At 51.3% G+C, this 57,090-nt stretch carries 58 protein-coding genes and 1 tRNA gene (2 of these 59 cut by a window edge); 35 read left to right on the top strand and 24 right to left on the bottom strand.

Going from position 1 to position 57,090, the window contains the following annotated elements; translation table 11 throughout:
* On the top strand, positions 1–378 hold the 3' end of the coding sequence (locus tag EYA77_RS07435; RefSeq protein WP_042700074.1) for a GTPase. It extends 645 nt beyond the left edge of the window; 378 of the gene's 1,023 nt are visible here — the last part of the coding sequence; its start codon lies off the left edge, out of view; the stop codon is at positions 376–378.
* 95 nt (positions 379–473) lie between these two features.
* On the opposite strand, the gene EYA77_RS07430 is transcribed toward EYA77_RS07435, so the two are convergent.
* On the bottom strand, positions 474–1,121 hold the full coding sequence (locus tag EYA77_RS07430) for a CDP-alcohol phosphatidyltransferase family protein (RefSeq protein ID WP_042700072.1): 648 nt from the start codon (positions 1,119–1,121) through the stop codon (positions 474–476).
* 81 nt (positions 1,122–1,202) lie between these two features.
* On the opposite strand from EYA77_RS07430, the gene EYA77_RS07425 reads away from it, so the two are divergent.
* The gene (locus EYA77_RS07425) at positions 1,203–1,880 is read left to right on the top strand and encodes a dihydrofolate reductase family protein (RefSeq protein ID WP_042700069.1); all 678 of its coding nucleotides are present in this window, start codon (positions 1,203–1,205) and stop codon (positions 1,878–1,880) included.
* A 36-nt stretch (positions 1,881–1,916) separates the two neighbouring features.
* Positions 1,917–2,384 (top strand): peroxiredoxin, encoded by a 468-nt coding sequence (locus EYA77_RS07420; RefSeq protein ID WP_167816332.1) that lies wholly within the window; start codon positions 1,917–1,919, stop codon positions 2,382–2,384.
* Between the two features lie 69 nt (positions 2,385–2,453).
* On the opposite strand, the gene EYA77_RS07415 is transcribed toward EYA77_RS07420, so the two are convergent.
* Genes EYA77_RS07415 through EYA77_RS07405 form a run of 3 tightly spaced genes read right to left on the bottom strand, consistent with a single transcriptional unit; the run spans position 2,454 to position 5,602 of the window.
* Positions 2,454–3,293, bottom strand: a complete 840-nt coding sequence (locus EYA77_RS07415; RefSeq protein WP_095642048.1) for a hypothetical protein — start codon at positions 3,291–3,293, stop codon at positions 2,454–2,456.
* Positions 3,294–4,355, bottom strand: a complete 1,062-nt coding sequence (locus EYA77_RS07410; RefSeq protein ID WP_245241221.1) for a polymer-forming cytoskeletal protein — start codon at positions 4,353–4,355, stop codon at positions 3,294–3,296.
* 26 nt (positions 4,356–4,381) lie between these two features.
* Positions 4,382–5,602, bottom strand: coding sequence for a 2,3-bisphosphoglycerate-independent phosphoglycerate mutase (locus EYA77_RS07405; protein WP_167816331.1), 1,221 nt, complete (start codon positions 5,600–5,602; stop codon positions 4,382–4,384).
* Positions 5,603–6,053: 451 nt separating this feature from the next.
* On the opposite strand from EYA77_RS07405, the gene EYA77_RS07400 reads away from it, so the two are divergent.
* Positions 6,054–7,715: a cache domain-containing protein gene (locus EYA77_RS07400; RefSeq protein ID WP_167816330.1), complete on the top strand. Its 1,662-nt coding sequence runs from the start codon at positions 6,054–6,056 to the stop codon at positions 7,713–7,715.
* A 47-nt stretch (positions 7,716–7,762) separates the two neighbouring features.
* Positions 7,763–8,152: a hypothetical protein gene (locus EYA77_RS07395; protein WP_042700056.1), complete on the top strand. Its 390-nt coding sequence runs from the start codon at positions 7,763–7,765 to the stop codon at positions 8,150–8,152.
* 333 nt (positions 8,153–8,485) lie between these two features.
* On the opposite strand, the gene EYA77_RS07390 is transcribed toward EYA77_RS07395, so the two are convergent.
* Positions 8,486–9,973, bottom strand: coding sequence for a pentapeptide repeat-containing protein (locus EYA77_RS07390; protein WP_209315031.1), 1,488 nt, complete (start codon positions 9,971–9,973; stop codon positions 8,486–8,488).
* Between the two features lie 877 nt (positions 9,974–10,850).
* Here EYA77_RS07390 and EYA77_RS07385 point away from each other — a divergent pair.
* From EYA77_RS07385 to EYA77_RS07375, 3 genes are read left to right on the top strand one after another with little or no spacing between them, the layout of a single operon-like run.
* Positions 10,851–13,163, top strand: a complete 2,313-nt coding sequence (locus EYA77_RS07385) for a TerB N-terminal domain-containing protein (protein ID WP_167816328.1) — start codon at positions 10,851–10,853, stop codon at positions 13,161–13,163.
* A complete protein-coding gene (locus EYA77_RS07380) occupies positions 13,160–14,425 on the top strand; it encodes an ATP-binding protein (protein ID WP_167816327.1) in 1,266 nt (421 codons plus the stop codon). Before EYA77_RS07385 ends, EYA77_RS07380 begins: the two co-directional genes overlap by 4 nt.
* Before the next feature lie 7 nt (positions 14,426–14,432).
* Positions 14,433–16,625, top strand: a complete 2,193-nt coding sequence (locus EYA77_RS07375; protein WP_167816326.1) for a DEAD/DEAH box helicase — start codon at positions 14,433–14,435, stop codon at positions 16,623–16,625.
* Between the two features lie 224 nt (positions 16,626–16,849).
* On the opposite strand, the gene amrS is transcribed toward EYA77_RS07375, so the two are convergent.
* Positions 16,850–17,866 (bottom strand): AmmeMemoRadiSam system radical SAM enzyme, encoded by a 1,017-nt coding sequence (amrS, locus tag EYA77_RS07370; protein WP_167816325.1) that lies wholly within the window; start codon positions 17,864–17,866, stop codon positions 16,850–16,852.
* Positions 17,867–17,905: 39 nt separating this feature from the next.
* On the bottom strand, positions 17,906–18,622 hold the full coding sequence (locus tag EYA77_RS07365; protein WP_042700050.1) for a peptidylprolyl isomerase: 717 nt from the start codon (positions 18,620–18,622) through the stop codon (positions 17,906–17,908).
* 197 nt (positions 18,623–18,819) lie between these two features.
* Here EYA77_RS07365 and EYA77_RS07360 point away from each other — a divergent pair, with 197 nt between their 5' ends.
* On the top strand, positions 18,820–21,591 hold the full coding sequence (locus EYA77_RS07360; RefSeq protein ID WP_306463694.1) for an aminotransferase class V-fold PLP-dependent enzyme: 2,772 nt from the start codon (positions 18,820–18,822) through the stop codon (positions 21,589–21,591).
* A gap of 43 nt (positions 21,592–21,634) precedes the next feature.
* Here the strand turns inward: EYA77_RS07360 and EYA77_RS07355 are convergent, their stop codons facing one another.
* Entirely contained in the window at positions 21,635–22,366 is a 732-nt protein-coding gene (locus tag EYA77_RS07355; RefSeq protein WP_042700047.1) for an SIMPL domain-containing protein, read from the bottom strand.
* A 217-nt stretch (positions 22,367–22,583) separates the two neighbouring features.
* Here EYA77_RS07355 and EYA77_RS07350 point away from each other — a divergent pair, with 217 nt between their 5' ends.
* Positions 22,584–25,016: a CDC48 family AAA ATPase gene (locus tag EYA77_RS07350; RefSeq protein ID WP_167816324.1), complete on the top strand. Its 2,433-nt coding sequence runs from the start codon at positions 22,584–22,586 to the stop codon at positions 25,014–25,016.
* Between the two features lie 36 nt (positions 25,017–25,052).
* Positions 25,053–25,472, top strand: a complete 420-nt coding sequence (locus EYA77_RS07345) for a hypothetical protein (RefSeq protein ID WP_143744995.1) — start codon at positions 25,053–25,055, stop codon at positions 25,470–25,472.
* A gap of 79 nt (positions 25,473–25,551) precedes the next feature.
* Here EYA77_RS07345 and EYA77_RS07340 read toward each other — a convergent pair whose 3' ends face one another.
* The 6 genes from EYA77_RS07340 to pyrG all read right to left on the bottom strand — a co-directional run bounded on the left by EYA77_RS07340 (position 25,552) and on the right by pyrG (position 32,129).
* Positions 25,552–26,187: a CDP-alcohol phosphatidyltransferase family protein gene (locus EYA77_RS07340; RefSeq protein ID WP_042700038.1), complete on the bottom strand. Its 636-nt coding sequence runs from the start codon at positions 26,185–26,187 to the stop codon at positions 25,552–25,554.
* The gene (locus tag EYA77_RS07335; RefSeq protein WP_167816323.1) at positions 26,184–26,696 is read right to left on the bottom strand and encodes an adenylate kinase family protein; all 513 of its coding nucleotides are present in this window, start codon (positions 26,694–26,696) and stop codon (positions 26,184–26,186) included. The genes EYA77_RS07340 and EYA77_RS07335 overlap by 4 nt, the downstream gene beginning before the upstream one ends.
* Complete coding sequence (locus tag EYA77_RS07330) at positions 26,693–27,751, bottom strand: histidinol-phosphate transaminase (RefSeq protein ID WP_042700034.1); 1,059 nt, start codon at positions 27,749–27,751, stop codon at positions 26,693–26,695. The genes EYA77_RS07335 and EYA77_RS07330 overlap by 4 nt, the downstream gene beginning before the upstream one ends.
* Positions 27,729–28,856, bottom strand: a complete 1,128-nt coding sequence (locus EYA77_RS07325) for an aspartate aminotransferase family protein (protein ID WP_042700031.1) — start codon at positions 28,854–28,856, stop codon at positions 27,729–27,731. The genes EYA77_RS07330 and EYA77_RS07325 overlap by 23 nt, the downstream gene beginning before the upstream one ends.
* Positions 28,857–29,017: 161 nt before the next feature.
* Complete coding sequence (guaA, locus tag EYA77_RS07320; RefSeq protein ID WP_042700028.1) at positions 29,018–30,544, bottom strand: glutamine-hydrolyzing GMP synthase; 1,527 nt, start codon at positions 30,542–30,544, stop codon at positions 29,018–29,020.
* A gap of 1 nt (position 30,545) precedes the next feature.
* The gene (gene pyrG / locus EYA77_RS07315; RefSeq protein ID WP_095642055.1) at positions 30,546–32,129 is read right to left on the bottom strand and encodes a glutamine hydrolyzing CTP synthase; all 1,584 of its coding nucleotides are present in this window, start codon (positions 32,127–32,129) and stop codon (positions 30,546–30,548) included.
* 187 nt (positions 32,130–32,316) lie between these two features.
* On the opposite strand from pyrG, the gene dcd reads away from it, so the two are divergent.
* The 7 genes from dcd to EYA77_RS07280 all read left to right on the top strand — a co-directional run bounded on the left by dcd (position 32,317) and on the right by EYA77_RS07280 (position 38,060).
* Positions 32,317–32,880, top strand: coding sequence for a dCTP deaminase (dcd, locus tag EYA77_RS07310; RefSeq protein ID WP_167816322.1), 564 nt, complete (start codon positions 32,317–32,319; stop codon positions 32,878–32,880).
* Positions 32,881–33,005: 125 nt separating this feature from the next.
* Complete coding sequence (locus EYA77_RS07305) at positions 33,006–34,280, top strand: O-acetylhomoserine aminocarboxypropyltransferase/cysteine synthase family protein (protein ID WP_167816321.1); 1,275 nt, start codon at positions 33,006–33,008, stop codon at positions 34,278–34,280.
* A gap of 8 nt (positions 34,281–34,288) precedes the next feature.
* Positions 34,289–35,752, top strand: coding sequence for a homoserine O-acetyltransferase (locus EYA77_RS07300; protein ID WP_167816320.1), 1,464 nt, complete (start codon positions 34,289–34,291; stop codon positions 35,750–35,752).
* Positions 35,749–36,225 (top strand): threonyl-tRNA synthetase editing domain-containing protein, encoded by a 477-nt coding sequence (locus EYA77_RS07295; RefSeq protein ID WP_167816319.1) that lies wholly within the window; start codon positions 35,749–35,751, stop codon positions 36,223–36,225. Before EYA77_RS07300 ends, EYA77_RS07295 begins: the two co-directional genes overlap by 4 nt.
* 346 nt (positions 36,226–36,571) lie before the next feature.
* Positions 36,572–36,643, top strand: a tRNA-Cys gene (locus EYA77_RS07290).
* Positions 36,644–36,705: 62 nt separating this feature from the next.
* Positions 36,706–36,885 carry a hypothetical protein gene (locus EYA77_RS07285; protein WP_167816318.1) on the top strand — a complete coding sequence of 60 codons (180 nt, stop codon included), beginning with the start codon at positions 36,706–36,708 and terminating at the stop codon, positions 36,883–36,885.
* The gene (locus EYA77_RS07280; RefSeq protein ID WP_042700009.1) at positions 36,882–38,060 is read left to right on the top strand and encodes an aminotransferase class V-fold PLP-dependent enzyme; all 1,179 of its coding nucleotides are present in this window, start codon (positions 36,882–36,884) and stop codon (positions 38,058–38,060) included. Before EYA77_RS07285 ends, EYA77_RS07280 begins: the two co-directional genes overlap by 4 nt.
* A 71-nt stretch (positions 38,061–38,131) precedes the next feature.
* On the opposite strand, the gene EYA77_RS07275 is transcribed toward EYA77_RS07280, so the two are convergent.
* The 10 genes from EYA77_RS07275 to EYA77_RS07230 form a co-directional block, all read right to left on the bottom strand.
* Positions 38,132–38,731: an LOG family protein gene (locus EYA77_RS07275; RefSeq protein ID WP_167816317.1), complete on the bottom strand. Its 600-nt coding sequence runs from the start codon at positions 38,729–38,731 to the stop codon at positions 38,132–38,134.
* Positions 38,732–38,825: 94 nt separating this feature from the next.
* Positions 38,826–39,260, bottom strand: coding sequence for a carboxymuconolactone decarboxylase family protein (locus tag EYA77_RS07270; RefSeq protein ID WP_095642061.1), 435 nt, complete (start codon positions 39,258–39,260; stop codon positions 38,826–38,828).
* 3 nt (positions 39,261–39,263) lie between these two features.
* Positions 39,264–40,202: a methanogenesis marker 7 protein gene (locus EYA77_RS07265; protein ID WP_042700003.1), complete on the bottom strand. Its 939-nt coding sequence runs from the start codon at positions 40,200–40,202 to the stop codon at positions 39,264–39,266.
* A complete protein-coding gene (locus EYA77_RS07260; RefSeq protein ID WP_042700001.1) occupies positions 40,199–40,780 on the bottom strand; it encodes a methanogenesis marker 17 protein in 582 nt (193 codons plus the stop codon). The genes EYA77_RS07265 and EYA77_RS07260 overlap by 4 nt, the downstream gene beginning before the upstream one ends.
* A complete protein-coding gene (locus EYA77_RS07255) occupies positions 40,781–42,043 on the bottom strand; it encodes a methanogenesis marker 15 protein (protein ID WP_167816316.1) in 1,263 nt (420 codons plus the stop codon).
* Positions 42,040–42,486, bottom strand: coding sequence for a methanogenesis marker 5 protein (locus EYA77_RS07250; protein WP_042699995.1), 447 nt, complete (start codon positions 42,484–42,486; stop codon positions 42,040–42,042). The genes EYA77_RS07255 and EYA77_RS07250 overlap by 4 nt, the downstream gene beginning before the upstream one ends.
* Positions 42,486–42,947 carry a methanogenesis marker 6 protein gene (locus EYA77_RS07245; RefSeq protein WP_042699992.1) on the bottom strand — a complete coding sequence of 154 codons (462 nt, stop codon included), beginning with the start codon at positions 42,945–42,947 and terminating at the stop codon, positions 42,486–42,488. The genes EYA77_RS07250 and EYA77_RS07245 overlap by 1 nt, the downstream gene beginning before the upstream one ends.
* Positions 42,944–44,488: a methanogenesis marker 3 protein gene (locus EYA77_RS07240; RefSeq protein WP_167816315.1), complete on the bottom strand. Its 1,545-nt coding sequence runs from the start codon at positions 44,486–44,488 to the stop codon at positions 42,944–42,946. Before EYA77_RS07240 ends, EYA77_RS07245 begins: the two co-directional genes overlap by 4 nt.
* A gap of 9 nt (positions 44,489–44,497) precedes the next feature.
* A complete protein-coding gene (gene atwA / locus EYA77_RS07235) occupies positions 44,498–46,267 on the bottom strand; it encodes a methyl coenzyme M reductase system, component A2 (protein ID WP_042699986.1) in 1,770 nt (589 codons plus the stop codon).
* Positions 46,268–46,408: 141 nt separating this feature from the next.
* Positions 46,409–47,233: an HAD-IC family P-type ATPase gene (locus tag EYA77_RS07230; protein ID WP_042699984.1), complete on the bottom strand. Its 825-nt coding sequence runs from the start codon at positions 47,231–47,233 to the stop codon at positions 46,409–46,411.
* A 73-nt stretch (positions 47,234–47,306) separates the two neighbouring features.
* Between EYA77_RS07230 and EYA77_RS07225 the strand changes: the two genes are divergently transcribed.
* The 17 genes from EYA77_RS07225 to EYA77_RS07145 all read left to right on the top strand — a co-directional run.
* A complete protein-coding gene (locus EYA77_RS07225) occupies positions 47,307–48,266 on the top strand; it encodes a ribose 1,5-bisphosphate isomerase (RefSeq protein WP_042699981.1) in 960 nt (319 codons plus the stop codon).
* Position 48,267: 1 nt separating this feature from the next.
* Positions 48,268–49,479, top strand: a complete 1,212-nt coding sequence (locus EYA77_RS07220) for a RuBisCO large subunit C-terminal-like domain-containing protein (RefSeq protein WP_042699978.1) — start codon at positions 48,268–48,270, stop codon at positions 49,477–49,479.
* Between the two features lie 111 nt (positions 49,480–49,590).
* The gene (gene dapF, locus EYA77_RS07215) at positions 49,591–50,415 is read left to right on the top strand and encodes a diaminopimelate epimerase (RefSeq protein ID WP_245241219.1); all 825 of its coding nucleotides are present in this window, start codon (positions 49,591–49,593) and stop codon (positions 50,413–50,415) included.
* Positions 50,416–50,562: 147 nt separating this feature from the next.
* Positions 50,563–51,051: a hypothetical protein gene (locus EYA77_RS07210; protein WP_042699975.1), complete on the top strand. Its 489-nt coding sequence runs from the start codon at positions 50,563–50,565 to the stop codon at positions 51,049–51,051.
* On the top strand, positions 51,048–51,287 hold the full coding sequence (locus EYA77_RS07205) for a DUF2109 domain-containing protein (RefSeq protein ID WP_042699973.1): 240 nt from the start codon (positions 51,048–51,050) through the stop codon (positions 51,285–51,287). Before EYA77_RS07210 ends, EYA77_RS07205 begins: the two co-directional genes overlap by 4 nt.
* Positions 51,284–51,523 (top strand): DUF2108 domain-containing protein, encoded by a 240-nt coding sequence (locus EYA77_RS07200; protein ID WP_042699970.1) that lies wholly within the window; start codon positions 51,284–51,286, stop codon positions 51,521–51,523. The genes EYA77_RS07205 and EYA77_RS07200 overlap by 4 nt, the downstream gene beginning before the upstream one ends.
* Positions 51,520–51,762, top strand: coding sequence for a DUF2107 family protein (locus EYA77_RS07195; RefSeq protein WP_042699968.1), 243 nt, complete (start codon positions 51,520–51,522; stop codon positions 51,760–51,762). The genes EYA77_RS07200 and EYA77_RS07195 overlap by 4 nt, the downstream gene beginning before the upstream one ends.
* Positions 51,759–52,271 carry an EhaF family protein gene (locus tag EYA77_RS07190; RefSeq protein WP_042699966.1) on the top strand — a complete coding sequence of 171 codons (513 nt, stop codon included), beginning with the start codon at positions 51,759–51,761 and terminating at the stop codon, positions 52,269–52,271. The genes EYA77_RS07195 and EYA77_RS07190 overlap by 4 nt, the downstream gene beginning before the upstream one ends.
* Positions 52,268–52,888 (top strand): EhaG family protein, encoded by a 621-nt coding sequence (locus EYA77_RS07185; protein ID WP_042699963.1) that lies wholly within the window; start codon positions 52,268–52,270, stop codon positions 52,886–52,888. Before EYA77_RS07190 ends, EYA77_RS07185 begins: the two co-directional genes overlap by 4 nt.
* On the top strand, positions 52,885–53,526 hold the full coding sequence (locus EYA77_RS07180) for a membrane protein (protein WP_042699959.1): 642 nt from the start codon (positions 52,885–52,887) through the stop codon (positions 53,524–53,526). Before EYA77_RS07185 ends, EYA77_RS07180 begins: the two co-directional genes overlap by 4 nt.
* A gap of 2 nt (positions 53,527–53,528) precedes the next feature.
* Positions 53,529–53,720 (top strand): hypothetical protein, encoded by a 192-nt coding sequence (locus tag EYA77_RS07175; protein WP_042699955.1) that lies wholly within the window; start codon positions 53,529–53,531, stop codon positions 53,718–53,720.
* 1 nt (position 53,721) lies between these two features.
* Positions 53,722–54,576: a respiratory chain complex I subunit 1 family protein gene (locus EYA77_RS07170; RefSeq protein WP_042699952.1), complete on the top strand. Its 855-nt coding sequence runs from the start codon at positions 53,722–53,724 to the stop codon at positions 54,574–54,576.
* Positions 54,573–54,821 carry a hypothetical protein gene (locus EYA77_RS07165; RefSeq protein ID WP_042699949.1) on the top strand — a complete coding sequence of 83 codons (249 nt, stop codon included), beginning with the start codon at positions 54,573–54,575 and terminating at the stop codon, positions 54,819–54,821. Before EYA77_RS07170 ends, EYA77_RS07165 begins: the two co-directional genes overlap by 4 nt.
* Before the next feature lie 29 nt (positions 54,822–54,850).
* Entirely contained in the window at positions 54,851–55,177 is a 327-nt protein-coding gene (locus EYA77_RS07160; protein WP_180738265.1) for a DUF1959 family protein, read from the top strand.
* The gene (locus EYA77_RS07155; RefSeq protein WP_042699944.1) at positions 55,174–55,653 is read left to right on the top strand and encodes an NADH-quinone oxidoreductase subunit B family protein; all 480 of its coding nucleotides are present in this window, start codon (positions 55,174–55,176) and stop codon (positions 55,651–55,653) included. The genes EYA77_RS07160 and EYA77_RS07155 overlap by 4 nt, the downstream gene beginning before the upstream one ends.
* On the top strand, positions 55,650–56,735 hold the full coding sequence (locus tag EYA77_RS07150) for a nickel-dependent hydrogenase large subunit (RefSeq protein WP_042699942.1): 1,086 nt from the start codon (positions 55,650–55,652) through the stop codon (positions 56,733–56,735). Before EYA77_RS07155 ends, EYA77_RS07150 begins: the two co-directional genes overlap by 4 nt.
* 1 nt (position 56,736) lies before the next feature.
* On the top strand, positions 56,737–57,090 hold the 5' portion of the coding sequence (locus tag EYA77_RS07145; RefSeq protein ID WP_167816314.1) for a 4Fe-4S binding protein. It continues 243 nt past the right edge of the window; the window shows 354 of its 597 coding nt (coding positions 1–354); it begins with the start codon at positions 56,737–56,739; its stop codon lies off the right edge, out of view.

The raw sequence follows: 57,090 nt of genomic DNA, 5'->3' as shown, positions 1-57,090 counted from the left end.
GCCGATGAGGAGCGAAACGTCATCGAAAAGCAGGCGCTCAACGCGCTGGTCTATGTCGCCGATCTGGTGCTCTTTATCATCGATGCAAGTGAAAACTGCGGCTACTCATTTGAAGCCCAGATGAAACTCCGCGAGGAGATCGAGTCGATCATCTCGGTTCCCATGATCTCGGTCGTGAACAAATCGGATGTAAAAAGCGTTGACGGATTCTTCAACATGTCCACCGTCTCCGGCGAAGGCGTAGAGGAAGTTCTTGCAGAACTCCTCAGGCTTCGCAATGAGATGAAGGTGGAAGAGGAAGTCGACCTCCGTTCAGAACTCCCGCAGCCGGAGATCCGGCGGCACGGAGCAAGACTGGATACAGAAACTCATTTCTGATCCGGCAAACCTTTTTTTTTTATTTATTAGTGTTACCAGGCCGTCTCCCTTCCGGGTCGTATACCTTGAAACACCGCGTAACTTCTAAAAAATAGTTAGTCTTTCTTATACTCGCCGTGCTTTCTCCAGAGGTACCATAATCTCTGGAATGCCGACAGATTCGTGCAGACGGCAACAAGGATCACGGCGATCCAGATCTGGCCGATAACGCCGAACAGAACAAGCGAGATCATCGTCTCGGGTCTGCCGAAAAATCCGACCCCTTCAAGCGGATCCGAGATCTTACCGTCCTCTTTGCAGGTATAGCCGATCTCCGCATAGGTCACCGGTTTGATGAACGTGTTCATGATCGAACCGATCACGGCAAGTCCGGCGATCAGCATATCTGCCGTCGGCGCAAAACCCGTAAACTGGGAGATGATCGGGATCCCCGAAAGACCGATCGCGAGAAGCACGATCCCGTCCACATATTTATCGACGATCCAGTCACAGACCGCGCCGAAATCGCTTTTCTTACCGGTGATGCGTGCGACCGAACCGTCCGTCAGATCCAGGATCCCGGAGATCAGGAGAAGCACGCTCCCGATAAGAAACGACTGACAGAAGTAACAGACCGCCGCACCGATCCCGAAAAACAGCGAAAGAAGCGTGATCTGATTGGGACTCATGCCTGTTTTGACGAAGACGCTCACGACCGGGTCGAGCCAGCCCGTCAGTTTGTATCTGAGTGATGTGATATTCATGGATAGAGAGGTAAAATCATTTATCGGTGTGTGCTAAATATCTATACATCGTCAAGCTATATGAATCAGAAGGAAACTTTCATGGAGACACTACATAAACCAAACGTGCTGATGATTTCAGAGATCACAGCTGACGGGAAACTTACTCTTGGCAAAGGCGTTTCCAGTAAACTGCTGATGAAACACATGTCCCATGAAGCCGAGATTCTTCTCCACGAAACCCGTGCCGGGTATGACGCGATCATGGTCGGGTCATCGACGATACGGATCGACAACTCATTTCTGACCGTCAGGATGGTGCCGGGAAAAAACCCGCTGCGCGTGATCCCAAACAGCATGGCCGATCTGCCGGTCGAATCGAATGTTTTTGCAACGGAAAACGCCAAAACGGTCCTCGCCGTCTCCGCCCTGGCGCCGGAAGAGCGGCTTGCCGCATTCAGGGAAAAGGGCGTCGAGATCATCGTCTGCGGCGAAGAGCATGTGGATTTTCCTCAGCTGATGGATATCCTTTATACAAAATATCAGGTGAAAAAACTCATCATCGAAGGAGGCCCGACGCTGAACTGGCATATGCTCCATCACCGGCTCGTGGACGAGATCCGGCTCATCCATATGCCGTTCATCGTCGGCGGAAGCGACACGCCGTCTCTCGTCGGCGGCATGCCGCTCGCATCCGAAAACGAGATGATCAGGCTCGATCTGAGAAGCACCAGGATGTACGGCTCCAATCTGGTGACCGAGTATCAGGTCCTGTACTGAATAAGAATTATATGCTCAACGTGCCAAAATTCAGGTATGGCACTTCAGGTCAATGATACGATACCCTCCTTCACTCTTTTAGACGCGGCGGGAAAGGAGTGGACGTTTCCAACGGATGCGTCACACCTTACGGTCCTGTATTTTTATCCAAAGGACAATACCGGCGGGTGCACGACTGAGGCAAAAGAGTTTTCAAGTCTCCTTCCGGAGTTTTCACGCCTCGATGCGCAGGTCTTCGGCATCAGCCCCGACTCCGCCGCCAGCCATCAGAAGTTCATCGATAAGCAGCAGCTTTCAGTAACGCTGCTTTCCGATCCGGACAAGACCGTCATCAGCGCGTTTGGGGTCTGGGTCACAAAAAAGCTCTACGGCCGGGAGTACATGGGGGTTTTGCGCAGTACGTTCGTTATCGATTCAACAGGTAAGATCCTTGCCGCGTGGGACAAGGTAAAGGTCAAAGGGCATGCGTCCGAGGTCCTGCAGGCTCTCCACCCCCTGGTCTGAAGGAGAAACGCACAGAATAATCTGCAAAAAAGAACGGGCGAAGGGTCCATCCGGCTCAAGGGCCGTCCTTCACCCGAAACAGACCCAGCGGTCGTAGATCGGATCACGCGTATTTTCCATGATCGAAAGCGTCCGGTCCACTCCGTCGGCCCACTCCTGCACCCAGAAGGCTTCCTCCTGAGTTGCCACGGTAATAAGCGTCTTCTCCGTGATCCCGGCAAGCTCCTCCACGATCGGCCGCCAGATATCCTTTGTATATCCGTAGATCTGGCCGAACATGATCCCGACCCCGTACTCCGCATCCGGCAGATACGCCGAAGCAGCTCTTGCATCGATACATGCCGTACGTCCCGGGGCCAGCCGTCCGGACGAAAGACCCAGCGCCAAAAGCTCGGGATCGTTGTCATACGCGATAGGATCAGCCCCCATCTCACGAAGGAGAAGCGAACCGATCCCTGACCCGGCGCAGGCATCCAGCGCGGTACCGGAGATCGAGGGACCCCATACCTCGTGTAAAAGACCGCGGACCTTGCCGACCCTTTCCTCGGTCAGATCGTCACCGGCTGGCGCGATCACCGTCTGGATGATCTCAGCGTAATACGCCCGGCATGCATCCTCAACATTCCCGCGGTCCTCCTGATAGATATCCCCGTCGGCTGCTTCGAAGAGGGAAAACTCGCCCGCGGTCGGCGACCGGAAAAGCCAGGAGGTCCCGCACCACTCATCGCCGCTTTTCACTGCAAACAAAAGCGGGCTCTCGTCCTCATCGATCAGGAGCCTCGCTCCCTTATCCGCCGGCTCAGCCTCGCAGATCAAAACACCCGGCTCCCCATTGTTCACGAGCGATGCATAATCCGGTTCAAGCATGCGCAGCTCATCGAGCTCCAGCATTGCAGAAAGTTTCGACATTTATTTTCCTTCCGTTCTTCCGATGGTGAGCCCATCGGTCGCTTTGATCACGCCGCTTACCCGTGCGTCTTCATGCAGCCAGACAGTTTTGCCTGCAACATCGCCTAAAACATCAGCTCCGCGCTCGACCCGGATATTCTGGGCCGCCACATCGCCGTGGATCGCCGTCCGCGGTCCGAGTTTGATCCGCTGGGACGCCTGCACGCTGCCAAAAAGCGTCGTGTCCTTTCTGATCTTGACCGACTGCGCCCGGATATTGCCGTGCAGACGGCAGTTCGATCCGACATCCATCGGTGTTGGAACGGAAAAGTATCTGAGATCCATCGTCGTTTTCGGCGGGAGGACGAGAGGCGCGGCGTTCGCTTCGGAGATAAGACTCTCTACGCGTTTTTTCGCCGCCTCTTCGCCTTCCAGATGGAGCATCGTCATCACATACAGAAGAAGATACAAAACGACCGGCATAGGGTTGCGGATCGCGATATCCCCGTACGCCTTGAACTCCTTGTCGATCACGACGTTGTCCCCGATATCCAGATTGCCGCCTACATTCAGTTTTCCATGGATCTTGACGCCTTCGCCGAGATAGGCGTCCCCATTGCAGAGAACGGTTCCGTGGACCTCACAGAAGTTGTCGATCCTGAGATCCCCTTCGGCCACGATATCGCCGTGCATGACCGAAAGTTCGCTGATAACGATATCATCGCCGTACAGACCGTAGCCGATATCACAGTGATCCCCCACTAAAATATCATGCTTTGTTTTGAGATTGCGTTCCTGCAGTTCGGTCTTGTCAGGCAGGTAACAGGTTTTGAAAAGATCAGAGGAGGAGATAAGAATGGACGCGGTATCCTCGTCGACTTCTGAAAGGTTGAGACGAGGAGGCGCCGCCGCCTCCGGCCCGACCTCAGAGAACAGCGGTTCAGGTCCGTCTTTTTGTTCATCTGATGATGACTGTGCAAGCTCCTCCTCCTCTTCGGGAGTGAGGTCCGGTAATTTTAGGAAGGAATCCTCCTCGCCGGGTATCGATTCAGCTATTATTATCCGTTTTTTTTCCTCCGCCATTCTCCACCACGTGTATTAGTATATCGTTATGCTCCGTACTTATGGGTTTTGTCGATAAGGTCGCAAAGGATCGGCATGAGACTGCCGCCCGATATCCGGCACATGCCTCCTGCGGCGCAGGAGATCTCGTCGTACGACGTGACTGTGTCGATACGCGTTCCGTCCCCGTGAAGGATCAGGGGGACAGGGTCTGCGCTGTGATCTTTGATGGTGCAGGGGGTCGAGTGGTCTCCGCAGACGGCGATCATCAGGTCGGGGATATCGAAAAACGGCAGAATGGCCGCGTCGACCTCTTCCAGATACTTCATCTTCTCGACGGCTTTTCCGTCGTGGCCGTACTCATCAGCTGCTTTGACATTGAAGAGGACGAAGTCTTTTTTCTCCAGTTCGCGGCAGACGAGGTTTACCTGATCTGCAAGCGGGGTCGTCGGAAGGACCGGGATCCTCTCAAGACCGACGGAACTGCCGATACCTGCGATCAATGCTGCTGCGGCGACGACGCTGCCGGTAAGTTCATGTTTCTCTTCGAAGGGTTCGTAGACCCCCATCTCGCCGGCTCCCCGGATGAGGACGGCGTTTGCCGGGTATTCGCCGCGGGCTTTTCGTTCAAGGTTGACCGGATGGTTTTTCAGGATCTCCGCCGCCTGGGCCGCGAAGGCATTGCAGACTTCGGCGGTGAAGGCGGCTTCTGCCGTGTCATCTTCCGCGACGATGGTTTTTGGCAGAACGCCGGTCTTTTTCGGATCGTTGGATGATACGGCCGCACTGAGTCCTTGGCCTCTGAGAGCGAGGGCCGCACGGTGTCCGGTTCCCGGCGCGAACTCGATCTCGACGCCGTATTTTGACAGATCGACACCGTCTTTCACGGCGGCGGAGATCTCGGCAGTGTCGGGTATGCGGCCTGCACGCCGGTCGATCACCTTGCCTTCGTCATCGACTGTCGCATAATTTGCCCGAAAGCCGATCATGCCGGGTTCCATTTTTATGCCGCAGCCTGCAGCCTCAAGGGGTCCTCTGCCGGTATAATACGTGTGCGGATCATACCCGAGGAGGCTGAGATGCGAGGTGTCGGATCCGGCACGGACCCCGGGAGCGATCGGATCCATGATCCCGCAGATGCCTTCGGCGGCAAGCCGGTCGAGATTGGGGATACAGGCGGCTTCAAGCGGGGTTTTATTTCCCAGATTTCTGCATGGTCTGTCACCCACACCATCAATAATGAGGAGAAGGATTTTTGATGCTGTCATTATGGAATTAATTTGATCGGATACCTCTTAGTGTATTCTGTTCAGTTATCTCATCGATGCGTGTCAGGCGCATGCGGCCGCGCCGGAAGATATCAGGCTTTTCACGACCCGGTGATGCCAAAACGGCCCAATAGAGTAAAATCCGGCATGCTGATGCGGCAGCTTACCTGAATCTGAGTATCCCCGCATCCATAAGTAAAACCCAGGATAATTTTTCTGAATTTCAGATATCTGCAATAAAATCACCCATATAATGCATCGTTCTTCGTAGAGTTTTTCCCGGAAAGGAGGGTCCGGCGAGTACAAAACAGGAGGAAAAACACAAAAAATCCGAATCTGATGATGAACGCTCTGCTCCTCTGAAGCGGGACAAAATGCCGGATGAAATAGACATTATAATATATGCATGGATGCGTAAAAAAGTAAATGCTTAGTCAGGGATGAAGGCACGATGACCCGTCAAATACTGCATATTCTTACATTTTGTCTGCTCCTGGCCATCATTCTGACCACCGGATGCATCGCATCAGGGCAGCTCACCCCGGTTCCCGGAGATCACGCTGCCGATATGCAGAAGGCACTGGACTCCTGGATACCGGTTCTCGATTCCCAGATCACGGAAATATGTGCCCTGACCAGTGCGGCGGCCGTTGAGCTGAAAGGGACCGAAAACGATCCCTTCGCACAGAAACAGATATTTCTCCAGCTTCGCCGGGACATCCCCGCATGCTCCGAGATCTGTCTTGCCGATGCGCACAATATCGTTGCCGCAGTAACCGGAAACCCGAAAAATCAGGAGTATATCGGGCATCCCGCCTGCACGGCGGTCACCGAAGAGGAGTTTGCCGCGGCAGGCGGCTGTATCATCTCTCCGCCCCTTACCCTTATCAACGGGGATCTCGGGATCCTTTTCAGCGCTCCGGTGTATGATAAAAACGGCATATACGCCGGATCGCTGCGCGTGTTTGTGAACCCCGCCCATCTCTTTTCCGGCCCGGTCTCTGAACTGAAAAAAGACGGTTATACGCTCTGGACGGTCCGGCCGGACGGTGTGCAGATCTATGACGAAGACCTTCAGGAGCTCAGCAAAAACATCCTGACCGATATCCTGTATCAGGAATCAACGGTCTATCAGGCCATGCACCGGGTAACTTCGGAAAAACAGGGGGCCGTGTCATATCTCTTTCACAATGTCGGGTGGACCGGATACGGCCAGGCAAACGCCGTCTGGAATACGATCGGTCTGCCGGACGGCACGGAGTGGCGGGTCGTTTTAAGTGACAATGTGAACACGGAAAAAACAGCCGAACCGGCCGTCAGCCACACGGCGGATGATCTGCGGACCTTTGTCGAAAAAGCCTACAGATACGCCCGGACCCACACCAAAGAAGATGCATTGGCTGCATTCAACGATCCAAACGGCGCGTTCGTCGATAAGGAACTCTACATCTTTGCCTATGATATGCATGGATCGACCCTGGCACTGCCCTATCAGCCGGACATGATCGGTATGGACCGGCGCAGCGGCGAGGATATCGTCGGCGTGAAACCTGTTCAGCGGTTTATCGACCGGGCAGGTTTCGGCGGCGGCTATCTCTTTTACCAGTATCCAAATCCGGCAAACGGGTTTGCTTCCGAACTGAAGCTTTCGTATGTGATGTCAGTGGATGATGACTGGCTGATCGGCGCAGGGATCTATCCGGGGACTCCTGAGCTCAATTACAGCTGGGAGATGCGCGATCAGCTGATAATGCAGGTGAGGGAGCTGCATTATCTTTCCACGGCGCTTCCCCGTGAGGAACTTCTGCGGATGATGAACGATCCGTCAGCCAGGTTCCATGTCGAAGGGCTTTATCCGTTTGCGCTGGATGCTGAGGGCACGCTTCTGTCCAACGCCTACAACCCATCCCGGATCGGGACAAATCATCTGGGATATACGAACTCTTTTGGTATGTCGCCGATCCGGGAAGCCCTCTCTCTTTGCGCGTCCGGTGGAGGGCTGATGTACAGTCTTGTGCTGGATCCGGCATATACGAGGGAGGAGTATATCCTCATGTATGTGGAGCCGGCGGATGATGGGATCTGTTACGGCAGTATGATGGTTCTGGAGTGATCAAGTTGGCACTACGATACAAAAAACAAACACAGAAAGAAAAACGCATGGTCATGGCAGGTGTTCTCGGTATTGCTTCGCTTTTCATTGTCGGGGTATTCGCCCTGGCGGCGCTGGTCGGAACCGGGTATGTCGTGGACAAATCACTCGAAGATCCGGATGTTCTGCTGCATGTGTTTGTGGTCGGGAATGATGTGATCGTGACGATCTATGAGGGACGCCGGGTCAATGATCTTGTGATGCTTTCTCTGGAGATCGAAGGTGTCGTGCTGCCTGCTTCGGTCGCATGCATCCCGATCTCAACTGCAGGAACCGGGGAAGTGCGTTTCAGTAACGCCTGTTCCGGCGTTACCGGGACGCGGGATATCGCGGTCAGGGGAGTGTTCGCGGACGGCGCGACCAGGCTTCTTAAAATTAATACGATGAAGTTTACCTAACCGGATCTTCTTTTCTTTTTTTCAATAGGAGTTACGCGGTGTGCTCTGCTTCATATTTGCTCTCCGTTTCGCTTTGCAAACTTGTATGCGGGTTTTTCTTATGTTCTAATTCTCTCTTTTCTGATTTCGGGGTGCGGGGACGCGACTCAGGCGCGAAGGCGGATCGACGGCATAGCCGGCGATCTTAGCGGAGGCGGCCCGGTCCATCGGACCGGGTTCAGCTGAGCAAGTTTTCGAAGGAAACTTGCGAGTCGACCCGCGGTGGAGTATCTCAAGTATCAGCACCTATGATCCATTATTTTTCCGTATGCCCTCCAGTAAAAAAAGAATAGTCTATGGACTCAAATTCTGAAACATGATGCCGAGACGGGTGATGAGTGCGGCAAGAATGAAGTATCCGACGACAATATGGATCGTAACAAAAAACATTGGAAGGATATCCAGTCCTTCTGTTGCCAAATCGGTGATGCTGAACATCATGAGATTGGTCTGTAGTATCGCGGCCCAGATGTTGGATACGTTCAGAACGGTTGTGGAGGTCCCCGGCAAAAACGGCAGGAGATAATAATAGATGACTGCCCAGAGTATGTTCCAGCTGAAAAATATGGCAATGATTCGTTTTGTTGAACTGCCGTAATCAGAGATCCGCCAGAATGTTCTGACAAAAGCATTGATGATCGTATCAACCCAGCAACGCTTCATATACCATTCCGGCTCTTCAGGGAAATTTCTAGGTGAGATATAAACAATATTGGGATTCTTGATTTTTGCTAGAATTGGATATAGTTTCGATTTATTATACCATTCTGTCCAGCGAAGTTGCCGAATGTTTCGTTCCAGCTGTGTTCTGAGTTCCGGGTAGATACGGGCTGATGAGAGGGAGGTCCCAGTGAAATCAGTTTTAGTATCAATCAAGTTGTCGTTAAAAAGGGTCTCTCCGTTAAATATTGCAAGAATAAATTTAGCACCTTCGAGATGTGCATTATCGAAATTAGCACCTTCAAGATGTGCATAACTGAAATCAGTTCCTTCAAGATATGCACTCCTGAGATCAGTTTCCTCAAGATGTGCATAACTGAAAATAGCTCCCTCGAGATGGGTACTTAAAAAATTGACTCTCTCAAGATGTGCATAACTGAAAATAGCCCCTTCAAGATGTTTATTACTGAAATCGACACCCCCAAGATGAGCCATTGGGAAATCGGCATCCTCAAGATGGGCCCCTAGAAAATTGGCACTCTCAAGATGTGCATTATAGAAATTAGCTCCCATAAGATGGGCCCCTAGAAAATTGGCATTCTCGAGATGTGCATTACTGAAATTAGCTCCCTTGAGATGCCCCTCCTCGAAATCGGCCTCCTCAAGATGGCCCTCCTCGAAATCGACTTCCTCAAGATGGGCCTCCTCGAAATCGGCTTCCTCAAGATGTGCATAACTGAAATCAGTTCCCTCAAGATGTGCATAACTGAAATCAGTTCCCTCAAGATGGGCTTCTGAAAAACAGGCCCCTTCAAGTCGTGAACAATAGAAACTAGCTCCTTCAAGATGTAAGCCTGTTAATTTGACCCCTTCCTGAATTGCTTTTCTGAAATCTTTCATAACGTAATCAGGTCGTACAAAATAAGACCCCTCAAAAAATAATTCCCCAATATTTTCCAAATCATATCTCTCATCTGGAAACATCTTCTCCCATTCAGATTTCAGATATGCCTCATACGCATGATTCCACTCAAGTATCCTTTTATTTTTTGCACACTTGATGAGATAATCATAACTAATTATCTCGTACAGCTCTTTGTTATACACTATAGGCCATTCCACCAGCATATCATAGAATAGTTCCTCCCTCGTGATTATAATTCCTCAATAACTACCCAAGATGGGGTCGGAAAATCGGCAGAGTCAGACAGATGACAAATCCCATTTCTAATAGGACTTACGCGGTGTTGGTGTGAATCCAATTCGGAAGGGTGATGACTTGCTGTGGATGCATGAGAAATACCAACCGCGAATCGGCGCGAATCCGCCCTTCGGGCGAGCGAATCGGATTTGCTGTTCCTCACTTGAACACGGCGGGCCTTTCGCAAGTCTATCGACTTGCTCCGCTAAGGTCGTCGACTTCGTCGCCAACCCGCTATCGCCCCGCCGGTTCATCCCTCATCGGGAACGTTCGGGCAAATCCTGTCGGCGCCCCTGCGCCTCCCGTGAGGGAGAAATTCATTGAGCAGTTCTTAATCTGAATAATATCCATTTTACTGACAATTACAACATATAATCATGACATAAGATCAAGAGGCAAATCAATAATGGGAGCCGCTGGGGCGGCGACAGGATTTGCCCGAACGCTCCCGATGAAGGGATGAGCAAGACAGCGAAGCTGGATTGCGAAAGTGAGGAACAGCAAATCCGATTCTGGGAGCAAGCCATCGGCTTGCGGGATTCGCGCCGATTCGCGGTTGGTTTTTCTCTTGTGTCTACACTAATGCCGTACACGAAATCGAAGTGCATCTCATACGTACGTCAGTTTTTCATTTGAGATCACACCGCGTAAGTCCTATTAAAAAAATATCAAATCGTTATTTCTAATATCATATATTCTAGTCCAAGGTAGTTTTTTATTGAAGTGAAGTAATCTATATACTTAGATAAATGTTGTTTTTTGCAGAAAAATGAAAACAATTAAATTCCGTGATGACTTATGAATGAAATTATAAAATGGATATTTATTATATTTGCTGCGTTTTTACTAATCGTAATGTTTCAGGTAATAGGCCTTGGTCTTGTAATCCTCTTCCTAATTATCTATTTAATTTATAGATTAAATAAAAAAGACGTAATAAATACGAATAAAAATACCATTTTACCTGAACCAATTCATAATGAGCCCGTTCTTACTCAAACCACCCCTGCACATAAGCAATCTGAGTCAAATCCTGTGTCACCTGCCAATTCAAACAACAACATAATCACTTTTCATACATTAGGGGAGAATATTTCATTATTTGGATATACGATTGTTGATCCCTTGATTTATACATCTAAAAACACTTCTAATGATTCTTCGTATCCATTTGTTATCTATCTTACAAGTAAACCCGATTTTAGCGGGAATGATTCATACGAATTGGGATATTGGCCAAGGTTCAGTCGCTTGACAAATCTCCAAAAAGGGATGTATATCAAATGGCTTGTAAACGGCAAAAAGGATCCAATTGATATCGGATATGTTTTTATTTACTATTACGGGTTAGAACATCGGGCTTTTGTTGAACAAAAAGATCAGAAAGTAATACTTTTCGAACTAATTCGTTTGTATAATATTTATTCTGAGAATTTCTCATTCAGCAATTATTCTGGGAATTTTATATCATATTTAATCTTAAAAATCGATAACTTCACTCCCGACGAAACTGATTTCCTTATCCAATTTATCACGACTCTCCCAAGGGATTATCGGAATATTCCAATAAGTGATCTCTTATACAAACTCACGAAGGGAACATACATGTTATCTCAGTCGGTTCTCCCTTCCATTCTTGAAAAACTCTTTGATTCTGATTATCAGTTAAACCTTGGCAAGAGACAACGTGAACTTTTCACCTATTATGTAGAAAAAGAGATTGAAGTATTGAATCTGCCAGAACTATATACTGAAACTGATACCTCATTTACCTATAATCACGCATCACCCTACTCTTTCATAGTACGACCAGTGCAATACAAATCATTAACCCCGGTATCAGAAATCAAAGCTACATATCAATCTTGTAAGGGCAAATGGAAGAGGGGATTTCAAAATATTACCATCCGAAAAATCGACAGTTCAAATGATGCATTGACCGATGTTGAAAAATGTGCCTATTTGTCATCAAATTTAAGATTCAATGGTATTAATCCGAATAAAGAATTTTTTGATGCAAAAATACAGAACAACAGTGTTATGGAAATTAGGGCACTTCAGGAATTCTTTGCTTTTCCCGAGAATGAAAAATTGACGCTGAGACAATCCGAATTCCTTGTTGATTGCTGCGAATCATTGGGGTACAAAATAGAACCAAGTGCATATCTTGTCAAGAGGGCTTACAAATCCACTGATAAGGTGATATTGTTCACTTCCACTCATAAAGATAATCTCAAAAATAACAACTTTATCATCCCAAGTCTGTGGTTTGATCTCGGCTATAAAGTTGCATTGGAAGATGATTTCTTAGAAGACGGAGAGGTCAAATTAATCCAGAAAACCCTTAAGACCAATTTCAAACTTAGTCTGATGGAGAAGGAGAGACTTGAAAAACGCGGGGAACTTTATTCCATTACAAAACAGGTCAATATCTCAGGTTTTGCTGATATAATCAAATCCGCAGAACCAGAATCGATAAATTTGATTTCAACCTATCTCATCTCCGTAGCTGCAATAGATAATACGATCACTATTGAAGAACAAAAATTATTAGAAAAAGTATTCAAACAACTCTCTTTACCGAGTGAATATCTAACAAAATGTCTTAACGAATTACAGCAGGATAGAGATGTTGTTACTATTCAACTTGGGTCGGGGAAACCAAAACTTGGCTCTATTATCCCTCGTCCAATTGAGGAATCATATCAACCCAAAGAGTTTAAAATTGACCCTGCAAAACTTGCATTTGTTTTAGGTGATACTGCAAAAGTTCAGATGTCTCTAAATGAGATATTTGCAGAGGAGTCTTCTGGTTTCGTGGTGATTGAAACGGAAGAATTGGAAGAGACAGTTATAGGTGTTATAGAGACACAAGAAGCGGAGATTCCCGCAATCTTTTTCTCTCAACTTATCCAAAAAGATACCTGGTCATCAGAAGAATTAAAGAATATCTTCAAACCTTATCATCTTATGCTAAACAATGCAGTTGAGATGGTAAATGAATGGACGGATAATACGTATGGTGAATATTTACTTGAAGAAGAATGTGGCATATTCAGAATAAATAAAGACTTTGCAGAGCAATTAGTAGAATTAGGAGTGGAATCATGAGTGAAACCATAATTAAACCAAGGGAAAAGAAAGCAATTGTCGGATCTCTTAAAGTTGGTATTGTACCAAAAATCGGCATTCAGCACATTCAGGTTGGAAGATCGCGTGAAATTGCAGAGATGCTAAAAGATTTCGAATCGATTTCTTCTGGAGGAGCAACCACACGTTTTATTATTGGTGATTATGGGTGTGGAAAAACATTCTTTTTGACCCTCGCCAAACTAGTCGCACATGAATCAAATTTGGTTGTTGCATTTGCAGATATTTCTATATCTAAGGTCTTAAGTTCGTCCGACGGGAAAGCACGAGCACTCTTCAGTGAATTGATCAATAATCTTTCTACAAAAACCAAACCGGATGGTGGAGCTTTACAATCCATAATTGAAAAATGGGCAACCTCAGTTATCAAAAGTGGTCTGGAAATCAATATTGAAAATATACATAAGAGTTTATTACCCCTGGAAAAGTATGTAAACAGTTATGATTTTAGCAAGGTTATAACAGAATATTTGCTTGCATACGACCGTGGGGATGATATACAAATGTCAAATGCCTTACGCTGGTTACGGGCGGAGTACACAACCAAAACCGAAGCAAGGAACGACCTGGGTGTTAGAACGATCATTAATGACTCAGAAATCTACGATTATTTGAAGTTGTATGCTGGATTTGTGACTTTGGCTGGGTATAATGGGCTCGTGGTCAATATTGATGAACTTGCAGTCTTACAAAGGCTCCAGTCCCAAATCAGAAATAAAAATTACGAAGTGCTTCTGTCGATTATCAATGATTCAACACAAGGTTCCACTGAACATATTGGTTTTATTTTCAGCGGGACTCCTGCATTTTTAGAAGACAAATACAAAGGGATGAACAGTTATGAGGCTCTTGAAACAAGACTTGCGGATAATCCTAATTCAAAAAAGGGTATGGAAGATTTATCTGGACCAGTAATTCGGCTTTCCAATCTATCTCCGGAAGAATTGTACGTTTTGTTTTTCAACATCAGGAATGTATTTGCATTGGGTGACAAGAGTAAATATTTAGTTACGGATTTAGAAATCCAGCAGTATTTACAGAGTTTATTAAATAAACTGGGAACCCAGGCATATCTTTCGCCGCGTGAGTCAAATAAAGCGTTTGTCGGACTCCTGACACAACTTGAAAATTATCCAAATAGTAGTATCAGTGATTTCATAGATACTCAAACAATTATCCCTGATAAAAATGAAGAAGATGAGTTGTTTGAATTTAAACTGTAGGTAATAAATGATAACCTCATTTGAATTACTTGACCCCAAAATTCAGAAAATCATATACAAACTAGGTTGGGAACGATTCAAACCGATTCAAGATGAGGCTATTGCTCATCTCATGCAGACACCCAGCGATCTGATAATATCAGCCCCAACGTCCAGTGGTAAAACGGAAGCAGCCTTTCTTCCAATAATATCTCTAGTTGCCGAAAGTGCAAATACCGCTCTAAAAATTCTCTATATTTCACCACTTAAAGCATTGATCAATGACCAGTTTAGAAGAATTGAGGAACTGTGTTCAAATTTGGAGTTTCCAATCACCAAATGGCATGGTGATGCCAGTCAGTCAAAAAAGACAAGACTGTTGAAAAACCCATGTGGTATTTTATTGATTACGCCGGAATCAATCGAGGCTCTATTCCTAAATAAATCGGAGAAACTACCACTACTATTTTCGCAACTTGAGTATGTTGTGATTGATGAGATTCATAGTTTTGTTGAGAATGAACGGGGAACTCAACTAAAAAGTCTTCTAAACAGGATAGAGGAGGCTGCAGATATACACCCAATCAAAATTGGATTGTCGGCCACATTGAATAATCCCGATGCTTTAAAGGATTGGCTTAATCACGACAATCCAAATAGTGTGAAAATCATTGAAGACACAACTACAGATAAAATTACACGTGGTGCAATCAAAGTCTTCTACGAAAAGGATGATGAAGACAAAAAGGTTGAATCAGCTCAATCAGATGATGTAAATAAAGAGCAGAGTCATGGTTTGCCTGAATATCAACCATCAGAATTCGATTCAGCTTTATTCAATATAATCAGCAAAGATAAGAATCTTATTTTCGCAAATTCCAAAGTTTCTCTTGAGCTAAATTGTGACAATATGCAAATGCTTTCCAAAAAAATGCATTATCCGAATATATTTTATATCCATCACGGTTCTTTAGCTAAAGAGTTAAGAGAGCTAACAGAATTAGATTTGAAAACTCATCAAAACATTTCGGTATTTTGTACAAATACCCTCGAACTTGGAATAGATATTGGGAATATCAATCGCATTGTCTTTTTATTCCCACCATTTTCTGTTTCTTCTCTGATACAAAGACTAGGTAGAAGTGGACGAAAAGAGGGAGAAGCACGAGAATTCCAATTCGTTTTAGAAGTGCCAAAAATCAATCCAGACACGCAGTTACAGGATACGTTGAGATTATCATTGATTCAAAGTATTGCTATGGTCGAATTGATGCTTGAAGGCTGGTGTGAACCAATGAATACCCACGTCAAAGATTATTCTACTTTCATTCATCAGATTTTGTCATATTTGGGACAGACAGGTGGAAAGAAGGCAAGTGATATCTACCAGGCTATTGCTCTTAAAGCATTTCAGGGTCAGTTTGATAAACAGGAGTTCATGAAGATTTTACGTAAACTCAATGAAGATGGGATAATCTATTCATTACCAGATGAGGTGTTGACTCTCGGTAATAATGGCGAAAAGATTGTAGAAAATTACAAGTTTTACGCTGCTTTTATTACATCAGATGAATGGAAGATTGTAGCAAACGGAAAAGAAATTGGCAGGCTTGATAAAAGTGATATAAGAGCAATCGAGGTTGAGTCTGTTTTCCTTCTTGCAGGAAAAAGATGGAAGGTTGTTTCTATCAATGAAAAATCATCTACGATTCTGGTTGTTAGAACAGAACAGAAGAAATTGTTATCATTCCATGGTAATGGACAATCTATCCATAAAAAAATCCATGAGAAGATGCTGGAGATTTACGAACAGAGATATATTCCAAGATACTTGGCGAAGGCCTCAACCCCTATTTTAATGGAGGCATTTGAACAGTATGAAATTAACATTGAACTTGAAGATGGGAATATTCTAAAGACTTTTGCAGGAACAAGAGTACAAAATACATTGGATATCCTGTTACATTGGATGAAGGTCAAGGTGGAAAATCTTGATATTGGTTTTTACTCCCCAAATGGTGAAGCCTACATTCGGGATAAATTAAAATCCATTGATTTTGATTCAGTTGATTTTAATGAGATATTGAATTCAATGAGTAGGGTGTTTAAGGAAACACGAAAATATGACAAGTATTTACCAGATGATTTGTTGAATCAGTCATATATTCAGTTAAATATGGATATCGAAGGGGCCAAGGAATTCTGCAATAATCTTGAGTAATTGTTTTAAGAAAACCCGCGACGCGGGTTTTCCAGCATTTTTCGTTCCGCCGTCACGGCCACGCGGAGCCGATTAGGCGGAGCGTAGTGACGCGACCGAAGGTCAAGAGGGCGGAACTGGAAAAATGCGATTCGCGTTTATTCGCGATTATTCGCGGTGGGATTTCTCTGGAGTTCGCACTCAACAAACACCCTTTTTTTCTAAAAAAATCGTGGTGCGAGATCTTACAGATCCGCAAGCGAAAAAACACCCTCGATCTTCCGCCCGCACTTCCTGCAGTGTCCCCCCTCAAGCCCCGGTTCGACTGACGAAAACCCGTTTCGATCGATTAGCACCGCTCCGCACCCCGGGCAAATCGTCTTCGAGCCTTCGGCATGCGGCATATTCCCGATGTACGGATAATACAGACCGTGGGCTTTCGCCTGGCGGTAGATCCGGTCGAGCGTCGAAAACGGCGTTCGGGAAACATCCTGCATATGATACATCGGCATGAACGCCGTGAAGTGATGCGGCACCGCCGGCCCGAGATTTGTCATGACCCAGTCAATCATCGCGTCTATTTCGTCAACACTGTCATTATACCCCGGGATAACGAGTGTCACCAGTTCCAGATGGAGACCGAGCTCCCTCGAAAGCAGGATCGTATCAAGAACAGGTTTCAGCCGCGCCCCGCAGACCTCTTTATAAAATGCATCCGTGAACGCCTTCAGATCGATACGGATCGCGCCAAGATACGGAGCGAGTTCGAGGAGTGCCTCTTTCGAAAGATACCCGTTCGTGATAAAAGCCGAAGTAAGACCCTGTTCCTTTGCGAGTTTCGCCGTATCATACACATACTCAAACGAGATCGTCGGCTCATTATATGTAAACGAGATGCTTTTCGCGCCAAGCAGAATCGCTTCCTGGACGACCGCTTCCGGCGGCACATACTCGGCGGGGATACTCCTCGTCTGCGAAAGCGTGTAGTTCTGGCAGTGTTTACAGGTAAAATTGCAGCCGAAACCGCTCACGGAAAACGTCGTTGTCCCCGGCAGAAAATGATACAGCGGCTTTTTTTCGATCGGGTCGAGATTTGCCGCCGTCAAAAGACCGTATGAGTTCGCATACAAAACGCCGTCCGTATTTTCCCGAACGCCGCAGAATCCTCTCCCGCCTTTTGCGATCATGCATCTGCGGGCGCAGACACCGCAGGAGATCTTCTCGCCGGAGACTTTCCAGAGACGTGCAGGATGTCGGATCATTGACGAATAATAGGATCCGTCAGAAAAAAAGAGTATGGGTTATTCAGCTGCCTGCTCTTCTGCAGGTGCGCTTTCTTCTTCAGCCTTGTAGTTCGGGCGCGGGAAGGACTCGATGAACTTCACGTTCTCGATCTCCGGGAAGATCAGAAATGCTTCCTGGGAAACCATATACTGGGTCATGAGCCAGTTCTGGTTGTACATCGCCATCATTGCGGGGATCTCGATGGAGACAAAGGTCTTGTCCTCTGCACTGACCTTCATATCGCGGCCGGTGAGGAGTTTGATCATTCCTGCGAGCTGCTCGGTGCCGTCCTCGACAACACCTTCGATGGTGTAGACGTAGGCGACATCCTGGCCTGCAAGCGGATGGTTGAAGTCAACGATGTATCTGCTGCCGACTTTGTTTACAACAACACCGTCGCGGCCTTCGATCTTTACACGCTCGAAGAGTTCGGGTTTCTTCTCGAAAGCTTTCTTGTCGATAGCTTTGAGTTCCTCTTTTTTGTGCTCGCCGAATGCCTTTTCTGCGGGAACAACAAGAGTGTATTCCTTGCCGATCTCTTTGCCTGCAAGATCCTCATCAACGCCGGGAAGAAGGTGGCCTGCGCCGACTTTGACGATCGAAGGGCCGTACATTGCATTTTCACGGAAGATTCCGGCGGTCTTTGCAACTTCAGCGTCGGTTGTATCGAAGGGAACACCGTTCACAGATCCGGTGTAGCTGAGTTTAATATATGTACCATTCTCGATAGCCATACGAATTCCTTAGTATATGCGCCTTCATTCCTTATGAGAGTTGGGGAATGCTTTCTGGGGGAAAACGGGTGTGCGGGAGGACGAACCGCCCCCGTCCCGTGCTTTCGACCCGGACCCCCTGCCCCGGCTTTTCCAAACATGCGTCCTCTCAACCGGGGCAGTTCTTTTTCTCTGTAAAAAACCAATAGATATCCATCGTGCCGCACGAATATAAGAAACCGCATTATAGAAAGAAAGCAGAAAAACCTGTACGTGTACGGGGCGAAAAGAAACCTGTACCGAAAAAGGAGCTCAAGCCCGGATACTATATCAAAGAAAGCGATGACTTCGTCACAAAATTCCTGTACTGGTGTCCTGCATGCAACATCCCTCTGCTGGCAAAAACCTGCGCCTGTGATACAGACAGCATAAAGATCCCGCTCCAGCAGCCGTATGATATCAGGCCTGCCTTAAAAGCCGATCACGACCTCATCTCCTCCCTCATAAAAACCCGGTTCGGCGACAACGTCACCGTCCCGAAGATCCTTGTTCTGAACAAAGCCGGAGGACTCGACCGGAATGATCTCATCATCGCAAACGGCGTTCGGTTCGCCTGGCTCTGGTTCGACCCGGTAGCGAGAAGATTCAATCTCGACCTTGAAGCCGAGGCGCTGCCTTATCTGATCGGCAAAGCCGACAAAGGCATCATCGATCTCGAAAAGGAGGCGGCCGGTCTGCCGGAAGGAAGACTCGGCGGAAAGAAGGTAAAAGTCACGACGACCGGGATCTCAGACGGAGTCGTCATTCTCCGCTATAAAAATAAATACGGCACCGGCATCCTCAAAGAAGGTGCGGTCAGGATAAAAGAGCTCAACAGTGTTTCACCAATCAAATCCCGGCCAAACCCCTCATGGGAAGATGCGGTCGAAAAGAACGCCTTCCACATCAAAAACATGGAGCGAAACGCGATCCGCGAGATCAGACAGAATGCCCCGCAAAAACCCCGGGTCAACTGTTCATTTTCCGGAGGAAAAGACAGCACCGCCGTCTGGAGCATCGCCAAAAAAGCCGGCGTGACCGAGGCGTTCTTCATCGATACCGGTCTTGAGTTCCCGGAAACCATCGATTTCGTGAAGGCAGAAGGCGTCGAGATCATTCAGAAAGCCGGCGACTTCTGGCAGGCAGTGGAAAAAGCCGGACCGCCGGGAAAGGATCACCGCTGGTGCTGCAAACTGCTCAAACTCAATCCGCTCAAAGTCCATCTCGCAGATACCGGAGAGTGTCTGACGATCCAGGGAAACCGCTGGTATGAGTCCTGGAGCCGGGCTTCGCTTGAAGCACTGAGTCAGAACCCGACCAATCCCCTGCAGCTGAACCTCTCCCCGATCAGGTCCTGGCGGGCTCTTGATGTGTTCTTCTATCTGTGGCTCAGGGAACTTCCCTACAACCCGCTCTACGAACGCGGATATGAACGGATCGGCTGTTATCTCTGCCCGGCAATGCTCGAATCCGAGCTTGAAACGCTTCGCGTCACCCACCCGGAGATGGCGGACCGCTGGGAAGAGTTCCTCACAAGATGGGCGGAGGAGCGCGGCCTTCCGCAGGAGTTCGTCACCTGGGGTCTCTGGCGCTGGAAGGAACTCCCGCCGAAAATGCAGGAGCTCGTCAAAGAAGCGGGCCTTGATCTGACGGAGAAAAAGATCAGAAGAAGCACGCCCGCCTCTGTCGCCCACCTCATGCCTGAGGGAAAAACGACCGACATCGTCGAGGACCGCGTCCCGGCAGTGCCCGAACCAAAACAGATCCCCGAACCTGACTGGGAAGCTCTTCGAAGCGAGTTTCCGATGATGGGGGACCTGATGTACTTCGACAACGGCGCGACGACCTGGTCGCCCGAGTGCGTTCTTGCGGCGATGGATGAGTTCGAGCGGCATTATCGTGCGAACGTCGGGCGGGGGGTCCACCGTCTCACGAGGATCGCGACCCAGAAGTACTGGCATGCCCACGAAAAGGCCGCTGCGTTCATCAACGGATCGGCCGGAACCACGGTGTTTGTGAAAAACACGACCGAAGCGGTCAACATGATCGCCCGCGGTCTTTCATTTAAGGAAGGGGACGTGATCGTAACGACGATCCTCGAGCACCACTCGAATCTTCTTCCCTGGAAGGCACTCGAAGCGAAAGGCGTGGAGATTCGGATCGTCGGACTCAACGACGACCTGACCCTTGACATGGCCGCATTCGAAGCAGCGATGGATGCATCGGTCCGGCTCGTCGCCGTGACTCATGCTTCGAACGTTACGGGAACGATCACCCCGATCGCCGAGATCTCGCGGCTGTGTAAAAAATACGGCGCACTGCTCGCGGTGGACGCGGCGCAGTCAGTTCCGCGAATGCCGGTCGATGTGGAGGCGCTCGGCGCGGACTTCCTCTCCTTCTCCGGTCACAAGATGTTTGGACCGATGGGGACCGGTGTTCTCTGGATGAAAGAGCCGATCCTTGAACCTCTCCTCCTTGGCGGCGGAATGGTTTCAAGCGTGAACGACGACGGATATGTTCCGGCGGACGGGTATCAGAAGTATGAAGCCGGCACGCCAAACATCTCCGGAGGCATCGGGCTCGCCGCCGCGGTGGAGTTTCTGACCGGCATCGGGATGGAGCAGATCGAGGCGCACGAACGAAAACTCACCGACCTGATGATCAGCGGACTTGCGAAGATCCCGGGGGTCACCCTTTACTCATGCAAGGATCCGAAAAACCGTATCGGCGTTGTGTCTTTCACGGTCGAAGGTTTTGCCCCTCACGAGATCGCGGAACATCTGGATGACGAGCACGGGATCGAGATCAGATCCGGTCTGCACTGCGCAGAGCCGCTTATGCGGTATCTCTCTGCAGAAAAAGGAACGGCCCGGGCATGCATCTCCTTTTATAACACCGAAAGCGAGGTCAACACCCTCGTCGCGGTGATCCGGGAACTTGCCGGCAATTAACGTATTTAAAAAAAAGGGGCGGCAGAGATCATCTCTCTTATTTTTAGTAGGTGTAGACGATCGAAACCGTGGCCGTTGTTTTGATCTCGCCTGATTCGATGGTGGTCGGGACACGGCTGCCTGCGGCATCTTTTGCCATCATGACTTCGGCATTCGAGTAGGAGACCGGCGTGTAGCTCTGACCTACGTTGATGGTCCCGGTTCCCGAGATCTTCAGACCAAGTGCCGAGGAAACGGAATCTGCATCGGCGCGTGCCGACTTAACTGCAGAGATGATCGCAGCGTTTCTTTCGATGATCAGTTTTTCGTCGGAAAGACCGAACTGAAGACTGTTCACGTTGTTTGCTCCGGCTTCGACTGCGGCATCGATGTAAGATCCGGCCTTGTCGACATCATAGGAGATGATTCTGACCGTGTTCGTTACTTTGTAGACGGTGGTTCCATTTGCCCACTTGCCGGGATTATACTCGCCGATGACATAGGAGTAGATGGTGTATCCGGTCGTCTGGATGTTCGCATCTTTGATGCCGGCATTCTTGAGTGCGGCAACAACTTTTGCCATCAGTGCGGCATTTTCACTTTGAGCGATGGCTGCATCAGGGTTCTCGGTCTCGACGCCGAAGCTGATCGTTACTTTGTCAGGCGAGGTGGCAGATGATCCGTATCCGGAGACGAGGATCACTTTGTCGGTCTGGCTGTCTTCAGCTGCCGCAGGGAAAGCGAAGAGAGCAAAGACCGCAAAGAGCAGGAGGATCGCAAGTACATTCTTTTTCATTTGTATCACTACAGTAATGCTCGCTATATTGAGATATACCTATCCAAAACTACGAAAAATATGGTAATTATCACCTGCCTTTCCGCGCGCCGGGTGTTTTTCTGCATTGCACGCCTATAAATAATCTTCTGTTAGCCGGATTTTGTTTGCCCCCACACATACTTTAAATATTCGATGGATGTTACCTATAGTTATACCACCGTGGAAGTGATAAAAAATGACAGAGAATACAAAAATTTCATTGATCGTGCAGGAGGCAGAATACAACGACGTCGGACGCGGATACGCGAAGATAAATAACGACGTCATGGCAAAACTCGGCGTCGAGTCCGGAGACTTCATCAAGATCACCGGAAAACGCATCGGCGCCGCCAAAGTCATGCGTTCTTCTGTATCCGGATCGGGCGGGATCGCGATAGACGGAGACATCCGCAGATCAGCCGGCGCCGGTATCGGAGATACGGTCACGGTTGAAAAGGTCGTTCCAAAGACCGCTGCAAAGATCACGCTCCAGCCCATCTCGCAGAGCATCCGTCTCGACAGCCGGGCGCTGGAACAGACGATCCAGAGCAAATTCGCCGGCCGGCCGATCACGAAAGGCCAGATCATGACCTTCGGGTTCCAGACCAAGTCAGAGGATCCGTTCTTCTCGGGATGGGGCGGATTCTCCAACTACAACACCGAGTATGTCGACTTCGCCGTCTCGGAGGTCTCGCCGGGAGATGTCGCGATCATCGGGTCGGAAACGACCGTCAACTATAAAGAAGGCGTCTACAAAGGCGAGGATGCCCCGAAAGGAAAATCGGCAGGTAACATCCATTACGAGGATATCGGCGGTCTTGGCCGCGAACTCTCGCTCGTTCGCGAGATGATCGAGTACCCGCTCAGGCATCCTGAAGTATTCGAGAAGCTCGGGATCGAACCGCCGAAGGGAGTTCTTCTCTACGGCCCTCCCGGAACCGGTAAAACCCTGATCGCCCGGGCGGTCGCAAATGAAGCGGGAGCCTACTTCGACACGATCTCGGGACCTGAGATCATCTCCAAATACTACGGAGATTCTGAAGAAAAGCTCCGTGAGATCTTTGAAAAAGCCGAGGAGAACGCGCCGTCGATCATCTTCATCGACGAGATCGACTCGATCGCCCCGAAGCGTGAAGAGGCAAAAGGCGAGGTGGAACGCCGTGTCGTTGCCCAGCTGCTCTCACTGATGGACGGCCTCAAAAGCCGCGGAAAAGTCATCGTGATCGCGGCAACGAACCTCCCCGACTCGATCGATCCGGCGCTTCGCCGCGGAGGACGCTTCGACCGGGAGATCGAGATCGGCGTTCCGGACAAAGACGGCAGGCACGAGATCCTGCAGATCCATGCAAGAAACGTCCCGCTCTCCGAGAACGTCAAGCTGGATAAGTACGCAAACACCACGCACGGATTTGTCGGAGCAGACCTTGCCTTGATGGTGAAAGAGGCCGCGATGCATGCCCTGCGCCGGGCGTTTCCCGGCATGAATCCGGACGAAGAGATCAGCGCCGAGAAGCTTGAAAACCTGAAAGTCACCGCCGAGGACTTTGAATCGGCCATGAAGATGGTGCAGCCGAGCGCCATGCGTGAGGTCCTCGTCGAAGTGCCCGATATCCACTGGTCCGATGTCGGCGGTCTTGACTCTGTGAAAGAGGAACTCCAGCAGGCGGTCGAGTGGCCGCTCAAATACAGCGAGGTCTACAAACAGTTCGCCACGAAATCACCGAAAGGCTTCCTGATGTTCGGGCCGCCCGGGACCGGAAAAACGCTGCTTGCCAAGGCAGTTGCAAACGAATCGGAATGCAACTTCATCTCGGTCAAAGGGCCGGAGCTGATGTCGAAGTGGGTCGGCGAGTCCGAGAAAGGCATCCGGGAGATATTTAGAAAAGCGCGGCTCGCATCGCCTTCGATCATCTTCTTCGACGAGATCGACTCGATCGTTCCCCGCAGAGGAAGCTACGAAGGCTCCTCCCACGTGACCGAAAGCGTCGTCAGCCAGTTCCTGACCGAACTCGACGGACTCGAAGAACTGAAAAACGTCGTCGTGATCGGCGCGACCAACCGCCCGGACATGATCGACCCGGCTCTCCTGAGACCGGGACGACTTGAACAGCACATCTTCGTGCCCCCGCCGGACCGGGAAGGACGAAAGCAGATCCTTGATGTCTACATCAAAGACATCAGCGCGATGCTTGCTGAAGATGTGGACCTTGAGGACCTGGTCGAAAAAACCGAAGGGTTTGTCGGCGCCGACATCGAAGCGCTCGTCCGCGAGGCAAAGATGGTCGCGATCCGCGAGTTCGTCAAGGTGATGGCGGGCCACGAGGCAGCGGAGATCACGCTTGCCGTATCCAGCGTGAAGATCTTCGCCAAACACTTCGATGCCGCGTTGAAGCGGGTACGGCCCTCCCTCGACAAGGCGGGAAGACGCAGCGCCGAGAGGAGTTCATGGCAGTACAGATTCAATGAAGAGGAGAGAAAGACCCTCGAAAAGGGCATTTCTCTTCTGGAAACCGCAGAATACAAAAACGACGGGCTCACCGAAAAACTCCGTGAGCTTGATGAACTGCTGATGTCTCATCAGAAAGACTTTAGCAGAATCAAAGAGATAATTAACAACGCAGATGCGTGAAGAGAACAACTCTCTTCACCTCGGAGATGAAACAGCATGCCGGAAACACCAGATGATGCATACAGGGAATTAATGGATATCATCCATAAAATATTGATCAGTCATGTTTCTGGAGAAAGCGAGGGAAAACTTCCGCCTGTCGTCGGCGTGAAGTTTGTCCTTTCCGGCGGTAAGATCCATCTGACACCCGATGAGGTCCACAATAAAACGATCCCCATCGAGATGTTTGAGGATAAGGGAACAGTGATCATCCAGACAGAACTCCCCCCGGAGTGTCAGGATGATTTCTTTATCGCCTATCAGGACGGCAAACTTCAGCTCAATGCCGGCGCGAACCGGGAATACTCAGCAGTGATCCCGGTTGCCGGTATCGATCCGTCACAGACCCAGACACATCTGAAAAACGGTGTGCTGGAGATCATCTGTTACAAGAAGCTGGCACAAACCGTTCAGTAAGAAACAGGGAATAATGTATGCGGCCGAAAAATACGGCCGCGGTCTTTTTTTATACTGCTCTATTCAGAATAGTCAGGCTCTACTGCCCTTTTCCCGCGTTCAGTTCTTTGAGCGACATCACGAACCGCTGGACCGCGGTGATGTGGCCGAAAAATCCGTACACAACAAGCATCCAGCCAAGAAACGGCAGACCAAACAGGATCGGGGCAGGGTAGATGAACTCGGCAAGACCAAACACCATCAAAAGGACCAGACGGTCGGCGCGGCCGAGGAGACCGCCGTAATTTCGTTTCAGGCCGACAGCCTGCGCCTGGGTCCCGAGATACGAGGAGAGCAGGACCCCGGTGAGGGCAAACAGACCAATCACCCAGGCGGGAACCGGCGCCTGCCAGGTCTGGACCCCGTAGATGATGATACCGGTAACGATGAACAGGTCCGCATACCGGTCGAAGACATGATCCAGATAATCACCGATAGGGCTTGCGAGGCCAATATACCGGGCGAGCGCTCCGTCCAGAACATCCAGAAACGAGTTCAGCACAACAAACAGCACGCCGAAAAACGGCTGTCCGAAAGCGAAAAAGACGCCGGCGATAAACGCACAGATCAGCGAGACCACGCTCCACATATTCGGCGTTACCGGCAGTTTCGAAAACGCACGGGCGATCGGGGTCAGCACCCACTGGATCTTTGGACGAAGTGATTCTAAACTCATATTACATCTGTTATATACTCTGACCAGTCAAGCGATCCAAACGATGCGGGAGATTCCCCCTTCGCAAAAGACAGGATGCTCCTGACCACAGATTCACTGTCTGTACTTGTAGTGTCGATCTCATAAATCTGTTCCGATGCAAAGGAATCAACGGTTTCGATCAAAATGACGTCCAAAGCCTCTGCCTCCGCGTTTTCACGGATCTTTTCTTCGGAATAGCCGCGGGGGGCAAGACGTTCCCTGAGAACATCCGGCCGGCATCGAAGGATCACGATCTTATCGCAGGGAAGATAATGGGCGAACGTTCCTTCCACGAACCCTTCGGTGTAGGGAAACGCATCGGCCCAGGCATCCACATCCACGACGTCCGAACCTGATGCGTCGTCATGTTCCAGAACGAACGGACCGACCGTCGTTTTCAGATCAAGGACGGGATGGCCGAGTTTTTGCAGAAGTTTTGCGGCCGCGGTCTTTCCGCATCCGGGTGTTCCGGTTATCCCGATCATCATAATTTTTTCACCGCAGTAAGAAACCGTTCATTTTCCCAGTCTGCGCCGATACTCACGCGGATGAACGTATCGCCAAGACCCGGGAAACTCGTGCAGGAACGAACGAGAACGCCGTTCTTTGCGAGAAAATCAGCAGATCCATCACCCGATCTTGGTGCCGTGTCGATCAGGATAAAGTTCGCGCCGCTTAAATAGACCGGGAAAGGGATCTCTGTCATGAAGATATCACGCCATTTTCGTACATGGGCGATGAACGATTCACGGTAGGAGGATTCTGAAACGGCGGCTGATGCGGCGGCTTCCGAGACCCGGTTCAGCGTGAACGGGGTCGCGGCGACGGCATAGGGAGCTTCCAGCCATGCAGGAACGAAGGCATAGCCGATCCGAAGACCCGCAAGACCATACACCTTCGACATTGTCCGCCCGATGATGAGGTTGTCATGGGATGAGAGCAGCGGCAGATAATCTGTATCGGAAAACTCGACGTAGGCACAGTCCAGGAAAAGAACGCCGTCGATTTTGTCAAGGATGTATTCGATGTCTTTGACCGGGGTCACAGTTCCGGTGGGGTTATTCGGCGTGCAGAGGAAGGAGAGCGCTGCGTCCTTCGCTTCATGAAGGAAGGATGCGATATCGACCGTGAAATCAGGATTTCTGGAGACGTTGACAACGCAGGCCGAGGCTGCTTTTGCCGCAAGACCGTACATGGAAAACGTCGGTGTGGAGATGACGACTTTGTCTCCCGGCTCAATAAGGGTCCGGATAACGGTCTCGATGACACCGTCCATACCAAGGCCGGAGGTCACGACCGGCGCATCGCAGATATATTTCCGCAGCGCCGCATGAAACTCGGCGGCTTTTGGATCCGGGTATCTGTTCACGCCGGAAAGTTCGCCTGCAGCTGCCCGGAGGACCTTGTCTGAAGGAGGGGAGGGGTTTTCATTGCTCCCGAGCATGGCAACTTCCAAAAATCCGTACTCCTTTGCGATCTCCGCCGGGGATTTGGCAAAGACGTAGCCTGATTTGATGAACTCAGATCTGACCCGCGGCTTCATTGATCACTCCGACTGCATACCTGATTTCGTCGGCCGAGATCGTCAGCGGCGGAACGATCCGGATATTTCCGTCACCGGCGACATTGATGAGAAGACCCTTTTCCTTACAGAGTTCGGCAAGTTTGGGAGCGGATTCCCCAAGCGTGAACCCGACCATCAGACCACGGACCCTGGGGTTGAATGCGGAAAGACCCTGCCGGAAGAGTTCGCCTTTTGCGGCGATTCCCGGGAGGAGCTGTTCGATGATGCCGAATGTGGCGTTTCCTGCGGCGCAGGCGATCGGACCGCCGGCAAAGGTGCTGCCGTGTTCGCCTTTGGTGAACTCGAGACCTTCTTTCGCGATGATCGCACCCATCGGGAAGCCGGAAGCGATGCCTTTTGCAATGCTGATGATATCCGGCTGAACGGTCGAGTGCTGGAATGCGAACCATTTGCCGGTCCGTCCCATGCCTGTCTGGACTTCATCGCAGATCATCAAAGCGCCGGCGTCGTCGCAGATATCCCTGATCCCCGGCAGGAAGTCTGCCGGCGGGATGATGACGCCGGTCTCTCCCTGGATAGGTTCAAAGACGACGGCGGCGGTATCTTTATTTACGACCGCTTTGAGGGCCTCAAGGTCGCCGTACTCAGGGAAATCACAGTGGATGCCGAGCGGCTCGAAGGGCTCTCTGATCTGGGGTTTGTGGGTGACGGCGAGGGAACCCACGGTCCGGCCGTGGAAATCATGGTTGAAGGAGACAAAGTTTTTGCGTCCTGAGCGGACTTTGGCAAGTTTGAGCGCCGCATCGATCGCCTCGGCTCCGCTGTTTCCGAAGAAGACTTTTCCCATCCCGCTCGCTTTGCTCAGTTTTTCTGCGAGTTCGGCCTGACCCGGTATGTAATAAAGATTGGAACAGTGGATCAGTTCATGTGCCTGGCGGCATATCGCGTCCACTACCTGCGGGTGGCAGTGACCTGTGCTGCAGACCGCGATTCCTGCGACCAGGTCGAGGTATTTGTTTCCGTTATCGTCCCAAACATTGCAGCCTTCACCTTTGACGATCTGCATAGACCGTCCAAAACAGGGCATGTAATATTTTGCGTCAAGTTCTTTGTAGGTGGACATGATTTTTTTCTCGCTGGATATTTAGATAAGTATTCGTCGTTCTGTGTATTGAAACTGCATGTCGGCCGGGATTAAATACGGCAAATGCAGGGTTTTTTCTGGAGAAAAGCGCCTTGGAACCTGAGGGAGAAGATGGACTGGATGATTAAAAAAAGAAAGGGTTATTCGTATTCGATCGTTGCCGGGGGTTTGCTCGTGATATCGTATAACACGCGGTTCACGTGCCGCACTTCGTTGATGATCCGGCTCGAGATCTTTTCAAGCAGCGGGAAAGGGATCTGCGCCCAGTCGGCGGTCATGAAATCGGTCGTCGTCACCGCACGCAAAACGATCGCGTAGTCATATGTCCGCTCATCGCCCATCACGCCGACACTGCGCATGTTCGTCAGCGCCGCAAAATACTGATTGATATCGCGGTCGATGCCTGCCTTCGCGACCTCCTCGCGGAAGATCGCGTCCGCATCCCGCACAACATCCAGCTTTTCCTTCGTGATATCGCCGATCACCCGGATGGCAAGACCCGGACCAGGGAACGGCTGACGCCAGACAAGTTTCTCCGGAATGCCGAGTTCGAGACCCGCACGGCGGACCTCATCCTTAAAGAGGACACGCAGCGGCTCGATGATCTCCTTGAAATCCACATTGTCCGGCAGACCGCCGACATTATGATGGCTTTTGATCACCGCGGCCGCGCCGGGTCCCGACTCGATCACGTCAGGATAGATCGTTCCCTGCACAAGGAAATCCACTGTGCCGATCTTTTTTGCTTCTTCTTCAAAGACCCGGATGAACTCCGCACCGATGATCTTGCGTTTCTGTTCCGGGTCGGAAACGCCGGCAAGTTTTCCGAGGAACCGGTCCTCGGCATTGACGCGGATCAGATTGATGTCGAACTGTTTGCGGAAGATCTCCTCGACCTCATCCCCCTCATTCTTCCGGAGAAGGCCGTGATCGACGAAGATGCAGGTCAGCTGTTTGCCGACAGCCTTGTGGATCAGGACCGCGGCAACCGACGAATCGACCCCGCCGGACAAAGCGCAGAGAACTTTTTTGCCGCCGATCTTTTCACGCAGCTGGAGGATCATGTCCTCGACAAACGAGGACATATGCCAGGTCCCTTTGCATCCGCAGACATCGTAAAGGAAGTTTCTGATCATCGTCATGCCCTCAGGCGTGTGCATGACCTCCGGGTGGAACTGAACTGCGTAGATCTTCTTCTCAGGGTTTGCCATCGCGGCGACCGGACATACGGCAGTATGCGCAGTCTTCGCAAATCCGGCGGGGACCTCGCTGATGTAATCCGTGTGGCTCATCCAGCAGGTCGTCTCTCCCGGGACGTTTTTGAAGATAGAGGACTCTTCCGTTGAAACTGACGTCCGCCCATACTCGCGGGTCGTCGCGGAAGCAACTTTTCCTCCGAGAAGATAGGCCGTCAGCTGTGCGCCGTAACAGATCCCGAGGATCGGGATGCCGAGATCGAAGATGCCGGCATCAACGGTCGGAGCGTTCTTCGCATACACGCTCGCCGGTCCGCCGGTGAAAATGATTCCCGCATAGTTCCCTTCTTTGATCTCAGAAAGAGGGATCGTGCATGGCTTCACTTCGCAGAAAACATGGGCTTCCCTGACCCGCCGGGCAATCAGCTGATTGTACTGGCCGCCGAAATCCAGAACTAAGATCGATTCCATGTTACTCCTTTCTCTGAAGATCGCGGCAGGTTTTTACAAAGCCGATGAACGGTGCGGACGGGCGGGTAGGGCGTGATCTGAACTCCGGGTGGAACTGGGTCGCAACAAAGTACGGGTGATCGGCAAGTTCGAGAGCTTCCATGCGTCTGCCGTTTCTGCCGACAAACTTCATGCCTTTCGCTTCGATCTCGTCGATGTACGCCGGGTTGACTTCATATCTGTGCCGGTGACGTTCGATGATCTCGGTCGCGCCGTAGAGATCGGCAAGACGGGACGCCGGGTCAAGAGTGACGGAGTAGTCCCCAAGACGCATCGTTCCGCCAAGATCCTCAACGCCTTCCTGTTCGGGGAGAAGAGCGATCGCGTGAGTTCCCGCGCCCATCTCTTCGCTCGTCGCATCCTTATAGCCGACGACGTTTCTCATGAACTCGATCACGCAGAGCTGGAATCCGAGGCAGAGACCAAGAAGAGGCTTTTTGTGTTCACGGGCATACTGGATCGCGGAGATCATCCCTTCGATGCCGCGGTTTCCAAATCCGCCGGGGATCAGGATACCGTCGAGATCAGCGAGGTCTTCGTTCGTGTAGAGTTCCGCATCGAGCCAGTGGATGGCGACCTCGGTCGAGAGAAGACGGCCGGCGTGTTTGAGGGCTTCTTTTATAGAGATATAGACGTCCTCAACGCCGTATTTGGTGATGATGCCGACCGTTATGCGGTTCGTATATTCGCGGGCGATCAGCGAATACCAGCTGTTGTCCGCTTTTCCCGGCTCAAGATGGAGCTGTTTCAACAGGACCTCGGCCATTCCCTCTTTTTCGAGTTCCATTGGAACGAGGTAGGTGTCGGGAGCCGTCTGAGCGCTGATGACTGCGTGGACGTCCACATCGCAGAAGGAAGAGATCTTTCGTTTGGTGGAAAGGGAGACAGGAAGGTTGCTTCTCCCGACGATGATGTCGGCTTCAAGGCCGAGTTCGCGAAGAGCTTTGACGGAGTGCTGGGTGGGTTTGGTTTTCAGATCGCCCATCGTATCGGCGGGAAGGAGGGTGACATGGACGAGGGCAAAGTCGCCGTTTCCATACTCCCAGTGCATCTGGCGGACAGCCTCCAGAAACGGCATGCTTTCGATGTCGCCGACTGTCCCGCCGACCTCGACGATACAGATCTCGGCATGGTTCCCGTCTTTGTCGACCCAGGACTCGGCAGCGTGTTTGATCCGGTCCTTGATCTCATCGGTGATGTGGGGGATGATCTGGACGGTAGCGCCGAGATAATCGCCGTGTCGCTCCTTCGAGATGACCGAGGAGTAGATCTTTCCGGTGGTGAGGTTGTGATCACGGGTCAGTTCGATGTCGAGAAAACGCTCGTAGTTTCCAAGATCCAGATCGGCTTCTCCGCCGTCTTTGAGAACAAAAACCTCGCCGTGCTGAGCAGGGTTCATGAGTCCCGCGTCGATATTTAAGTAGGGGTCGATCTTCACGCTGGTGACGTGATACCCTCTGTTGATCAGAATGCGGCCGATGGATGCAGCAGTTATGCCTTTTCCCAGTCCGCTCATTACTCCTCCGGTTACTACTACATATTTCATTTTTTGCCCTTCCTTTTCCGAAATCAAATAATGCTTATCTATTGGTCCTGAAGAGTATTAAGAATACGGGAACGGGGAGAGGGAGACCGGGAGGCGGTATGTGAGTTCACCGACCGGTCACTCTCCTTTCATCTCCATAGAGACGGGACTGAAAGAGTATTTTAGTTTATCCGGCGAATAGTAGTATATGATTCTGGTAGACTGGGAAATTGCAGACCATATCAAACGGGGGTACATCGGCATCGATCCATTCGATCCGGCGCTAGTTCAGCCCAACTCCCTTGATATCCGCCTTGGTAATCATTTTGTCTGGTACGAACCATGCGATGATGTGATCGACCCTTATCAAAAAGAGACCCTTCACACTCATACAAACGAACGAAAAGGAACCTATTTTGACATTCAGCCAGGCCAGTTCGTTCTTGCCGAAACCTTGGAAACGGTCACGCTGCCCGATAACATCGTCTCCTCGATCGAAGGAAAAAGCAGTGTGGCACGCCTCGGCATCGCCCTTCATCAGACCGGGGGCTGGATCGACGCGGGATTTTCCGGGACCATCACGCTTGAGATGTGCAACTCGAACTGCCGTCCCGTCCGCGTGTATGCAGGAATGCCGATCGGTCAGCTCGTCTTCTATGTGACCAAACGCTGCGAGTGCCCGTACGATAAAAAACCTGATGCAAAGTATCAGAACCAGAAAAACGCGACCATTTCCCGATACGATAAAAAGATGCTCCAGAACGTGGAGTAACTCTCCTCTGTTTTTATCTGAAATTGGGTTTTTTCTTTCGTAATGACCCGAAAACAGATCCGCATATATTTACAAGAATCTATATATCATATGCCCTCCAATATGAATTCACAGCGTGAACTATCATGACCCCAAAATACCAAAAAGAAACACTTAGTATCCATGTCGGACAAAAACCGGACGAAACGACCGGGGCACGGACAGAACCGATCTACATGACCACTGCGTATGTGTTCAAAGACGCAAAGGAAGCTGCAGGACGATTTGATCTCTCCGTTGAGGGAAATATTTACACTCGGCTCACGAATCCGAACAACACCTCATTCGAAAAACGGATCGCCGCGATCGAAGGCGGAACTGCCGCAATAAGTACAGCCTCCGGAATGGCAGCGATAAGTACCCTGATCTTTGCACTCACCAATCCGGGTGATGAGATCGTCTCGGCCGACAATCTGTATGGAGGAACATTCGAGTTATTCAGTCTGACCCTGCCGAACTTTGGGCGGACCGTCCGGTTCGTCCCCTCGAATGATCTGACAGCTTTGAAAGCTGCAATCAACGAAAAAACCAGGGCCGTCTACTTCGAATCCCTCGGAAACCCGAAACTTGACATCCCCGACTTTGCAGAAATCGCCAGAATCGCCCATGAAGCAGGTGTTCCGTTCATCGTGGACAACACCGTAGGGATAGGCACGGTCCGTCCGCTTGAGCACGGAGCGGATCTGGTCGTCATGTCGGCAACGAAATATGCCAACGGGCATGGAAATTCCCTGGCGGGCGTGATCGTTGAAAGCGGCAAATTCCCCTGGGACAACGGCAAATTCCCCAAGTTCACCGAGCCTGACCCGGCATACAAAGGACTCGTCCATTACAAAGCCTTCGGTCAGGCGACCGTTTCGACCAGTATTCGAATCTCCCTGATGCGCGACCTCGGTGCCGCTCTCTCGCCGTTCAATGCCTGGCTTACCTCGATCGGTCTTGAAACCCTCTATCTTCGGGTTCCCAGACACGCAGAGAATGCATTGATCGTAGCAAAGCATCTGGCATCTCATGAAAAAGTCGCATGGGTCAACTATCCAGGCCTTCCCGGACACCCGTCGGAGAAGAACCGCGAAAAATACTTCGGCACATCAGGCGGTCCGCTTCTTACCTTCGGCGTAAAAGGAGGATATGATGCGGCAGTCACCGTGCAGAATAATGTACAGCTCATCTCGCTTCTGGCAAACATCGGAGATGCAAAAACACTCATCATCCATCCGGCATCGACGACCCATCAGCAGCTTAGCGAAGAAGAACAGCGTTCAACCGGGGTCACGCCTGATACGATCCGTCTCTCGGTCGGTCTTGAAAATCCGATCGATATCATCGCCGATCTGGACCATGCCCTCTCCCTCATCTAAATACACCCATGTTACAGGATTCACTTGGTGAAGTCACCACACACTATCACACCTTAACCCGCCCGGTGGATCTGGAGAGCGGAGCATCTCTTTCAGATGTGATCATTGCCTATGAACGGTACGGAAGAAAGGATAACAAAAACGTCATTCTTGTCTGTCATGCTCTCACCGGAGATGCACATGCGGCAGGTTTTCATAAAGGCGACACAAAACCCGGATGGTGGAACGGGATCATTGGTCCCGGCAAAGCTCTCGACACAAACCGATACTGTGTGATCGCGACCAATGTTCTCGGCGGGTGTAAAGGTTCGACTGGCCCTTCGTCAATCGATCCAACCACCGGAAAACCCTACGGAATCACATTTCCGGGGATCACGATCCGGGATATGGTCCATGCCGAACACCTACTGCTCGAAGAACTGGGCATTGAAGAACTCTATGCCGTGATCGGCGGTTCGATGGGTGGGATGCAGGCAATGCAGTGGAGCGTTGAGTTTCCGGCATTCGTCCGCCGTGTTATTTGTATTGCTTCGGCCGGTTACTCGACTCCCATGCACATTGCGTTCGGGGCGGTCGGCAGAGCGGCCATCATGAGCGATCAAAACTGGAACAACGGCAACTATTCTGCCGCAAAAAAACCAGACCGCGGCCTCTCCCTTGCAAGAATGATGGCACATATCACCTATCTCTCGGATGAATCCATGCATACGAAATTCGGGAGAAGACTTCAGAAATCAGAGGCCTTTGGATACGGATTCGACACTGAGTTCTCGGTAGAAAGTTATCTTCAGCATCAGGGAGAGATGTTTGTGGAACGCTTCGATCCAAATTCTTATCTCTACATCACCCGGGCCGTTGACTACTATGATCTTACCAAAAACGGCAGTCTGACCGATGGGCTTGCAGGGACAGAGGCAAAGTTTCTGATCATCTCCGTCTCGTCCGACTGGCTGTATCCGCCGTATCTTTCGCAGGAGATCATGCTCGCCCTCTCAGCAAACGGTAAAGAAGCCAGGTATGCGGAGATCGTTTCCCCCCACGGGCATGACGGCTTCCTTCTGGAAAATGCCCAGCTGAACTATATGGTCGGTCAATTTCTGACCCCGGTCACCGTAGAGGATCTGATGATGCATGATCCGCCGTCTATTCGGGAAACCTCCTCGATCCGCGAGGCAGCTGAATTGATGATCGGGCACGAGATCAATCATCTGCCGGTGGTTTTAGAGGATGGGACACTCTCTGGTATCGTAACGTCGTGGGATATCGCGAAGTCGGTCGCCGGCAATTTCCAAAACCTTGCCGAAATCATGACAAAAGACGTGATCTCTATTCAGCGCTCGGACTCACTCCGGTTAGCAGCTTCGCTGATGGAGAAGCATGCCATCTCCGCTCTCCCGGTCATTGATGATGCCGGCCGTGTTCTCGGGATGCTGACCAGCGAAACACTCTCTCTTTCCGAGGTGCTCCAATGAAAATTCTTGGGATCCATACGGACCGTGTATGGTATAAAGTCACCAAAAAAACAAAAATTGCAGAGCCGGATCCAGTAAGGGAGGACGAGATGGAGAACTGTGTTCTCCTGTTTGCGAGCGTGGAAAAGTCGGATGAACTCTCACCCGAACTTACGGTCTCTGCGACGGTGGAAAGCATCAGACTGCGTCTTTCCCGTCTTGGGGCAACACGCGTGATGCTTTTTCCATATGCCCATCTTGCCTGCGATCTCGGGTGTCCGGGTGTTTCCCAGTGGATTTTGAAAACGATCCAGAGCAGACTCATTGAAGAGGGGATCGAGACGAAACGGGCGGCGTTCGGGTGGTATAAGGAGTTTGAAATAAAAAGCAAAGGGCATCCGATGGCAGACTTTTCGATGACGATCTGCCCGTATGCCGGCGGGGAATGCGAGAGCAGCAGTAAATGCTGCCAGAGTGAAGTGATGAACGACTGATAAATGTAACTATTTACCCACATTATTTCGACTTTTTCTTATATCTCTTTGTAAAACTCCTTTTTCTTTCAAGCCCCCCTCTCCCTCTATAGAAACCCTGCATGCAATAATTGAAAATCAATATATCACAAACGAACCAACGTTCGTCTTGAGGGCTGTATTTCTGAATTGGAATCCCGCAGGGATCTCACCTGCCGCAGATATATTCTATCATGCGTGCAGCCCGAAAATCGACCAAAAACCGCTGAAACTTCTTTCATCATCCGAAAATTCACGAAACTATTAAATACAAAAACCGCATATGTATTATTCACACTGTGAACATCACACTGTGAATTGTAGAAATGCCAGGTTGGCGGAGTGGTAACGCGACTGCCTGCAGAGCAGTTCTACGCCTGTTCAATTCAGGCACCTGGCTTATCCCTTCTGAAAAAACCGCATCGTATCTGTGCGGGGAAAAATGCAGATACTCCATGAAAAATGTCACAAAAAGCGATAGATGCAGTATTCACCGGTCTCTTTAATTTGACCGACATACGGGTCACCCTGCGGGAGACCTCACCTTTGCATCATCTCAACGATGAACAGAAGGAACGCACGAAAAAAACCGTCGAAAACATCAGAAAACAACTCGAGATCCTCGAAGGTGAGCTTCTATGAAATGCGCCGGGCAGATAGAGACACGTGCTGTTGAAGAATCCTCGATCAATCTTGATCCGATCCAGGCAGCCGGCAGACTCACCCCGGAGGCGATGAAAGCCGTCATCGCGTGGGGAGACGGATACTCAGTCTGTGACAACTGTCATAAACCCTTCCGCCTGGACTATGTAACTAAACCGCCGATCGCGGACTTCCACACCGAAGCAGCCGCATGGCTCGGCATGGACCAGATCCAGCTCGTTCCGGGAGCACGGCGGGCATTCCAGGAAGTGACCGGAGCACTCGTCGGAAAAGGCGAACCGGTCATCATGACCGGGATGGGGCATTACACTGCGTATTTATCCGTAGAGGTCGTGAACGGCGTCGTCCGGGAAATCAAACCGACCCCCGATCACCACATCACCGCCGACGCAGCTGCGGAATCGATCGAAAACGCCATACGCGAATTCGGATATGCCCCTAAACTGGTATTTGTCGATGCGGTCGATTTTATGTATGGAAACATGCATGAAGTCGAAAACATTGCAAAAGTTGCTCACCAGTATGATATCCCGATCCTCTACAACGGAGTTTACACCGTCGGGGTCCTGCCGGTAAACGGCAAAAAACTCGGCGTCGATTTCGTCGTCGGATCCGGGCATAAAAGTATGGCAGCACCCGCCCCGTCCGGCATTCTCGCGACCACCGACGAGTATGCAGATATCGTTCTTCGCACAACCAAGATCCAGGGAGATGTCACCGGCAGAAAATTCGGCATCAAGCAGGTCGGGATCCTCGGTTGTTCGCTCATGGGCGACCCGGCAGTTGGTCTGATCGCCTCATTCCCGCGGGTGAAAGAGCGGGTCAACCACTTCGACGAGGAACTGAAAAACCACAAGATCGTTACCGACGCCTTGCTTTCCATCGAAGGAACAAAAGTTGCCTCGGAATATCCGAGAAAACACACCCTTACCCGAATGGACACAGCGGGATCATTCGACGTAGTCGCACAAACCCATAAAAAACGCGGCTTCTTCCTCTCGAGTGCCTTAAACAAACGGGGGATCACCGGCATCATGCCGGGTGTCACCAAACAGTGGAAGTTCAACACCTATGGACTGACCACCGCACAGGCAGAATATCTCGCAGATTCGTTCATCGAGATCGCCGAAGAAAATAATATGGTCGTGGGGTAACCCCCCTTTTTTCTCTCAAAAATTTAGTATCGGCACCAGGATAAAAGAGATTAGGGGTGAATAGTTACACGTTAATTCCGCTTTCCCGCAAGGAGGGGGCGGCTCGTATATTTCGGCAGCCGCTCGGCAAGAATTCTGATGACGTCATCAGCCGTGTCGACGCCAAACACGCAGTCGTCGGGGATGTCCGGATACCGCGGTTTGTCGTCGATCTTTTTATCAGCCACGACAGCTCCCCAGTCGGAGAACACGCCTTCCCTTTTCACGACATCCGGAACACGGTATGCCATGATCAGACGGTGCATCACCCAGGCATAGGAAAGTTCGGAGAGCGTCCCCGACCCCCCGCCTACCGCGACGACCGCGTCCGTATTTGCCACGATGAAGTTTCGCGCATGATCCAGTCCGGTCGCGATAACGATATCCGTATACGGGTTTGCCTGGGCCGGATCATTTCCAGGAAGGACCGCGATCACGTCCCCTTCACGGTATAAAGGAGAGGCATGAGCTCCGCGGGATACAGCTTCCATCACCCCGCCGAGCCCTCCCGAAAGCACCCGGTATCCGTTTGAAACAAGCGCATTCCCAAGCGAAAACGCAAACTCTTCTTTCGCAGATCCGGGTCGTATCGCTGCGTCGCCGATAACAGAAATAACCGGTCTCCTTGACATACCTAATCATGCGCTGTCCGGTAAGAAGAATATTCTCTCCAAAAAAATCCGTTGCATGAAGCCGAAAAAAGGGTTGGAAGTCTGCCGGATCGCTCTATTTCATAGCGCAGGTCCCGACGCACGGCTCCTTTTCAGGGACGACCAGACGATAGGCATTTGCGAGGACCGACGAGTTTGCAAGAAGACCGGCGACCAAAACCGCTTCCAGGATCTCTTCGTTTGTGATCCCCATCTTCTTTGCGACCTGCATATGATACGTAGTACAGTGATCACACCGTAACGCTGCTCCTACTGCAAGGCTGATCAGCTCCACAGTTTTCGGCGGCAGTGCTCCTGCCTGGGTCACCGCATTTTTGTATAAAAGATGCGAAATGAGGGCCTCCGGACAGGCCTCCAGTTTTTGGTAGATCAGAGGAGATGTTCCGTACTCCGCTTCGATCCTTCCCAGCCACTCGGCGGCTGTCTGTTTCGCGCCGTTCTTTTGTACTTCCGCGATCGCCTCTTCAAAATTCATGTCGATGTCTACCATGATTCATACCACTATGTTTGTTTCCGAAAGCGGCTTTATGCGGATCAGAATATAATCCCGCATGCGTGAAGGCAGAACGTCTGCCACATCGCCGACTTTTACTTCATCCTCGATCACGAGATCACGGACCTTTTGCGCATACGTCGGGTAGGACAACTTAACCCGCAGGCCGTTGAGCTGGACTGCGATCGGGGACGGGGAGTAGACCTCCTCGATCTCGGGAAGTTCCTGTTTGATGAGCGCCTGAAGCCGCGCCGGCGAGACCGAGAGGGGATCGTTTGCTATCTCCTGACGGCGTGCCTCGATCACTTTTTTCACTTCATCGATCACCATATCGAGCCGGTGGATGTCTGCTTCGGTCTGGGTCCGGTGCATGAACCGCCCAAGGCCGCCGACATATCCGGCAACCGGCGGATCGGTCTGCTTAACGAGGACCTCACGGTCGGGCCCCCCCGTCAGAATGACCGGGACTGTGAGCCCGTATCTGAATTTGGGGAATTTCTTCTCGATACAGGAGGCAAAGTTTCCCAAAACGAAGATCGCCAGATCATGTTCATTGATCAGATCCCGTTCCTCGTCATTCATCTGGGCGATGCGTTTGCCAAACCCGCGTGCCATGCCAAGCATGTTCGACTTCGAGCCGTGGCTTCGCAGATACTCGGCCACGTCGCATGCCGAGTGAGGAAGGTGATGGATCTCCAGACTTGGGATCACCACCGCGATCTCGGTCCCTACAAGCGGAGATTCGATAACCTCTCCGCCGAGGGGGCGGGAAAACGTGATCAGATGCCTGATGTCCTCTTTGGGCATCAGGACCTGAAGAACGACCTCGCTTGCAATATTATGCCGCTGAACGATATACCCGCCGAGATCCTCGATGTAGTCGATGATCTCGTCAAGACGGTACACGCCTCCCTTATACGTAACAGGCACAAGGATCATTTCAGGGCCTCCTCCATTCGTGCGAACCGGTCCGCGATGATCTTCTCGACATCGGCCGCCGGCAGAGTGTTTTCGCTCGCGGCATAAGAGAACCTGTTTTTGCCGTAGTTCTCACGCCTGACCTTGAACCCTTCGGGGGCGATCACCTGGATCGCATAGATGAGATCTTTAAATAGTGACTCGGCCGGATCGACAACCACCCAGTCCCGGATATCCTTTGGGATCTGCGTATTTTTGATGATGACGGTGAACCGGTCCGGTTGATCGACATTGTCATGACCGAGTTTCTGCCACAATATCTTCAGCATGGCAGCAAGATAGGTCTCATCTCCTACGGCGATCGTCGCCTGTCCGTCCTGAAGCAGTACATTGCCTACATCCGAGATCTTTATTACAGAACGCGGGGGGCGGATGAAACCTGCAGCTACAAAAAGGGGATACTGCGGATCGATGTAGATATGCAGACCTTCCACGATACCCAGAAGGTTGTGATCCTGCAGTACAGTAGTAGCGACCTTGATGTAGTTGTCCGATCCGTCTTCGGTGCATTCGACCTCGAAGTAGTCCAAACCTGCCATTTACGCCTCCTTCACCTTTTTATCGACAAAACCGGAGGAGATCAGTGCGCCGCCTACTGCCCCGATATACTGGGAATGAGGAGGGACAACGACCTCTGTTTTGAGCATCCTTCCCATGGCGCGGACAAGTCCCTGGATAAGTGATGATCCGCCGACCATGATGACCGGCTCTTTGATATCGACTTCCTGGAGCTGCTGTTCGTACACCTGCTGGGCAACGCTATGGCATGCCGCGGCGGCAACATCTGCGGGTTTATAGCCTGCAGCGAGAGCATTGACCAGGGACTGTGTTCCAAAGACGATACAGTAACTGTTCATCGGCACATTTTCCCCGCCTTCACTTTCCATCGAGAGAGCGCCAAGCTCGGTGATATCGATACCGAGACGTTTTGCCGTCATCTCAAGGAACCGTCCGGACGCTCCGGCGCAAATACCTCCCATCGTGAATGACCCGGGCATCCCGTCGTTTACGCTGATAGCTTTATTGTCCATACCGCCGATATCGATGACGGTCGCAAATCCTTTCTGGGCGTTTGCAAGGTAGACCGCTCCTTTTGAGTTGACGGTGAGTTCTTCCTGAATGAGATCAGCTTTGATATGTTTCCCGACAAGGAACCTTCCGTATCCGGTCGTTCCGACAGCTTCTATATCGGAGATCTTGAGTCCTGACTCTTCAAGTGCGAGAGCGATGACCTCGTCAGAGCTTTTCAGAACATCGGTCGTCGGTCTCCACCCGGCCCCGATGATCTCGTTATCCTGCATGATGATGCATTTCGTGGTCGAAGATCCGGAGTCCACACCCATCGTGGTCCCGACCTGGACCTCGCGGGCCATCAACGCACGGCGTTTTGCGATGGTGGAAAGAGCTTCAAGTCTGGTGAGGAGGGTCGATGCGCCGGTCCGTTCGTTGAATGAGTAGGAAACGACCGGGATCTTGGAGTTCTCGACGATATATCTGCGGAGTTCGTTTCGAACGATCGCCGCCTCGGCGCAGCGGAAACAGCTTGCAATGAAGATGCCGTCAGCCTCGATCCTCCCCTCCACGATTGCCTGGGCGCGTGCGATGGCAAGTTTCAGATCCGGACTTTTCACCGGAAGACCGAAGTCCTTGTAGGCGCGTTTTACATCCTTTAAGGCCACATCCGGGTAAAACATCTTTGCTCCGACGGTCTCTGCCGCGGACGTGATCTCGTTTTGGATACCGCTGTATTCTGCTCCGCAGGTGATCTGGGCGATCCGCACCGGCTGATCTTTTGCGCTCATTGTTTCACCTCCAGATCTTTGAGGAACTGTTTGATCTTTGCGACAAATGTCACGCCCTCTTCTTTCGAAGCCGGGTAGCGCAGTTCGAGTTTCGGCATCTCTTTTTCCCGAAGCATGAAGACAAGAAGTTCATTTGTCCGTGCGCAGCCCATACAGCCGAATGCCAGCTCCGGCTCATCGATGATGACTGCCGCTTCGGCCTCTTCCACAAGCGGGCCGTAAAGCGCCATGCGCCCTCTGATCCCGGACGGGACCTCAACAGCAGCCCATTTCAGACCTTTCTGAGGATCTTCGGCGGTCATCTGGATCGGCGGCGAATCAAAACCCGGTGTCTGGACATGTTCGCGGATCGAAAGAGCCGATCCGAGCGGTTCGTGACCGAACCTCTCTACAAGGTCGGATAAGATGAGGCTGGTTGCCGGATAGATGAATACTTTTGCCATTATTTTTCCTCCGAAAAAAGTTGTTCGAGGATATCTGCATCAAGAGGTTCTTCAAGCGGCAGAGCGACCCCTGCAGCTTTTTTCAATGATGCCTTTGTCAGTTCCTGGGTCTCTTTCAGTCCATGCGAAATATACCGGATAAAACTCATTTCATATTCGTGCCCAAGATACCCGGGCCTTGCGCCGCCGAGATCGGCTCTGCAGCGCCGGGAATCTCCGGGGGGGAAACCCCGGTCTTTTATGAAGATCCGGTAGGGATCGAGAGTACGCAGGTGATCGATGATACGGGAAACATCCTCCGGCGTACCGGTGATCTGGCAGCCAAAACAGGTCTCTTTGATCATCACGCCCTGAGCTATCTCATAGGCGGCCGTTGCGATATCCTGAGGGGTCGTGTTTGGCGAGTCCACGAACACATACTTGGTCACGGTCCCGACATACTCCGGGACGTACGGTTTCATTCCCTGACCTCCCGGATATAGATGGTCCCGCCCTCTTTCATCAAAGAAAGTTTGTCCATATCGATCACGGTCCCGATCACGTTCGTTCCCTCAAAGGGCTCTCCTGTCGGTCCGTACTCCTTGTTTTCGACCACACGCACACCCACCATCCCGACTGCATGCCGCGAGTCGTTCGTCAATGCAAGAGTATTGGTCCTGACCGGTTTTTTCGGCGTGTTCTCCGGGATGATGTTTGTCCCGGTAGAGAACGGAGGCTTGAAAAGGTACATCTCATTCTCCAGATTGTAAATAAACGGCATGGTCCCGACCGCATACCGTTTCAGGCCGGTGACCCGGCGGAACAGATCGACCGAGCGGGGAGCCTTTTTATAATCCAGCGAGATGTCGATGACATTGTCCAGACCCATGGTGAAGAGCGAGACTTTTCCCACTTTCAGGACCTCAAGCGTCGTCTCCGGTTTCTGATCGATGACGACTCTTCCGGTCAGATCACGGTTGTCGGCCATCACTTTGAGACCGCGTTTTTTCGCAAGATCCACCGCTTGTCCGAGAGGAAGACCCCGCAGATCAAGCAGCTCGGGGACAGATCTCACCGAAAGGGTCGTTTTATCGGTTGAAAATTTGGCAAGCTCTATCCCTCTGGTAACTGACCCGGTCCGGGTATGATGCTGATTGCTTGGCACATCCCGGGTGTAGATATAGAGAGCGCCTGAGCCTTTTCCTGCCGTTCTCACCGTTACGGTTCCTTCACGTCTGGATTTCTGGCGTTCCTGCGCAGCGTAGAGTCTTCCTTCGGTGTGATCCCGGATAAAGGTGGACGCAGTCTGATCGACCCGGAATCTGCTCTCACGCAGGCAAAACAGCATATGTTCAACCGATTCGGTACAGGCGCAGTCGATCTCTGCATGATTCTCCTGATACCCTTCCGCGGTGATGACCAGCTCGGAAAAGATCTGCACCCCGTCTTTCACTTCAGCCGAAAGATCAGCTGTCACTTTTGCATTGGTCGAGTCGGTACTGGAAAATACCTCCTCGATACGGGTGATCGTGTCGCCGTTTCTCCAGCGGTTCAGGATCCCCAGACCATAGATGACTTTTCCCAAAACGGCTCCGCCTTTGGCTGCCCCGTGATCCGCCACATGTTCCCTGCGGGAAAAGGTGAGATAGGCATTTTTGGGATCATAGCCGCCTGAACCCAGACAGACAAGTCCGCGGTCATACCGGTACGGTGTTTTGTCAGGAACGAACTCCTGAGGGAAGGGACCAAACGAGACGGCATTTTTATCCTCGAAATGTACCCGCAGATTTTCTTTCACTTCACCGGTCGGCAGAGGAAAAGCGGTTTTCTTTGCAAGTTCGATCACGATATCTCCGGCAGAGGTGGTCAGACGGAGATGGGATGTTTTCGCCCGGGAAACGCTGCCGGGCATAAGAAGGATAACAGAGGTCCCCTCCGGCTGGTTTGGAAGGAGATCTTTGAGGGTTGTTGTTTCCGGAACGGTTTTTTGTTCACCGTTCAGGAAGATCCGGACATCGGTCATGATCCTGACCTACATCTCAAACATTTCATCGGTCGTTTCATGCAGAGCACCTTCGGTTGCTTCCGCTTCCGGCGCTCCTCCGGCGAGGGTCACTTTCTTCGGCGTGCCGGTCTCTGCCCGCGCCCTTTCCTTTTCGACGGCATTGCGCATAACGATCTTTTCATCCTCGGATAGATTGTCGAGCACCTCATGGGTCGGACCGATGTCGATGATCTTGCCGCCGCGCATGAACATACATCTGTCGCAGACATCGCGTACAAACTCCATGTCATGGGAAACGATCACAAATGTCTCATCCATCTCTTCCCTGGCATGCATGATCGAGTGCTTGACATCGACTTTGGTGATGGGATCCATAGTTCCCGTCGGCTCATCAAGAAGTATGATGCGCGGTTCGCGGATCAGGATCTGCGCGAGAGCTACCCGGTGCTTTTCTCCTTCCGAAAGGCTTGCCGGCAGTCTGTGCAGAACATCTTTTGCCTTCTTTTCGGTGAAACCTGCCATTCGAAGAGTGATAAGCGCTTTTCTGGTCGCAAGTTCTTTGGGGAACTCAAGGCCGATAGCATCGGTCAGGTTGTCGATGACGGTTCTGTGAGGATACAGATCGTACTCCTGATGAAGCAGACCGATATACTGTTTTGCCCGTCCGCGGAAGAGATATCCCGGTTTTGACATATCGATCCATTCATCCCCGATCCTGACGTTGAGTTTTCCTGACGTCGGTTCATACAGACCCGCGATCATCTTGGAGAGCGTGGTCTTGCCTCCGCCGGATACGCCGATGATCCCGAAGATCTCCCGTTCATTGATCTCGAAGGTGATATCGTTTACCGCGTTGATAACTCCACGGTCAACGGCGATGAATTTTTTGAGCAGGTTTTCCGCACGGATGATCGGGTCGCCGAAGATCTGATCGGTGTAGACACGGTCGTCGTGATAACCTTTCATGAACTCTTCAACGATCTCATCGGGCGTGCCGATCAGGGTTATTTTTCCATCGTCCAGGAGCACTGCCCGATCACAGACATCCTCCAGAACCTGGGAAAAGTGGGAGGTGACGATCATTCCCATATTGTTTTCCTTGGCGGCTTTCTTCAAAAGATCATGGACGATCCTGGCCGTTTTCGGATCAAGGGTGCCGGTTGGTTCATCGGCACATAAAAAGAGCGGTTCCCTGGCAAGCTGACGTGCCAAAACGACACGCTGTTTTTCGCCGCCGGAAAGATCACGGGATATATGCATCATCCTGTGGGTGAGTCTGACTTCATCGAGTAAGTCGGCTGCACGTGATATGGCTTTTTCCGAGGGATAGTTTATGTCGTCTAGAGCGCGAAGAACATTTTCGATGACCCGGTCATCCCCGTAGAGGGCAAACGTCCGCTGGAACATCAGCGAAGTCCGTGCCATTATCTGGGCTTTGAGTCTCTCGTTTTCCGGTTTCCAGAAATCGATATCTTCAGCAGCAAGCGTGTCGCCGCAGGCGGGACAGGGTTTCCCGGCATCACTCTGGAACTCGATTTTTCCGCATTTTGGACAGCGGGATATATGATAGATGATAGTTCCGGACGTTGGAGCCTGATCGATTCCGCGGATCAGATGGATGAGTACGGTCTTTCCGCAGCCGCTTCTGCCGATAACACCCACGATCTCTCCTTCGGAGATTTCCAGATTGATGTTATCCAGGACCCTGACCATTTCGGCTGATTTCTCGAGGCAATCTTCCGTTGAGGCTGGAAAGTCCATGATGAGGTCCTTTATCGTGATAAACGGGGTTGTCATATGTTCTTCCTTCTATAATGGTATGTGTTTGTTTTACGGAGTTATTAGTTTTTAGAAGAGGGTCTGCGGATCTCAGATCTTGGGGGCAGATGCATCTGAAGGCATATTATATATGTGCAAAACCGAGACCGGCATGCGGCCTCAGGAACTTTCAGTGTTCAGTTTGTCCACGATCCCGACCACGTCACGGATATCTTCGATGATATAGGATGCCTGTCTGCAGAGTGCTTCGGGCCGATCGCTTTTCTGCTGGACGGTTAAAATAGAGACATCGGCAGCCCGCATGGCAGAGAGGTCGTTGATCCCGTCTCCGACCATGACGACGACATCATATTCATCTTTGAGGCTTGTTACGATCCTTGCTTTCGTAACCGGCGTTGCCACCCCGTGGACCCGTTCCCGGGGAATGCCGATCTTGTCAGCGATCAGTTCGAGTTTTGAGGTCCGGTCCCCGGAAGCGATATAGACCGCGACGCCTTTCAGATGCAGCGCCGAGATCATCTCCCTCACTCCCGGAAACGGATAGCCGGCGGCGGCGATCGTAAACTCGATCTCGCCTGTCCGGAGATTGACGATGATGCCGGCGTTCATCGCAAATGACTCGGCTTCCCGGGAAACGATCTTCCAGCAGGCGCGGATGACCTCCTGCATATCGGAGACCAGGCACACGGGATCGGAAAAAAGGATCGCGGCCACGCAATCGGCGTCGATGATCTTTCTCCCGCAGCTGATGCCGAATACCACATCGATCTCCTTGAGGTACTCGGAGAAGTTCTTTTCCGGAGGTATCTGCATCATCTCGGTCGAGCTGATATTCAGCAGAACAAGGATCCTGTCCGGATCCTCAAACGTCAGCATTGTCGTTTCCGGACTGTTGTTCAGCAAGAGACCGCTTTTTATATTTTTGACGGCGCGATTCGTTTTCAGAAGCGTTCCGGCACTGTCAAAAACTACTCCGACAGACATTATCCTCCTCTTTTTGGATGGAACATGGTTCGACCCTCAGTTATTTAATCTTAGACTCCAATCAGTAATATAAATGAGCATCAACGACACAGCCGATAAAATCATCTCGATGGAGATTCGCGGCGCCGGAAAGATTGCCCGGGAAGCAGTTTCTGCGCTTCGTGATCATGCCGAAACTCTGCCCCGGACAGGAGATGTATCGATATTCATCCGTGAGATGGAACTTGCGGCGGATCTTCTTCTCGCGACCCGGCCGACAGCCGTCTCTCTTCCCAATGCAGTGCAGATCGTTATGCGGGATGTCCGCTCAGCCAGCAATGAAGAGGCTGCACGAAGAATTCTGCGGGAAAAAGCGAACGAGTTTATCTGGTCATCAAGAACAGCTCTCGACCGGATCTCGGTGATGGGCGCAAACCATATCCCTGACGGCAGTGTCGTGATGACGCACTGCAACTCGAGTGCGGCTCTTGGAAGCATCATCGAGGCAAAACGGCAGGGAAAGGATATCGAGGTCTATGCGACAGAGGTCCGGCCGTGGAACCAGGGAAGGATCACGATAAAAACGCTCAACGATCATGAGATCCCGACCACGTATATTGTGGATTCGGCGGCACGGACCATGATGAAAGAGGTCGATCTCGTTATTGTAGGGGCAGACGCAATAACCGTGAACGGAGCGGTCGTGAATAAGATCGGGACATCCCAGATCGCTCTTTGCGCCCACGAGGCAAGGAAAAATGTCATCGTTACGGCAGAGACATACAAGTTTGCCCCGCGAACGATCCTCGGCGAGCGGATCCAGATCGAGGAACGCCCGACAAACGAAGTTCTTCCTGACGATATTGCAGCAGGACTGCCGTTTGTCCGCATCAAAAACCCCGTGTTTGATGTTACGCCGGCTGAATATATAGATCTGATAATTACCGAAGCAGGAGCGATACCCCCTCACCTTGCCTTCACCATCATGCGTGAATACCTTGGATGGGGACTGGGAGAGCTGCAGAACCAGTTTCTAAGTCTGGAGAAAGACTAACATGAATGACCTGATTGCAACCTATTACTTTAAACCAAAAGCAGGAGTGACGCCTGAGTACGCCGCCCAGGCGATCTCAGAAGAACAGACGACCGGCACCTGGACCGGGATTTCCACCGTGAACGAGAAGACCGCATACGTTCATGCCTATGACGGCGAAGTCCTTGAGCTTGCGCCTTCGGGTTCAGGTTTCCAAACGAAACTTAGTTTCCCTTATGAAATATTTGAGCCGGGAAACATCCCCCAGTATCTCTCGGTCGTCGCAGGAAACCTGTTCGGTCTTGGAAAACTAGAAGCCGTCAGACTTCTTGACATCGAGATCCCGAAGGGTCTTGACGGGACCGGACCGAAGTTCGGCATAGAAGGCATCAGAAAGATCTGCGGAACTGAAACCAGCCGCCGCCCCCACGTCGGCACGATCATCAAACCAAAAGTCGGTCTGAACCCGAAGGATACGGCTGAGGTGGCCTACGAGGCGGCGCTTGGCGGTGTCGATCTGATCAAAGACGATGAGACCCTGACCGATCAGAAGTTCTGTCCGCTGATGGTCAGGCTCGAGATGGTGATGGATGCACTTGAGCGGGCAAAGGAGGAGACGGGACGGGAGGTTTTGTATGCCCTGAACGTCACCACCGGAGGGGACAGGATCCTGGAAATCGCTTCCAATGCCGTAAAAGCAGGCGCCAACATGCTGATGGTCGATGTTCTGACGGCCGGTTTCTCAGCGGTCCAGTGCCTTGCGTCCGAGCCGTCGATCAACGTTCCGATCCATGTCCACCGGACGATGCACGGAGCGCTGACAAGAAATCCCGAACACGGTATCGCGATGCGGCCGATCGCCAAACTGGTTCGCGTCTGCGGAGGAGATCAGCTCCACACAGGAACGGTTTCCGGGAAGATGGGCGGAAAAGCCGATGAGATCCTGGGGGACAACAGGGCCCTTACCGGTCCTGCGGGAAAGCTTCTCACGGTGTTTCCGGTGGCTTCGGGCGGCCTTCACCCGGGAAAAGTCAATGCCGAGATCACTACGCTTGGAAACGAGATCGTTCTCCAGGCAGGAGGCGGGATCCACGGCCATCCGGACGGTACCGCGGCCGGAGCACGGGCGATGCGCCAGGCAGTGGATGCGGCATTGGCGGGCGTGAGTGCGAACGAGTATGCAAAGACCCATATCGAGCTGCAGAAAGCGCTGGACATCTGGGGTTCTGTGTAAAAGAGGAGCATTTTTACCCGGTGACGGGAGGGCTCCACACCCTGTTTTTATCAGATTTCGGTCTCTTTGGAGTAATGAGTATAAATCTTCAGGAACACATATACTAGTATTATGACCATCAAGTTCCCGAAGCATGACGTTATGTCGATAGCATTCACAAAACTTCACGGAAACGGGAATGACTTTATTCTGATCGATGAGATGAATCAGGTCATTATTCCGGATGAAATGAAGGCGCAGTTTGCAGTTGTGTACTGTGACCGGAGATTCGGTATCGGCGGAGACGGTGTGCTCTTTATCTCCAAATCCGATAAGGCGGACATCCGCATGAGACTCTTCCAGCCCGATGCAAGCGAGGCTGAGATGTGCGGCAACGGGATCCGCTGTCTTGCAAAATATGCATTCGATAAGGAGTATGTGAAAAAGAAAGCCTTTGCCGTCGAAACACTCGCCGGCGTGATGCAGGTCCGCGTGGGATATGACAACGAAGGGGATTTCATGGCGACCATCGATATGGGAGCGGCAGCATATCAGGAGAGCTGTGAGATCGAAGGGATGACCGTATATTCAGTGAACACCGGTGTTCCCCATGCTGTCGTTTTCGTCGGAGATGTTGAAGGGATCGATATTGATAAAGTGGCGCCGAAGATCCGGCACCACCCGAGATTTCCGAAAGGGACCAATGTCAACTTTGTTCAGATCACCGGACAGTCGGAGATCGTCATCCGGACCTTTGAACGCGGTGTTGAGGGAGAGACCCTTTCATGCGGCACCGGATCAACGGCCTCGGCGCTTATTGCAGCAAAGGCCGGAAAGGTGTTTGGAAATCCCATTCACGTCAAAACAGCCGGCGGTCCGCTTGACATCACAGTCGGCGATATCCCTCAGATGACAGGGCCGGCTTCTACCGTCTTTGTCGGAGAAATCAGATATTAACCCCTTTTTTTGAAACGGCCGGTCCGTATCTTCTGCAGTCAAAGGCCGCGACATATGGCCAAATGCAACACCTTTATTTAACCTAATGTCAATACCTAACTAACTAGCACTTTCCCCATTTCCTTTCAGACGTCCGGATGAAATATTATGATCGATGTAATCCCCGCTATTCCCATTGCTGCCGTGATCTGCCTTCTGCTTTTTACCGCACTTGATTTCTTGTGGAAACTGCCCAAACAGGGCGGTGTTTCCGGAGCAGATGTGATTGGAAAAGAGCTGGAAAAAAGCGGAGGAGACCGAAACGGCGGATGGATGATCGGAAACCTCATCTCATCGCCGGATGCATCGGCAGGCACGCTTCTTGCCGCATGCGGCTATTATGTGTGGGGTATATGGGGGGCACTCATCTCGATCGTTCTTGTATATATCGGTGCACGCATCTGTGCGGACAAGGGATTTGCAGGAACGAGCGGAGCTGTTTGTGCCACACTGATCATCTGGACACTCACCTCATTTGCCGGGTTCCCTCCCGAGTCCTTCATCGCGGGGTGTGTTGTCGCGATATTCCTCGTTGAAGGGATCTCTGCAAAATATGCAAGCCGCATCCTTGGAAAACTCTGGAGGAAAGTCTCATGATCGTTGAGGGGATCTGTGTGGTCATCGCCGTGTACTGTGCGGTCCGTGCAGTTTTCGAGCCGAAAACGCTGAAAAAACTGCCGTACCTCAACGTGATGAACTTCGCCGTCGCCGGAACGATCGTCCTCTTGATCCCGCATCCGATAACAGTTTTTGCGGCAATTGCCTACTTCATAGGAGCGACCCTTGAATCGAATGCGATCGCAAGCACCTTTGCTCAGCTGGAGGGAGAATGACGGATTTGATTCTGATACTGGCAATCTTCCTGGCTCTCTTTGGAGGGATCGCTGCGCTTGTCGTGAGATCAGCTTTTGACAAACTGATCTGTCTTGGCATTCTTACAGCTGGGGCAGTCCTCTTCCTTGTGGAAAAAGGATATCTCGATGCGGCGATCGTGGTCTCTCTCCTGATGCCTGTCGGCACGATCTTTATCCTTCTTCTTCTCGGCAAAAAGCGGGAGGCTGCCAAATGATTCTGCCGTATGAGTTTCTTATCGGGTGCATCCTCCTGCTGGCAGGTGTGATCTTCACGGCATTTCCCCGGGAAAAAACCTATCTTACACGGCTGATCAATCTGGAAGTCGCTGAATTCGGTCTGGTGTTCATCATGCTCGGCTTCAATGAAACGCTCGCCTTGGTCACGTTTGTTGCCGTGAACATCGTAACTACACTGATCTTTGTCAGAGTGATCGAGAAAAAGGAGGCAGCATGAAAGAGGAGCGGAGCCGCAAAAACTGTCCGGCAGAAACGGCAGGCGGAGTATGTTCACCATTCCAGAAACTTTCCGGGTATCTTTCGACGATCGAAAATCTGCCGAAACTTTATGCGATCTGCGTCTGTCTGATCGCGATCTTCGGGCTCTGCAGTGTCCCGTTCATTTCGTATGAGGAGGATCAGCTTTACCCCAAGTCGCTGGATCCTTCCAGTTCCCTGGATCCGTATGACCGGGGAGGAGTGCCGTTCACGGAACCTGCCGTGATCATTGCCCAGTATCCGGAAAATGCTCCGGCACTCGGATATGTGACCGCGTATCTGACGCCGCTAAGTCAGCTCCTTGCAGATTACACGCTCCACCTTGGGACAACGATCGTTGCCCACCCGGGAGGCATTCTTGATGAGATCCTCTACTACACACGCGGGTTTGACACCATCGTTGAAGCCAGCATCCTGTTCTGCGCATTCTGGATAGCAGCATATCTTTACCGGAGGTCTAAGGAATGATCGAGTTATTTGCCGGGATGGATGTAATCTATAAAATCGGACTTGCCGTCGCATTTATTGCGATAATAATCGCATTTTCCGCGATACTCAGAGAGAAAGACGGGATCCACCTGCTTATCATCGTTGATCTGATCGAGATCACCGGTCTTGTCGTGATCGCGCTTCTTGCAACCGATCTCGCCGAGGCGCTCATTCTTCCCGGCCTCGTTGTAGGCATTGCCGAGATAATGGCGGTATCGGAGCTTTGGCTCGTAAAAGAGGGACTGCAGAACGTCCGCCCGGCCCGCCGTCTCGACATCGAGGTCATGCACACAGCGCCGCCGATCATCGGCGCCCTTCTTACGGCATACGGTATCTTCCTGACAGGATTCACCGGCGGTCTCATCGCGGGCCTCGGCCTTGCCCTGTTCTTCCTCGGCAAATCGACGACCGAAAATTTCCTTTCATCAGAAACCGCATCCGGATATGCCTGGGTCCTGTGGGTGACGGCGTTTTTGATCTTCATCCTCTTCCCGAGTCAGTGGTTCCTTGCTCTTATGGCCGCCGCGGTCGGGATAATGATCAAGGTGATGGCAAAAATAGCTCTGGTCGGGACCATGCGGGGTGACGGATCATGATGGAGTCTATACTCGTAACGATACCTTTTGGCGACATGATCCATTATCTTTCGGGATATACGGTGATCCTGTTTGCATTTGCAGCGATGTTCATCCTTCTTGCCGTGATCTCCCTGCCGGAAAAACCGGTCGACATCGTATTCGGCACAGACGGCTATACCCTGAAAGAGACCCCGAAGGATCTTTCCAGATTCCAGCGGTTTATGGCGGCCGCCTGCGGGATCGCGACGATTGGCGCGATCGTTACGGGCGATATATTCAACTTCACGCTCTTTGCCGCGTTCATCGGCGTTTTGAACATCGGGATCATCGCCGGCGTGAAAAATACTCATGTTCTTTCAGCAGGATTTTCGTACGGTCTTGTCGTGATGATGGGGACAGTGCCTCTGTTTGCCGGCGCCGCCATAATCGCCGCCTCGACTGGAACGCTTTCCATCTGGGAACTGGCGGCGGCCGGAGGAGTCCCCCTGGTTGCGAAACTTCTCCTGCTGATCGGAGTTCTTGGCGAAGGCATGGCTCCATTCTATATAGGTAAAGCCGAGATAACGCGGGCGTCCGGAGCTCCGTATATCCTGATGATCCATGTGAGTTCGCTCCTGCTCTTCCTGCGGGTGGTTGAGATCCTTATGACGGTGTGATCATGAAAAAAACAGCATACATCTTACTTGCAGCCCTCTTTGTCTGCACAGCAGTCATCTCGGCCGTGCTCGTCGACGCGAATCCTTACTGGATCCTTCTGCTGATCATATCGGTCCCGGGATTTTTTGTCTCAGCGGTCCTTGCAGTATGCGCCTGTTCAAAAGACGGAGATGTTCCGTTTGTGGGGTACTGACATGATCGCGTTCCTTCTTCTCCTGATATTTGCCGTCTTCTTCGGCCTTCTCCTGCACGGGATCCACCGCAAAGTCATCGCAAGGATCCAGAAACGTCCGGGACCGCCGATCTGGCAGGAGATACTGCACACACTGAAGTTCGCCTTCAAACAGACATGGATCCCGAAAACGGCCAGTCAGGTCATGTATGTCGCGATCATTCTGATCGCGATAGGCATCTGGACCGCGGCACTGTATGTGGTCTGGATCGGCGGAAGTCTGCTGCTGATCTTCGCATTTTACATGCTCCATAAGATCGTGGAACACGGGACCGGTCTTTCTTCGGGGTCACCCTACACCAAGTTCGGCGCGATAAGATCGGTCATGTCGGCGGCTGCCGAACTCCCGCTCCTAGTCACAGTATCGGTGATCTATCTTTTTACCGGGACGCTTTCTCTCTCAGAAATATCGGCATGGGAAGCGGCAAATGTTCCGCTCATCGGCATCGCACTGCCTGCGGCGGTCTCCATGTATCTCATCATCCTCTCGAAGGCGCACTACGGACCGTTCTCCGTGATAGAGGCAAAGGAGCTCGTCTCCGGCTACTGGACAGAACACTTCGGGGGATGGCGGGCGCTTTTGAACATTGCCCTTTCGCTGAAAACATTCGTGCTGATCACCGTCTTCATCATCGTGTTCATCGGGATCCTTCCCTGGTGGCTGTTTTTGATCGTCATGCTTCTTGTGATGGTGTCGGTCTCGTTTATCTGTGCCTCAACACCTATGCTTACACCTTACAACACGGTCCTCATCCAGACGATCTGGACGATCGTCGTCTGTGTGTACGGAGTCGTCGTCTGGCTGGTGATATCATGAAATATATTCCGTTAGCTGCCTGCATCTCTGTGGCTTTTTATGTCGTTCTGATGCTGCTCGAAGCCTCGCTTCATCCGGCGATCCTTCCGGGTGCTATGATCGGAGCGGTCCTTTTGGGGATCCTTGCCGCCGCTTTTGTCTGGAAGAGCGATCATGCCAAACATCTTGGCGAGGTGATCCTCATCTGGATCATGGTTCTCGGATTTATCATCTACGGACTTTTGCGTTTTGGAGGGCTGTTATGAAACTCGCGTATGAAAGGGATCTGACCCCCATGAAACTGACATCGCTCAGCGGTGTCCGGCAGAATGACGTGACGATCGCGCTGGCAAACCGCCTCGGCATCTCACGTCAGCGTATGCGGAGAATTCTGATCCAAAAATGTGATCTGATGACATTGGAAAATCTTGGACCCAGATATGACGCAGCCGAGATACAGGCTAGGTCCGACGAGATCGGAGATGCCCTGTCTCTGCCGCATCTCTCAACAGCGGCCGGGATCCTCACAAAAGAACGGGCGGATCACTACCGCGCTCTTGCCGGGGAAAAAGACGCCGTAACTGCAGATATTCTCAGGATGATCCTGGAGGAGATATCATGAGTGTTCTGCAGCAGATAAAAAATGCCGTTCGTCAGCGTTCGATCCATGTATGTTATGTAAATACCGGATCCTGTAACGGATGCGATATCGAGATCCTCGCCTGTCTTGCCCCGAGGTATGATATAGAACAATACGGGATCTATGTCCACAACAATCCAAGAGAGGCCGATGTGATCCTTGTGACAGGCGGCATGTCTCCCCAGTGGATCGATAAATTGCCCGATTTGTGGGGTCGTGTACCTGACCCGAAAGCGGTCGTGACTATTGGAAACTGCCCGATATCGGGATGTGTATTCAACCGGCCGGGTAAACTGATCGATCCGCCGGTCAGTAAATATATCCCGGTCACGGCGGCGGTACCCGGATGTCCGCCGAGTCCGACGGAGATCATCACCGCGATCCTCGGCGCGGCAGACATACTGTTCAGGGATTATGAGGTTTCGCAGAAGGAGAAGGAAGGAGGGCAGAAGAAATGAAAAAAGTCGTTGATGTATCCCTGCCAGTCGGACCGGTCCATCCCTGTTTTAAGGAACCCTGCAGGATCAAATGTGAAACGCGGGGAGAACGGGTCGTGACCACCGAAGTGGAACTCGGATACGTAAAGAAAGGGATCGAAAAGATCATGGTCGGGCGGCCCTGGCAGGAGACGATCTTTCTTGCAGAGAGGGTCTGCGGGATATGTTCTGTCGTCCACAATACGGTGATCGTTGAAGCTCTGGAAAAGATCAGCGGGATCACGGTTCCAAGAAGGGCAGAACTCCTCCGCTTGATCTTGAACGAACTTGACCGTATCCAGAGTCATCTTCTTGCAAACTACTCATACTGCTACACGATCGAGCATGAAACGCTTGGCATGTACCTGCTTAATCTCCGTGAGACCGCGATGGATTCGATCGAACTCATGACCGGGACACGGATCATGGCGGCCTATGTGGTTCCCGGGGGAGTTCGTGAAGATCTGTCCGCAGAGAATGCGGCAGCCATCCTTGCAGGCACCTATCATATGGAGAAGGAACTCAAACGCTTTGTAAAGATGTTTGAGACCGGACCGATGATCGGTCTCAGGTCAAAAGGGATCGGCGTCCTTTCCATGCAAGATGCCCAGGCATCGGGTGTGGTCGGCCCGACTGCCCGTGCTGCAGGCCTTCCCCGCGATGCAAGAAAGGCTGACCCTCTCTATCTGGAGATGGGGTGGCATATGATCACGAGAACTGAAAGTGACAACTTTTCCCGGATAATGCTCAGGTTCGACGAACTCTTCCAGTCTCTGAATCTGATCAGAAATGCCGTCGCCGCTCTTGAACCCGGAAAGATCCGCAACGGCGGAGAGATGAAAGCAGGCAGGATCAAACACACGATCGAAGCGCCAAGGGGTGATCTCACCTACGACATCGAGATAGACGCGGCCGGACAGGTGGTTTCTGTCTCGATCCAGACGCCGTCTATTCCAAACATCGAAGTGGCGACCCATGCGATGATGAAAGATCTGGCATCTGCTGCTGATGTAACATCGACGTTCATCAGTGCTGACCCCTGTATAGCCTGCGCGGAGCGGTAGAATGACCCTGTTTACCTATGTTCATGAGTTCCTGCGCCTTTCCTGGCTGAAGGCATTTTTTACGGTAAAGACAGCGCCCCTGACAAAACCATCCTACTTCCGGGATTTTCCGGAGCTGACCGGAAAGGAATGCACCCACTGTCTTGCCTGCAAAATGATCTGCCCCTGTCCGGGCGCGATCGATGTGGTCCAGACGGACGGCGTGTGGAATCCCCAGATCACGCAGGGTCATTGTGTCCGGTGCGGATACTGCGTGGAGGCATGTCCGGAAGATGTCCTGACCAGCGGGGATCTTCTGGCACGAAAACATGCCCAGGGCCTTGTCTTTACGCATGAATACATCGTAAAAATCAAT

The sequence above is a fragment of the Methanocorpusculum sp. GPch4 genome, from assembly GCF_012062385.1.
In the GTDB taxonomy this organism is placed as follows: domain Archaea; phylum Halobacteriota; class Methanomicrobia; order Methanomicrobiales; family Methanocorpusculaceae; genus Methanocorpusculum; species Methanocorpusculum parvum.
This window is presented reverse-complemented; position numbering and strand designations above follow the sequence as displayed.

Coding starts and splice junctions, on each gene's coding strand:
- EYA77_RS07205 (WP_042699973.1), top strand. CDS start 51,048: ATGATCGTTGAGGGGATCTGTGTGGTCATCGCCGTGTACTGTGCGGTC.
- amrS (WP_167816325.1), bottom strand. CDS start 17,866: ATGATCCGACATCCTGCACGTCTCTGGAAAGTCTCCGGCGAGAAGATC.
- EYA77_RS07425 (WP_042700069.1), top strand. CDS start 1,203: ATGGAGACACTACATAAACCAAACGTGCTGATGATTTCAGAGATCACA.
- EYA77_RS07150 (WP_042699942.1), top strand. CDS start 55,650: ATGAAAAAAGTCGTTGATGTATCCCTGCCAGTCGGACCGGTCCATCCC.
- EYA77_RS07350 (WP_167816324.1), top strand. CDS start 22,584: ATGACAGAGAATACAAAAATTTCATTGATCGTGCAGGAGGCAGAATAC.
- EYA77_RS07180 (WP_042699959.1), top strand. CDS start 52,885: ATGATGGAGTCTATACTCGTAACGATACCTTTTGGCGACATGATCCAT.
- EYA77_RS07285 (WP_167816318.1), top strand. CDS start 36,706: ATGTCACAAAAAGCGATAGATGCAGTATTCACCGGTCTCTTTAATTTG.
- dcd (WP_167816322.1), top strand. CDS start 32,317: ATGATTCTGGTAGACTGGGAAATTGCAGACCATATCAAACGGGGGTAC.
- EYA77_RS07155 (WP_042699944.1), top strand. CDS start 55,174: ATGAGTGTTCTGCAGCAGATAAAAAATGCCGTTCGTCAGCGTTCGATC.
- EYA77_RS07415 (WP_095642048.1), bottom strand. CDS start 3,293: ATGTCGAAACTTTCTGCAATGCTGGAGCTCGATGAGCTGCGCATGCTT.
- EYA77_RS07225 (WP_042699981.1), top strand. CDS start 47,307: ATGAGCATCAACGACACAGCCGATAAAATCATCTCGATGGAGATTCGC.
- EYA77_RS07270 (WP_095642061.1), bottom strand. CDS start 39,260: ATGGTAGACATCGACATGAATTTTGAAGAGGCGATCGCGGAAGTACAA.
- EYA77_RS07185 (WP_042699963.1), top strand. CDS start 52,268: ATGATCGAGTTATTTGCCGGGATGGATGTAATCTATAAAATCGGACTT.
- EYA77_RS07295 (WP_167816319.1), top strand. CDS start 35,749: ATGAAAATTCTTGGGATCCATACGGACCGTGTATGGTATAAAGTCACC.
- EYA77_RS07430 (WP_042700072.1), bottom strand. CDS start 1,121: ATGAATATCACATCACTCAGATACAAACTGACGGGCTGGCTCGACCCG.
- EYA77_RS07345 (WP_143744995.1), top strand. CDS start 25,053: ATGCCGGAAACACCAGATGATGCATACAGGGAATTAATGGATATCATC.
- EYA77_RS07265 (WP_042700003.1), bottom strand. CDS start 40,202: ATGATCCTTGTGCCTGTTACGTATAAGGGAGGCGTGTACCGTCTTGAC.
- EYA77_RS07330 (WP_042700034.1), bottom strand. CDS start 27,751: ATGAAGCCGCGGGTCAGATCTGAGTTCATCAAATCAGGCTACGTCTTT.
- EYA77_RS07280 (WP_042700009.1), top strand. CDS start 36,882: ATGAAATGCGCCGGGCAGATAGAGACACGTGCTGTTGAAGAATCCTCG.
- EYA77_RS07195 (WP_042699968.1), top strand. CDS start 51,520: ATGATTCTGCCGTATGAGTTTCTTATCGGGTGCATCCTCCTGCTGGCA.
- EYA77_RS07325 (WP_042700031.1), bottom strand. CDS start 28,856: ATGTCCACCTACAAAGAACTTGACGCAAAATATTACATGCCCTGTTTT.
- EYA77_RS07260 (WP_042700001.1), bottom strand. CDS start 40,780: ATGGCAGGTTTGGACTACTTCGAGGTCGAATGCACCGAAGACGGATCG.
- EYA77_RS07245 (WP_042699992.1), bottom strand. CDS start 42,947: ATGAAACCGTACGTCCCGGAGTATGTCGGGACCGTGACCAAGTATGTG.
- EYA77_RS07275 (WP_167816317.1), bottom strand. CDS start 38,731: ATGTCAAGGAGACCGGTTATTTCTGTTATCGGCGACGCAGCGATACGA.
- EYA77_RS07190 (WP_042699966.1), top strand. CDS start 51,759: ATGAAAGAGGAGCGGAGCCGCAAAAACTGTCCGGCAGAAACGGCAGGC.
- EYA77_RS07210 (WP_042699975.1), top strand. CDS start 50,563: ATGATCGATGTAATCCCCGCTATTCCCATTGCTGCCGTGATCTGCCTT.
- EYA77_RS07305 (WP_167816321.1), top strand. CDS start 33,006: ATGACCCCAAAATACCAAAAAGAAACACTTAGTATCCATGTCGGACAA.
- EYA77_RS07240 (WP_167816315.1), bottom strand. CDS start 44,488: ATGACCGATGTCCGGATCTTCCTGAACGGTGAACAAAAAACCGTTCCG.
- guaA (WP_042700028.1), bottom strand. CDS start 30,544: ATGGAATCGATCTTAGTTCTGGATTTCGGCGGCCAGTACAATCAGCTG.
- EYA77_RS07410 (WP_245241221.1), bottom strand. CDS start 4,355: ATGGCGGAGGAAAAAAAACGGATAATAATAGCTGAATCGATACCCGGC.
- EYA77_RS07250 (WP_042699995.1), bottom strand. CDS start 42,486: ATGGCAAAAGTATTCATCTATCCGGCAACCAGCCTCATCTTATCCGAC.
- EYA77_RS07200 (WP_042699970.1), top strand. CDS start 51,284: ATGACGGATTTGATTCTGATACTGGCAATCTTCCTGGCTCTCTTTGGA.
- EYA77_RS07255 (WP_167816316.1), bottom strand. CDS start 42,043: ATGAGCGCAAAAGATCAGCCGGTGCGGATCGCCCAGATCACCTGCGGA.
- EYA77_RS07355 (WP_042700047.1), bottom strand. CDS start 22,366: ATGAAAAAGAATGTACTTGCGATCCTCCTGCTCTTTGCGGTCTTTGCT.
- EYA77_RS07395 (WP_042700056.1), top strand. CDS start 7,763: ATGGTCATGGCAGGTGTTCTCGGTATTGCTTCGCTTTTCATTGTCGGG.
- pyrG (WP_095642055.1), bottom strand. CDS start 32,129: ATGAAATATGTAGTAGTAACCGGAGGAGTAATGAGCGGACTGGGAAAA.
- EYA77_RS07230 (WP_042699984.1), bottom strand. CDS start 47,233: ATGTCTGTCGGAGTAGTTTTTGACAGTGCCGGAACGCTTCTGAAAACG.
- EYA77_RS07165 (WP_042699949.1), top strand. CDS start 54,573: ATGAAATATATTCCGTTAGCTGCCTGCATCTCTGTGGCTTTTTATGTC.
- EYA77_RS07300 (WP_167816320.1), top strand. CDS start 34,289: ATGTTACAGGATTCACTTGGTGAAGTCACCACACACTATCACACCTTA.
- EYA77_RS07175 (WP_042699955.1), top strand. CDS start 53,529: ATGAAAAAAACAGCATACATCTTACTTGCAGCCCTCTTTGTCTGCACA.
- EYA77_RS07400 (WP_167816330.1), top strand. CDS start 6,054: ATGACCCGTCAAATACTGCATATTCTTACATTTTGTCTGCTCCTGGCC.
- EYA77_RS07420 (WP_167816332.1), top strand. CDS start 1,917: ATGGCACTTCAGGTCAATGATACGATACCCTCCTTCACTCTTTTAGAC.
- EYA77_RS07335 (WP_167816323.1), bottom strand. CDS start 26,696: ATGATGATCGGGATAACCGGAACACCCGGATGCGGAAAGACCGCGGCC.
- EYA77_RS07375 (WP_167816326.1), top strand. CDS start 14,433: ATGATAACCTCATTTGAATTACTTGACCCCAAAATTCAGAAAATCATA.
- EYA77_RS07160 (WP_180738265.1), top strand. CDS start 54,851: ATGAAACTGACATCGCTCAGCGGTGTCCGGCAGAATGACGTGACGATC.
- EYA77_RS07220 (WP_042699978.1), top strand. CDS start 48,268: ATGAATGACCTGATTGCAACCTATTACTTTAAACCAAAAGCAGGAGTG.
- EYA77_RS07340 (WP_042700038.1), bottom strand. CDS start 26,187: ATGAGTTTAGAATCACTTCGTCCAAAGATCCAGTGGGTGCTGACCCCG.
- EYA77_RS07170 (WP_042699952.1), top strand. CDS start 53,722: ATGATCGCGTTCCTTCTTCTCCTGATATTTGCCGTCTTCTTCGGCCTT.
- EYA77_RS07365 (WP_042700050.1), bottom strand. CDS start 18,622: ATGGCTATCGAGAATGGTACATATATTAAACTCAGCTACACCGGATCT.
- EYA77_RS07385 (WP_167816328.1), top strand. CDS start 10,851: ATGAATGAAATTATAAAATGGATATTTATTATATTTGCTGCGTTTTTA.
- EYA77_RS07380 (WP_167816327.1), top strand. CDS start 13,160: ATGAGTGAAACCATAATTAAACCAAGGGAAAAGAAAGCAATTGTCGGA.
- EYA77_RS07405 (WP_167816331.1), bottom strand. CDS start 5,602: ATGACAGCATCAAAAATCCTTCTCCTCATTATTGATGGTGTGGGTGAC.
- atwA (WP_042699986.1), bottom strand. CDS start 46,267: ATGACAACCCCGTTTATCACGATAAAGGACCTCATCATGGACTTTCCA.
- dapF (WP_245241219.1), top strand. CDS start 49,591: ATGACCATCAAGTTCCCGAAGCATGACGTTATGTCGATAGCATTCACA.